This window comes from Sphingomonas cremea (genome assembly GCF_021502585.1).
GTDB classification, from domain to species: Bacteria; Pseudomonadota; Alphaproteobacteria; order Sphingomonadales; family Sphingomonadaceae; genus Sphingomicrobium; species Sphingomicrobium cremea.
In genome coordinates, this window is the sequence record NZ_JAKFGM010000002.1 from 53,208 (window position 1) to 109,432 (window position 56,225).

At 63.3% G+C, this 56,225-nt stretch carries 55 protein-coding genes (2 of these 55 cut by a window edge); 39 read left to right on the forward strand and 16 right to left on the reverse strand.

Annotated elements, in window-relative coordinates; genetic code table 11:
- Positions 1-212, reverse strand: partial view of an adenylate/guanylate cyclase domain-containing protein gene (locus LVY65_RS06645; RefSeq protein WP_235067241.1) — the start only. The gene continues 1,693 nt to the left of window position 1, outside the view; only the first 212 of its 1,905 coding nucleotides appear in the window; the start codon lies at positions 210-212; the stop codon falls past the left edge of the window.
- 313 nt (positions 213-525) lie between these two features.
- Here LVY65_RS06645 and LVY65_RS06650 point away from each other — a divergent pair, with 313 nt between their 5' ends.
- Positions 526-2,850, forward strand: coding sequence for a CDC48 family AAA ATPase (locus LVY65_RS06650; protein WP_235067242.1), 2,325 nt, complete (start codon positions 526-528; stop codon positions 2,848-2,850).
- Here the strand turns inward: LVY65_RS06650 and LVY65_RS06655 are convergent.
- The gene (locus LVY65_RS06655; RefSeq protein ID WP_235067243.1) at positions 2,839-4,143 is read right to left on the reverse strand and encodes an MFS transporter; all 1,305 of its coding nucleotides are present in this window, start codon (positions 4,141-4,143) and stop codon (positions 2,839-2,841) included. The genes LVY65_RS06650 and LVY65_RS06655 overlap by 12 nt on opposite strands.
- A gap of 271 nt (positions 4,144-4,414) precedes the next feature.
- Here LVY65_RS06655 and LVY65_RS06660 point away from each other — a divergent pair, with 271 nt between their 5' ends.
- A complete protein-coding gene (locus LVY65_RS06660) occupies positions 4,415-4,933 on the forward strand; it encodes a class I SAM-dependent methyltransferase (RefSeq protein ID WP_235067961.1) in 519 nt (172 codons plus the stop codon).
- Here LVY65_RS06660 and LVY65_RS06665 read toward each other — a convergent pair.
- Complete coding sequence (locus tag LVY65_RS06665; protein WP_235067244.1) at positions 4,930-6,090, reverse strand: phospholipase D-like domain-containing protein; 1,161 nt, start codon at positions 6,088-6,090, stop codon at positions 4,930-4,932. The genes LVY65_RS06660 and LVY65_RS06665 overlap by 4 nt on opposite strands.
- Before the next feature lie 138 nt (positions 6,091-6,228).
- Here LVY65_RS06665 and rpoZ point away from each other — a divergent pair, with 138 nt between their 5' ends.
- On the forward strand, positions 6,229-6,570 hold the full coding sequence (gene rpoZ / locus LVY65_RS06670) for a DNA-directed RNA polymerase subunit omega (protein WP_235067245.1): 342 nt from the start codon (positions 6,229-6,231) through the stop codon (positions 6,568-6,570).
- Between the two features lie 63 nt (positions 6,571-6,633).
- Here rpoZ and LVY65_RS06675 read toward each other — a convergent pair whose 3' ends face one another.
- Entirely contained in the window at positions 6,634-7,158 is a 525-nt protein-coding gene (locus LVY65_RS06675; RefSeq protein ID WP_235067246.1) for a winged helix-turn-helix transcriptional regulator, read from the reverse strand.
- 93 nt (positions 7,159-7,251) lie between these two features.
- Here LVY65_RS06675 and LVY65_RS06680 point away from each other — a divergent pair, with 93 nt between their 5' ends.
- Entirely contained in the window at positions 7,252-7,575 is a 324-nt protein-coding gene (locus tag LVY65_RS06680) for a CC_3452 family protein (protein WP_235067247.1), read from the forward strand.
- A gap of 117 nt (positions 7,576-7,692) precedes the next feature.
- Positions 7,693-9,783, forward strand: a complete 2,091-nt coding sequence (locus LVY65_RS06685) for a RelA/SpoT family protein (RefSeq protein ID WP_235067248.1) — start codon at positions 7,693-7,695, stop codon at positions 9,781-9,783.
- On the opposite strand, the gene LVY65_RS06690 is transcribed toward LVY65_RS06685, so the two are convergent.
- Positions 9,780-12,077, reverse strand: a complete 2,298-nt coding sequence (locus tag LVY65_RS06690) for an NADP-dependent malic enzyme (protein WP_235067249.1) — start codon at positions 12,075-12,077, stop codon at positions 9,780-9,782. The two genes, LVY65_RS06685 and LVY65_RS06690, sit on opposite strands and share 4 nt — an antisense overlap.
- An 89-nt stretch (positions 12,078-12,166) precedes the next feature.
- Here LVY65_RS06690 and mutS point away from each other — a divergent pair, with 89 nt between their 5' ends.
- Together mutS and LVY65_RS06700 are read left to right on the forward strand one after the other, a co-directional pair.
- Positions 12,167-14,767 carry a DNA mismatch repair protein MutS gene (gene mutS, locus LVY65_RS06695; RefSeq protein WP_235067250.1) on the forward strand — a complete coding sequence of 867 codons (2,601 nt, stop codon included), beginning with the start codon at positions 12,167-12,169 and terminating at the stop codon, positions 14,765-14,767.
- Positions 14,767-17,496, forward strand: coding sequence for a [protein-PII] uridylyltransferase (locus LVY65_RS06700; protein ID WP_235067251.1), 2,730 nt, complete (start codon positions 14,767-14,769; stop codon positions 17,494-17,496). Before mutS ends, LVY65_RS06700 begins: the two co-directional genes overlap by 1 nt.
- Before the next feature lie 64 nt (positions 17,497-17,560).
- Here the strand turns inward: LVY65_RS06700 and LVY65_RS06710 are convergent, their stop codons facing one another.
- The 3 genes from LVY65_RS06710 to thrS form a co-directional block, all read right to left on the reverse strand.
- Positions 17,561-20,680 (reverse strand): TonB-dependent receptor, encoded by a 3,120-nt coding sequence (locus tag LVY65_RS06710; RefSeq protein ID WP_268828675.1) that lies wholly within the window; start codon positions 20,678-20,680, stop codon positions 17,561-17,563.
- A 198-nt stretch (positions 20,681-20,878) separates the two neighbouring features.
- Complete coding sequence (gene infC, locus LVY65_RS06715; protein ID WP_235067252.1) at positions 20,879-21,382, reverse strand: translation initiation factor IF-3; 504 nt, start codon at positions 21,380-21,382, stop codon at positions 20,879-20,881.
- 165 nt (positions 21,383-21,547) lie between these two features.
- Entirely contained in the window at positions 21,548-23,563 is a 2,016-nt protein-coding gene (gene thrS, locus LVY65_RS06720) for a threonine--tRNA ligase (RefSeq protein ID WP_235067253.1), read from the reverse strand.
- A gap of 74 nt (positions 23,564-23,637) precedes the next feature.
- Between thrS and LVY65_RS06725 the strand changes: the two genes are divergently transcribed.
- Positions 23,638-24,408: an alpha/beta hydrolase gene (locus tag LVY65_RS06725; protein ID WP_235067254.1), complete on the forward strand. Its 771-nt coding sequence runs from the start codon at positions 23,638-23,640 to the stop codon at positions 24,406-24,408.
- Positions 24,405-25,157 (forward strand): tetratricopeptide repeat protein, encoded by a 753-nt coding sequence (locus tag LVY65_RS06730; RefSeq protein WP_235067255.1) that lies wholly within the window; start codon positions 24,405-24,407, stop codon positions 25,155-25,157. Before LVY65_RS06725 ends, LVY65_RS06730 begins: the two co-directional genes overlap by 4 nt.
- Positions 25,158-25,159: 2 nt before the next feature.
- On the opposite strand, the gene LVY65_RS06735 is transcribed toward LVY65_RS06730, so the two are convergent.
- Complete coding sequence (locus LVY65_RS06735; protein ID WP_235067256.1) at positions 25,160-25,894, reverse strand: SIMPL domain-containing protein; 735 nt, start codon at positions 25,892-25,894, stop codon at positions 25,160-25,162.
- Positions 25,895-26,002: 108 nt separating this feature from the next.
- On the opposite strand from LVY65_RS06735, the gene LVY65_RS06740 reads away from it, so the two are divergent.
- Genes LVY65_RS06740 through LVY65_RS06755 form a run of 4 tightly spaced genes read left to right on the forward strand, consistent with a single transcriptional unit; the run spans position 26,003 to position 28,076 of the window.
- A complete protein-coding gene (locus tag LVY65_RS06740) occupies positions 26,003-26,416 on the forward strand; it encodes a VOC family protein (protein WP_235067257.1) in 414 nt (137 codons plus the stop codon).
- A complete protein-coding gene (gene gloB / locus LVY65_RS06745) occupies positions 26,416-27,156 on the forward strand; it encodes a hydroxyacylglutathione hydrolase (RefSeq protein WP_235067258.1) in 741 nt (246 codons plus the stop codon). The genes LVY65_RS06740 and gloB overlap by 1 nt, the downstream gene beginning before the upstream one ends.
- A 47-nt stretch (positions 27,157-27,203) precedes the next feature.
- On the forward strand, positions 27,204-27,623 hold the full coding sequence (locus LVY65_RS06750; protein WP_235067259.1) for a hypothetical protein: 420 nt from the start codon (positions 27,204-27,206) through the stop codon (positions 27,621-27,623).
- Positions 27,624-27,659: 36 nt separating this feature from the next.
- Complete coding sequence (locus tag LVY65_RS06755; RefSeq protein ID WP_235067260.1) at positions 27,660-28,076, forward strand: hypothetical protein; 417 nt, start codon at positions 27,660-27,662, stop codon at positions 28,074-28,076.
- A gap of 3 nt (positions 28,077-28,079) precedes the next feature.
- On the opposite strand, the gene LVY65_RS06760 is transcribed toward LVY65_RS06755, so the two are convergent.
- Positions 28,080-29,840: an AMP-dependent synthetase/ligase gene (locus LVY65_RS06760; protein ID WP_235067261.1), complete on the reverse strand. Its 1,761-nt coding sequence runs from the start codon at positions 29,838-29,840 to the stop codon at positions 28,080-28,082.
- Positions 29,841-29,959: 119 nt separating this feature from the next.
- Here LVY65_RS06760 and LVY65_RS06765 point away from each other — a divergent pair, with 119 nt between their 5' ends.
- Positions 29,960-31,672 (forward strand): gamma-glutamyltransferase family protein, encoded by a 1,713-nt coding sequence (locus tag LVY65_RS06765; protein WP_235067262.1) that lies wholly within the window; start codon positions 29,960-29,962, stop codon positions 31,670-31,672.
- On the opposite strand, the gene LVY65_RS06770 is transcribed toward LVY65_RS06765, so the two are convergent.
- The gene (locus tag LVY65_RS06770; protein WP_235067263.1) at positions 31,669-32,700 is read right to left on the reverse strand and encodes a quinone-dependent dihydroorotate dehydrogenase; all 1,032 of its coding nucleotides are present in this window, start codon (positions 32,698-32,700) and stop codon (positions 31,669-31,671) included. The two genes, LVY65_RS06765 and LVY65_RS06770, sit on opposite strands and share 4 nt — an antisense overlap.
- 185 nt (positions 32,701-32,885) lie before the next feature.
- On the opposite strand from LVY65_RS06770, the gene LVY65_RS06775 reads away from it, so the two are divergent.
- The 9 genes from LVY65_RS06775 to LVY65_RS06815 all read left to right on the forward strand — a co-directional run bounded on the left by LVY65_RS06775 (position 32,886) and on the right by LVY65_RS06815 (position 40,468).
- The gene (locus LVY65_RS06775) at positions 32,886-34,742 is read left to right on the forward strand and encodes a DUF885 domain-containing protein (protein ID WP_328282497.1); all 1,857 of its coding nucleotides are present in this window, start codon (positions 32,886-32,888) and stop codon (positions 34,740-34,742) included.
- A gap of 66 nt (positions 34,743-34,808) precedes the next feature.
- Positions 34,809-35,207 carry an RrF2 family transcriptional regulator gene (locus LVY65_RS06780; RefSeq protein ID WP_235067265.1) on the forward strand — a complete coding sequence of 133 codons (399 nt, stop codon included), beginning with the start codon at positions 34,809-34,811 and terminating at the stop codon, positions 35,205-35,207.
- Positions 35,204-36,673 (forward strand): Fe-S cluster assembly protein SufB, encoded by a 1,470-nt coding sequence (gene sufB / locus LVY65_RS06785; RefSeq protein ID WP_235067266.1) that lies wholly within the window; start codon positions 35,204-35,206, stop codon positions 36,671-36,673. The genes LVY65_RS06780 and sufB overlap by 4 nt, the downstream gene beginning before the upstream one ends.
- Positions 36,673-36,966, forward strand: coding sequence for a DUF1330 domain-containing protein (locus LVY65_RS06790; protein WP_235067267.1), 294 nt, complete (start codon positions 36,673-36,675; stop codon positions 36,964-36,966). The genes sufB and LVY65_RS06790 overlap by 1 nt, the downstream gene beginning before the upstream one ends.
- Entirely contained in the window at positions 36,966-37,709 is a 744-nt protein-coding gene (gene sufC / locus LVY65_RS06795; RefSeq protein WP_235067268.1) for a Fe-S cluster assembly ATPase SufC, read from the forward strand. Before LVY65_RS06790 ends, sufC begins: the two co-directional genes overlap by 1 nt.
- Positions 37,706-38,446, forward strand: a complete 741-nt coding sequence (locus LVY65_RS06800; RefSeq protein ID WP_235067269.1) for a SufD family Fe-S cluster assembly protein — start codon at positions 37,706-37,708, stop codon at positions 38,444-38,446. The genes sufC and LVY65_RS06800 overlap by 4 nt, the downstream gene beginning before the upstream one ends.
- A complete protein-coding gene (locus LVY65_RS06805; protein WP_235067270.1) occupies positions 38,443-39,657 on the forward strand; it encodes a cysteine desulfurase in 1,215 nt (404 codons plus the stop codon). The genes LVY65_RS06800 and LVY65_RS06805 overlap by 4 nt, the downstream gene beginning before the upstream one ends.
- Positions 39,658-39,659: 2 nt before the next feature.
- Complete coding sequence (locus tag LVY65_RS06810; RefSeq protein ID WP_235067962.1) at positions 39,660-40,115, forward strand: SUF system Fe-S cluster assembly protein; 456 nt, start codon at positions 39,660-39,662, stop codon at positions 40,113-40,115.
- Positions 40,115-40,468 carry a HesB/IscA family protein gene (locus LVY65_RS06815; protein WP_235067271.1) on the forward strand — a complete coding sequence of 118 codons (354 nt, stop codon included), beginning with the start codon at positions 40,115-40,117 and terminating at the stop codon, positions 40,466-40,468. Before LVY65_RS06810 ends, LVY65_RS06815 begins: the two co-directional genes overlap by 1 nt.
- 34 nt (positions 40,469-40,502) lie before the next feature.
- Here LVY65_RS06815 and LVY65_RS06820 read toward each other — a convergent pair whose 3' ends face one another.
- Entirely contained in the window at positions 40,503-41,552 is a 1,050-nt protein-coding gene (locus tag LVY65_RS06820; protein WP_235067272.1) for an MlaA family lipoprotein, read from the reverse strand.
- Between the two features lie 212 nt (positions 41,553-41,764).
- Here LVY65_RS06820 and mddA point away from each other — a divergent pair, with 212 nt between their 5' ends.
- From mddA to LVY65_RS06840, 4 genes are all read left to right on the forward strand, one after another.
- The gene (gene mddA, locus LVY65_RS06825; RefSeq protein ID WP_235067273.1) at positions 41,765-42,517 is read left to right on the forward strand and encodes a methanethiol S-methyltransferase; all 753 of its coding nucleotides are present in this window, start codon (positions 41,765-41,767) and stop codon (positions 42,515-42,517) included.
- Between the two features lie 67 nt (positions 42,518-42,584).
- Entirely contained in the window at positions 42,585-43,268 is a 684-nt protein-coding gene (locus LVY65_RS06830; RefSeq protein ID WP_235067274.1) for a pyrimidine 5'-nucleotidase, read from the forward strand.
- Positions 43,265-44,086 carry a 2,3,4,5-tetrahydropyridine-2,6-dicarboxylate N-succinyltransferase gene (dapD, locus tag LVY65_RS06835; RefSeq protein WP_235067275.1) on the forward strand — a complete coding sequence of 274 codons (822 nt, stop codon included), beginning with the start codon at positions 43,265-43,267 and terminating at the stop codon, positions 44,084-44,086. The genes LVY65_RS06830 and dapD overlap by 4 nt, the downstream gene beginning before the upstream one ends.
- A 92-nt stretch (positions 44,087-44,178) precedes the next feature.
- Positions 44,179-45,186 carry a DMT family transporter gene (locus LVY65_RS06840; protein ID WP_235067276.1) on the forward strand — a complete coding sequence of 336 codons (1,008 nt, stop codon included), beginning with the start codon at positions 44,179-44,181 and terminating at the stop codon, positions 45,184-45,186.
- Here the strand turns inward: LVY65_RS06840 and LVY65_RS06845 are convergent.
- On the reverse strand, positions 45,146-45,709 hold the full coding sequence (locus LVY65_RS06845) for a TlpA family protein disulfide reductase (protein ID WP_235067277.1): 564 nt from the start codon (positions 45,707-45,709) through the stop codon (positions 45,146-45,148). The genes LVY65_RS06840 and LVY65_RS06845 overlap by 41 nt on opposite strands.
- 16 nt (positions 45,710-45,725) lie before the next feature.
- Here LVY65_RS06845 and argH point away from each other — a divergent pair, with 16 nt between their 5' ends.
- The 3 genes from argH to LVY65_RS06860 are packed head-to-tail and all read left to right on the forward strand — an operon-like array spanning position 45,726 to position 48,294.
- A complete protein-coding gene (gene argH, locus LVY65_RS06850) occupies positions 45,726-47,108 on the forward strand; it encodes an argininosuccinate lyase (RefSeq protein WP_235067278.1) in 1,383 nt (460 codons plus the stop codon).
- Positions 47,105-47,434 (forward strand): hypothetical protein, encoded by a 330-nt coding sequence (locus LVY65_RS06855; RefSeq protein WP_235067279.1) that lies wholly within the window; start codon positions 47,105-47,107, stop codon positions 47,432-47,434. Before argH ends, LVY65_RS06855 begins: the two co-directional genes overlap by 4 nt.
- Entirely contained in the window at positions 47,431-48,294 is an 864-nt protein-coding gene (locus LVY65_RS06860; RefSeq protein WP_235067280.1) for a UTP--glucose-1-phosphate uridylyltransferase, read from the forward strand. Before LVY65_RS06855 ends, LVY65_RS06860 begins: the two co-directional genes overlap by 4 nt.
- Here the strand turns inward: LVY65_RS06860 and LVY65_RS06865 are convergent.
- Positions 48,291-48,845, reverse strand: coding sequence for a response regulator (locus LVY65_RS06865; RefSeq protein ID WP_235067281.1), 555 nt, complete (start codon positions 48,843-48,845; stop codon positions 48,291-48,293). The genes LVY65_RS06860 and LVY65_RS06865 overlap by 4 nt on opposite strands.
- 41 nt (positions 48,846-48,886) lie before the next feature.
- Entirely contained in the window at positions 48,887-49,453 is a 567-nt protein-coding gene (locus LVY65_RS06870) for an HNH endonuclease (protein ID WP_235067282.1), read from the reverse strand.
- A gap of 227 nt (positions 49,454-49,680) precedes the next feature.
- Here LVY65_RS06870 and gluQRS point away from each other — a divergent pair, with 227 nt between their 5' ends.
- From gluQRS to LVY65_RS06915, 9 genes are read left to right on the forward strand one after another with little or no spacing between them, the layout of a single operon-like run.
- Positions 49,681-50,529: a tRNA glutamyl-Q(34) synthetase GluQRS gene (gluQRS, locus tag LVY65_RS06875; RefSeq protein ID WP_235067963.1), complete on the forward strand. Its 849-nt coding sequence runs from the start codon at positions 49,681-49,683 to the stop codon at positions 50,527-50,529.
- A gap of 12 nt (positions 50,530-50,541) precedes the next feature.
- The gene (locus tag LVY65_RS06880) at positions 50,542-50,748 is read left to right on the forward strand and encodes an HIG1 domain-containing protein (protein ID WP_235067283.1); all 207 of its coding nucleotides are present in this window, start codon (positions 50,542-50,544) and stop codon (positions 50,746-50,748) included.
- Positions 50,749-50,752: 4 nt separating this feature from the next.
- Positions 50,753-51,325 (forward strand): cob(I)yrinic acid a,c-diamide adenosyltransferase, encoded by a 573-nt coding sequence (locus tag LVY65_RS06885; RefSeq protein WP_235067964.1) that lies wholly within the window; start codon positions 50,753-50,755, stop codon positions 51,323-51,325.
- Positions 51,326-51,373: 48 nt separating this feature from the next.
- A complete protein-coding gene (egtB, locus tag LVY65_RS06890) occupies positions 51,374-52,606 on the forward strand; it encodes an ergothioneine biosynthesis protein EgtB (RefSeq protein ID WP_235067284.1) in 1,233 nt (410 codons plus the stop codon).
- Positions 52,590-53,549: an L-histidine N(alpha)-methyltransferase gene (gene egtD, locus LVY65_RS06895; protein ID WP_235067285.1), complete on the forward strand. Its 960-nt coding sequence runs from the start codon at positions 52,590-52,592 to the stop codon at positions 53,547-53,549. Before egtB ends, egtD begins: the two co-directional genes overlap by 17 nt.
- A 51-nt stretch (positions 53,550-53,600) precedes the next feature.
- Positions 53,601-53,903 (forward strand): YggT family protein, encoded by a 303-nt coding sequence (locus LVY65_RS06900; protein WP_235067286.1) that lies wholly within the window; start codon positions 53,601-53,603, stop codon positions 53,901-53,903.
- A complete protein-coding gene (gene folD / locus LVY65_RS06905) occupies positions 53,900-54,787 on the forward strand; it encodes a bifunctional methylenetetrahydrofolate dehydrogenase/methenyltetrahydrofolate cyclohydrolase FolD (protein ID WP_235067287.1) in 888 nt (295 codons plus the stop codon). The genes LVY65_RS06900 and folD overlap by 4 nt, the downstream gene beginning before the upstream one ends.
- Positions 54,784-55,401: a Cif family virulence factor gene (locus LVY65_RS06910; RefSeq protein WP_235067288.1), complete on the forward strand. Its 618-nt coding sequence runs from the start codon at positions 54,784-54,786 to the stop codon at positions 55,399-55,401. The genes folD and LVY65_RS06910 overlap by 4 nt, the downstream gene beginning before the upstream one ends.
- Complete coding sequence (locus tag LVY65_RS06915) at positions 55,398-56,033, forward strand: MarC family protein (protein WP_235067289.1); 636 nt, start codon at positions 55,398-55,400, stop codon at positions 56,031-56,033. The genes LVY65_RS06910 and LVY65_RS06915 overlap by 4 nt, the downstream gene beginning before the upstream one ends.
- Here the strand turns inward: LVY65_RS06915 and LVY65_RS06920 are convergent.
- Positions 56,030-56,225: the 3' portion of a glycosyltransferase family protein gene (locus LVY65_RS06920; protein WP_235067290.1), read on the reverse strand. The gene runs 1,616 nt beyond the window's last position; only the last 196 of its 1,812 coding nucleotides appear in the window; its start codon lies beyond the right edge, outside the window; it ends in the stop codon at positions 56,030-56,032. The two genes, LVY65_RS06915 and LVY65_RS06920, sit on opposite strands and share 4 nt — an antisense overlap.

The following is a 56,225-nucleotide window of genomic DNA, read 5'->3' on the forward strand; positions in this document are numbered from 1 at the left end:
AACTCGATCAGCATGCCGTCGCCCGTCAACTTGACGATGCGTCCCTGATGCTCGGAGATCGAAGGGTCGATGAGTTCGGCGCGATGGCTTTTGAGGCTGGTGAGCGTGCCAACTTCGTTGGCGCCCATCAGGCGACTGTAACCGACCACGTCGGCGGCCAAAATTGCGCTTAGTCGGCGTTCCATTCGGCGGACGACCCCCAACTCAAGCATTTTCCTAGCACATTAGACCCCGTTCGCCACTCCCCGTGCAATCAAGTTGAATCGTCATTCATCTCGCACATGCGATTTCGCACTTGCGAAGTCGATTGTGCAGTGCGATAAATAACTCGCCTTTCGAGGCATCCTCTCCTGAACTTCCGGCCGGGCAGCAACGTCCGGCCTTTTTTTTGGCTCGTTCCGCCCCCAGATTGAACCTCAACGCCCCGCCGCCGTTCCCATATTCGGCGGGGGACCCCATCAAAGTAGTACTTTGATGGGAGCCCGTTTTGGGCCAGTTTTCCGGCAATGTTTGGAGAGGCAACGGATGGCGACTGTCGATACAATGGTCAGGCGCGTGCAGGTAGCCAACCTGCCCCCAGCTGATAGCGGACGCGGCGTAGCGCGCTTGCCCCTCAAGCTGATGGAGGAGCTTGGCCTCAAGGAAGGCGACGTCATCGAGATTGTCGGCAAGCGCTCGACGGCCGCCCGCGCCATCCGGCCTTACGGAGAGGACGAAGGGCTCGACATCATCCGCCTCGACGGCCTTCAACGCGCCAATGCCGGAGTCGGCTCGGGTGATTTCGTCGAGGTTCACAAGGCGGCCAGCAAGCCGGCAACGCGCGTCGCCTTTGCCCCGGCCCAGAACAATATCCGCCTCCAGGGCTCGGCCGAAGCGCTCAAGCGCAGCTTCGAAGGACGGCCGTTCTGCGAGGGCGATACCGTGTCGACCTCCGGGCACCAGCGGGTCAATGCCGACATGCCCGAGCATATCCGGCAATTGCTCAATGCGCCGGCGTTCGCGCTTCAGGAAATCCGGCTGACGGTCGTTTCGACCACCCCGCGCGGGATCGTCCACATCGACGAGAAGACCCAGGTCGAACTGCTTTCCGAATTCACCGAAAAGAAGGAAGGCGAGCGGCGCGCCGACGTCACTTACGACGACCTTGGCGGGATGAGGGACACGATCGACCAGCTTCGCGAAATGGTCGAGCTGCCCTTGCGTCATCCGGAGCTGTTCCAGCGCCTTGGGGTCGACCCGCCCAAGGGCGTGTTGCTGCACGGCCCGCCCGGAACGGGGAAGACGCTGCTGGCGCGAGCGGTCGCCAATGAGAGCGAGGCGCAATTCTTCCACATTGCCGGCCCCGAGATCATGGGATCGGCATATGGCGAGTCGGAGAAGAAGCTGCGCGAATTGTTCGAGCAGGCCTCCCAGAACGCGCCGTCGATCATCTTCATCGACGAAATCGATTCGATCGCGCCCAAGCGCGACCAGGTTAGTGGCGAGGCCGAGAAACGGCTGGTCGCACAGCTGCTCACCCTGCTCGACGGGATCGAGCCCAGGCAGAACCTGGTGGTCATCGCCGCGACCAACCGGCCCGAGGCCATCGACGAGGCACTGCGCCGTCCCGGCCGCTTCGATCGCGAAATCGTGGTCGGCGTCCCCGACGAGCATGGCCGTCGGGAAATCCTGGGCATTCATACCCGCGGAATGCCGCTGGCCGACGGGGTCAATCTGGATGAGCTGGCGCGCCGCACCTATGGCTTCGTCGGCGCCGACCTGGCTGCACTGACCCGCGAGGCAGCGCTTGAAACCGTCCGGCGGATCATGCCCAAGCTCAACCTTGCCGACCACACTATCCCGACCGAGGTTCTCGACACCTTGTCCGTCGAGGCCCACGACTTCGACAATGCGCTGAAGCGCGTCCAGCCGTCGGCGATGCGCGAGGTGATGGTGCAGGTGCCCAACATCGGCTGGGACGATGTCGGCGGGCTGGATGAAGCGCGCGACAAGCTTCGCGAAGGCATAGAGCTGCCGCTCCGGCACCCCGATGCGTTCAAGCGGATCGGCATCCGCCCGGCCAAGGGTTTCCTGCTCTATGGTCCGCCCGGTACCGGCAAGACCATGCTGGCCAAGGCAACGGCGCGCGAGAGCGAGGCCAATTTCATCGCCACCAAGTCGAGCGACCTCTTGTCGAAATGGTATGGCGAGAGCGAGCAGCAGATCGCCCGACTGTTCGCCCGCGCCCGCCAGGTCGCACCGACCGTCATCTTCATCGACGAGCTCGACAGCCTGGTTCCTGCCCGCGGCGGCGGGATGGGCGAGCCGCAGGTCACCGAGCGGGTGGTAAATACCATTCTCGCCGAGATGGACGGGCTGGAGGAGCTCAACAATGTCGTGCTGATCGGCGCGACCAACCGGCCCAATTTGATCGACCCCGCGCTGCTAAGGCCCGGACGATTCGATGAGCTGATTTATGTCGGCACGCCCGATACTGCCGGACGCCGCCGGATCCTGGCGATCCACACCAAGGGCATGCCGTTGGCCAAGGACGTCGATCTGGAGTCATTAGCCCAGCGGACCGAGCGGTTCACTGGCGCAGACCTGGAAGACCTGGTGCGCCGCGCGGGCCTTACCGCGCTGCGCCGCGCCCTCGACAGCAAGGAGGTGACGAAAGCCGATTTCGAAGCTGCGCTGTCGGAAACCCGGGCCTCGGTCACCGAAGAGATGCTGACCGATTATGCCCGTATCCAGGAAACGCTGAAATCCGACGCGGTGAAGCCGGTCGGCGGGATTGGCTTCGTCCTGCCGGGCATGCTTCGTCCTCGCGGCCCAGGCAAGGTCGAGCCCAAGCCAGGCTCAGGCAGCTAGCTGCCGACGTCCCCATAGCAGCAGGCCGAGGAGCAGCGCCGCGCCAACCGCAAACGGCCAGTGGGGATCGGCGGCATAGAGCAGCATGCCGATGCCCGGCGCGGCAACGTAGCTGATCCCATTCGCTGCGGTGACCACTCCGGCAACGCCGCCCTGCTCGGCCAGCGGAACGGCAAGGCTCGCACCGCCGGTGAAGCCGGGGCGGGTGAAGCCGAAGCCGAGGCTGGCGACGCCAAAGCCGAGCACCAGCCCGTAAAGCTCATTCGCGGCCATTGTCACCAACAGCCCCGCCGCCGCAATCAGGCCGCCCCACAGGATCAGCGCGCGAGGGTTAAGGCGCAGGCGAGGTATCAAGGCCCATTGGGCCGCCAGGGTCGCCGCAGCCCCCGCCATCATCACGATCGCAATCGACTTTTCCGATCCGTGCGGCGCCAGGTGTAGGCGGTCGATCACGAAAAATCCCAGGCAGGCGAGCGTCGCCGCCTGGGCGTGGCCGGCAATTACCCCGGCAATGATCCAGTTGCGGATGCGAGGATCGTTCCATTTGAGCCGCGGCCCCTTGGGCGACGTGGCGGCAATGACGCTGGCGCCGGTTGGCGAACTGCCGAGCGACGGATAGCTCATGGCCGCGCCATGGCCTGCCCGCCTCCCGTGGCGCGGCTTCTTGTCGTCGGGCAGGCCGCCCAGGATCGCGGCGAATACCACCACCGCAATGGCGGCAAAGGCGAACAAGGGACCGGCAAGGCCGACGATCGGAAGAACGAATAGCGGTGCGAGCGCAGGGCCGACGATCGTCCCAAGGCTGAAGCTGCTCGATAGTGCCGACAGCGCCTCGACTCGCGCCGAACGCCGGGTGCGCGCGGCGAGATAGGCCTGGGTCGCGCTGGGGGTCGCGCAGCCCAATGAGCCGTACAGCGCGCGGCAAACGGCAAAGGCGGCGAAGGTCAGGCCGCCGGCCAGCACGCCCTCAAGCCCAGCAAGCAATGCCAGTCCGCACAGGGTCATGGACGCGATGAAGCCTCCGACTCCGAGCAAAGTGAGCGCCTTGCGGCCATGATGGTCGCTCTGCCGCGCCCAGAAGGGGGCGAGCGTTACCCACAATACCGCCGACCAGGTGTAGGAAACCGTCACCCAGAAATCCGAGATGCCGATTTCACGCCCGATGGCTGGCATGACCGATTGCAGCGCAGTGTTGCCGGCCGCGGCGACCAGCATTGCGGCATAGAGCAGGAGGAAATGCGGCGTGGTGAGCGCGCTTCCGGCGACGCGAGGGCGGGAAGGAACCAGCTGCATGATGCCGCCCTAGGGTCAGCTCATCCCTCCGGCAAGGTCGTCCTCACCTCTCCCTCGGGTCGCCAGACCGTGCGTGATAGCAGCCCATTTGCCTTGCCAAGCGCCTGCCGATTTGCCAACGCCTTGGGCCCTCGCGAATTTTTTGGAGCCCGTCTTGAACGCCACTCGAGCCACTCAGCTGAACGGCAAGCGCCGCCACGGCCTGCGTGCCGGCCGCGATCGCAAGAGCCCGCGCTGGCAGTTCCTGAGAGGGTTCCTCAAGCACCCGGTGATGGTCGGATCGGTCATCCCTTCAAGCCGCATCCTGATCGACCGGATGCTGAAGCCGGTCGACTGGTCGGCGACCAAATTGTTCGTCGAATATGGACCGGGCGTCGGGACCTTCACTCGCCCGATCCTCGAACGGCTTGGTCCCGATGCGAAATTGATCGCGATCGACACCAACAATGATTTTATCGACTATCTCAACGGCGACATCGACGACGACCGGTTCATCGCCATCCATGGTTCCGCCGCGGATGTTGAAAAGATCATCGCCGAGCATGGCTTCGACCATGCCGATTATGTCCTGTCGGGCCTGCCCTTCTCGACCCTTCCGCCGGGTGTCGGCGAGGCAATCGGCGCGGCAACCGGCCGCGCGATCCGCAACGGCGGCGCTTTCCTGGTTTATCAGTTCAGTCCCAAGGTGCGCGATTTCATTGCCCCGCATTTCGAGCGGATCGATCGGGGCTTCGAGTGGATCAACGTTCCGCCCGCAACCCTGTTCTGGGCCTGGCGCGACCGCGCCTAAACGCGCCCGAAATTCAGCCGCCGAGTGATCGTATAATCGGCACTGGTCACCAGGAAGAAGCTGATCGCTTGGATTATCCGGGTCCACCACCCCGACCGCTTGCGGTGAAGCGCCGGAGTGATCGGCAGGCTGTCGGCAAGTTCATGCTCGAAATAGGTTCGGAGCAGCATCGCGAAGGCCGGATCGTCGACCCGGAGCATCATCTCAAGGTTTAGATAAAGGCTGCGGATGTCGAAGTTGGACGAGCCGATGTGGACGATGTCGTCCAGCACCACCAGCTTGGAATGGAGCTTGGTCGGCTGATACTCGAATATCTCGACCCCGCGGCGGAGCAGGTTCTTGTAGGTGTAGCGCGCGGCGGCGATGGTCGCATGATTGTCGGATTTGGCGGCGGTGACGATCCGCGCCCTGCCTCTTCGCCCGATCCGCCCGATCCGTCGCAGCATCGCCCAGGTCGGCGCGAAATAGGCTGCGATCATTTCAACGTCGCAGCTCGATAGCAGGTCGCGCGAGGTCGCCCGCGCCCAGGGCGAAAGTCCGCGGGTCGGGCCGCCGAAGGTCCATTGGAGCTTGCCGTGGCTCTCGCTGTAGCGGTGGACGATGCGGTTCAGCACGCGGATCCTGGCGCCCTTGGTGAGCACCCAGGCAATCAACTCGTCATAATAAGGCGCGAGACGCGCGGCCGCGGGACCTTCGACCAGCAGTCCGAGATCACGCCATGCGCCTTCCTCGACGGTGCCGAAGTAGCTGTCTTCGATGTTGAAGCCGCCGATCATCACTTTGATGTCGTCGACAAGGGTCAGCTTCTGGTGGTTGCGGATGAGGTACCGCCGCCCGAAGCTGGGATGGAAGCGGCAGAGCATTAGGCCCTTGGCGACCAGCGGATCGAAGAAATGTTGCGGGACATCATATCCGAAGCCATCGATCAGGAGCGACACCGTGATCCCTCGATCGAGCGCCCGCTCCATCGCTTCATGGATAAGGTGGCCCGATTTGTCGTCGCGATAGATGTAATAGAGCATGCGGATCGACCGCTCGGCTCCGTCGATCAGCCCTAGCAGGGCCTCCAGCCGCTCAGGCCCCTCGGGATGGAGGGTCAGGCGATTGCCGTCGACCAGCAGGCCTCGGTCCTTATCTGATTGGGCGGCGTCGGCCATCAATGCATCCTTGGAGCGAGTGCAGGGCGCTGGCAAGGCAAGGACGAGCAAGAGTTTCGGCGCGATTTCATTGACTCTTTAACCCCTTCTCCCTATCTCGCGCACTTCCCACAGCCCGATGAAGAAAGCGGAGCGACAATGGCGCGCGTGACGGTCGAAGATTGTGTCGACAAGGTTTCCAACCGGTTCGACTTGGTATTGATGGCGGCGCAGCGCGCTCGCCAGATCTCGGGCGGTGCCGATCTCACCATCGATCGCGACCGCGACAAGAATCCGGTCGTGGCATTGCGTGAAATCGCCGAGCAGACGGTGAAGCCAAAGCATCTCGAGGAATCGATCGTTGCCAACCTGCAGCGCGTCCGCGTCGACGAGGACGATGAGACCGATGAGTTGGCGAGCCTCAGCGAATCGGCCGAGGCTCTGCGCCTCACCGCCGCCGCTCCGCCGCGTCCGACCCCGTCGGGTGGCGATTACGAGTGATCGCAGGCTAGTTGATATCGCGATTGAAGGGCGGCCCGTCGGGTCGCCCTTTTCGTTTCGGCGTCAGCCGGGATGCTTGATGCTGGCCCCGGTAACACGGTTGACCCACATCATGTCACCAAGCCCGATCTCACGCCCGTCGGCTGCCTGGACACAGATTCGGCGCACCGGCTTGCCGTCGCGCTTGTCGGCCAGAAAAATCTCCTGGCAGCCATGACCCCAATCCTCGCCCCATTGGCGCAGGGCAAGTACGACTGGCAGCAGTGCTTCGCCCTTGGGCGTCAGGGAATAGACGACCTTCCGCCGGTCATTCGGATCGTGGCTGCGCTCGAGAATGCCGCCCTCGACCAGCTTGGCAAGGCGATTGGACAAGATATTGCGGGCAATGCCGAGGCCGGCCTGGAACTGCTCGAAATGTTCGAGCCCGTTCAGCGCGCCCCGAAGGATCAGAAAAGCCCATTTTTCGCCGATCAGCTCAACCGCCGACGGCAATGGGCAACGAAGCGCGGCCGCCTTGAATGCTTCAATGTCAGGTTCGGCCGTTACGGCCTGGTGACGATTCAACGCTGATGACCTCTCCGACGCCATTTATGCACGATTGAACAGAAAATAACAGTTGCAAGTTGAAACCAGAGTGAGATAAAAGGTTTCATCCCGAAACGCAAATCAACAGAGGTCTTCATGAAGCGCTTCGCCGCTGTTTTCGCCGCCGCCACCTTGCTCGCGGCTCCGGCCGTGGCCGGAACATATACCGCCAAGCCGGTCGCCAAGCCTGCCCAGACCAAGATCATCGGCAAGGACATCAGCTGGACCTGCGGCCCCGACGCCTGCCAGGGATCGACCGATGCAAGCCGACCGCTGGTGCTCTGCCAGGACCTCGCCAAGCGCGCCGGCAAGCTCGAAAACTTTGTTGCCGACGGCCGCGCGTTCGCCGCCGACCAGCTCGCCAAGTGCAATGGTTCGGCCAAGGACGGCGCCGCCACTGCGCTCGCAAAGGTCAATTAACCTCCCCGAGCCGCGCCGCACGCGCGCGACTCCTTCGAGGGCCGGCTTGGCAGCATCGCCGGGCTGGCCCTTTTTTTCGCGCTTGCGAACAGTGGGTGCGCTCCCCACACTGGCCAGGTGCTGAGACAGTATGAACTGGTCGAGAAGATCCGGGCCTATGATCCCGACGCCGACGAGGCGCTGATCAACCGCGCCTACGTCTTCTCGTTAAAGGCACATGGCGCCCAGGTCCGCGCCTCGGGCGACCCTTATTTTTCCCACCCGATCGAAGTTGCGGGCATCCTCACCGACCTGAAGCTGGACGATGAAACCATCGTCACGGCCATCCTCCACGATACGATCGAGGACACGGTCGCGACTCCCGAGCAGATCGAGAAATTGTTCGGCGCCAACGTTGCGCGCTTGGTCGACGGGGTCACGAAGCTCAGCAAGATCGAGGCGCAGTCGGAAAATGAGCGGGCCGCGGAAAATCTGCGCAAGTTCCTTCTTGCGCTGAGCGACGACATCCGAGTGCTGCTGGTGAAACTTGCCGACCGGCTGCACAACATGCGCACCCTCCATCACATTAAGTCGGAGGAAAAGCGCCGCCGCATCGCCAAGGAGACGATGGATATCTACGCGCCGCTCGCTGAGCGGATCGGCATGTATGAGATCATGAACGAGATGCAGGGCCTGGCTTTCAAACAGCTGGAGCCGGACGCCTATGCATCGATCACCCGGCGACTGCAGCAGCTTCACGAGGCTGGCGGAGACCTGGTCAACCGGATCGGACTAGGCCTGCAGCTACACCTCGCTGACCACGGGCTGGAAGCAGAGGTCACCGGGCGCGAAAAGCATCCATATTCGATATGGAAGAAGATGGCCGAGCGGCACATCAGCTTCGAGCAATTGTCCGACGTAATGGCCTTTCGAGTCATCGTCGGAAGCCCCGACGAATGTTACCAGGCGCTTGGGTTGATCCACCAGCGCTGGCCGATGGTTCCGGGGCGCTACAAGGATTATATCTCGACCCCCAAGCGCAACGGTTACCGATCGCTCCACACAACGGTCATCCACGATTCCAAGTCACGCATCGAAATCCAGATCCGCGACAAGGACATGCACGCCCAGGCCGAACGCGGGCTGGCGGCGCATTGGGCTTACAAGGAGGGTCGCCCCAGCGACGAGACCAAGGTGCCCTGGATCTCCGACCTGGTCGAAATCCTCGACCATGCCGGTAGTCCCGAGGAGCTGCTCGAGCACACCCGAATGGCGATGTACCAGGACCGCATCTTCGCCTTCACCCCGCGCGGCGAGCTGATCCAGTTGCCGAAAGGGGCGACCCCGGTCGACTTCGCTTATGCCGTCCACACCGACCTTGGCGACCAGACGGTCGGCGCCAAGGTCAACGGCCGGGTGGTCCCGCTTCGCACGCTTCTCGACAATGGCGACCAGGTCGAAATCCTCGCTTCCGAAGCCCAGCATCCGCAGCCCAGCTGGCTGCGCTTCGTAGTCACCGGCAAGGCCCGCGCCGGCATCCGCCGCTTCGTTCGCCACAAGGAACGCGACGAAACGATCGAACTCGGCCGCAAAATCTATGACGAGATTGTCGCACGGCTTCCCGCCCCGCTTGGCGCCGATGCGCTGAAGCGCGCGGTGAAGACATTGAAGGTCGAGGACAGCGACGCGCTGATGATCAAGATCGCGCGCCGCTCCATCTCCGACTTCGAATTGATGGAAGCGCTGATGCCCGGTTCCGCCGGCGGCGACGTCGCTACTCGTCCGTTAGGCCAGCGCACCGCCATCTCGATCAAGGGGCTGACTCCCGGCGTTGCCTACGATCTTGCCAGCTGCTGCCACCCTATCCCTGGCGACCGCATCGTGGGCCTGAGGCGCGAGGACGAAGGCATCGAAGTCCATGTCATCGGCTGCGACAAGCTCGCCAGCGGGGTCGACGCCGATTGGCTGGACCTGGCGTGGGGCGACAAATCGGATGGCGGAACGGCCCGCCTGGTGGTGATCCTGCGCGATATTGCTGGCGCGTTGGGCGAAATGGCCAGCATCATGGGCGCCAAGGGGGCCAATATCGTCAACTTGGTGCTCGCGCACCGCGACGGCAGCTTCCACACCTTCCACGTCGACGTGGAAGTCCATGACCTGGCCCACCTCCACAGCCTGATCGCTGCACTCCGCGCTGCCGACGGCGTTAGCCAGGTCGAGCGAATCTAGGCTTTCGCCCGCCGCGAAGGCACTTTGCGGATGGCGTCCGCGCCCCCGCCCGCAAGCACCGCAAGTGTCACAAGGTCCGACGTGGTCGCCGTCATCGGCGCGATCTGCACCGGAAGCGACATGCCCATCAGATATGGTCCGAGCGCGATTTCGCCGCCCAGCGCCCTCACCAGCTTCGACGAGATGTTGGCCGACTGGAGTCCGGGCATGACCAGGATGTTGGCCGGGCCGGTCAATCGAGTGAAGGGGTAATATTTGGCCTGCATCTCATGGTTGAGCGCGACGTCGGGGCCCATCTCCCCTTCATATTCGAAGTCGGTCTGAAGCGTGTCGAGCAGCTTTACCGCGTCACGCAGCTCCTCGATGTGCCGGCCAGGGGGATTGCCGAAAGTGGTGTAGCTGATGAAAGCAACGCGGGGTTCCTGCCCCATCCGCCGGGCAAAGGCCGCCGATCTTATGGCGATGCCCGCCAGCTGCTCGGCAGTCGGGCGCTCGGTTACCGCCGTATCGGCGATCAGCACGGTCCGGCCGCCGCGCGCCGCGATGACGTGGATTCCAAACGGAATCGGCCCGTCTTCATCATCGATCACCCACCGGACCTGGTTGAGCGACTGGCTGAAGGGGCGGGTGGTGCCGGTGATCATCGCGTCGCCTTCGCCCAAGGCGAGCATTGCCGCGGTGAAGGTATTGCGGTCCTGATTGACCATTCGCTCGACCGCGCGGCGGAGGAGCCCGTGGCGCTGGTGCTTGGCGTAGATATAATCGACCGCCCGGCCGACCAGCGGCGAATTGCGGCTGTTGAGCACCTCATAGCTCTTGGGATCGTCCACTCCGAGTTCAGCCAGCATGTCGTAGACAGCCTCGCGTCCGACCAGCACCGGCGTGCCATAGCCGCCTTCCTTGAAGGCGATTGCGGCGCGGAGCACATTCGGCTCCTCCCCCTCGGCGAACAACACCCGTTTGGGATTGGCCTTGGCCGTTTCATAGGCAAGGCTCAGCACCGATGCAGTCGGGTTCAGCCGCGCCCGCAACGTTCGTCGATAATCGTCGATATCGGCGATCGGCTTTTGCGCGACGCCGCTGTCCATTGCCGCCTTGGCGACGGCGAGGGGCACGATCTCAATCAGCCGCGGGTCGAACGGGGCCGGGATGATATAGTCGGGGCCGAAGCGATGGCTGACACCGCCATAAGCGGCCGCCACTTCCTCAGGCACCGGCTCCCGGGCCAGTTCGGCCAGCGCATTGGCGGCGGCAATCTTCATCTCCTCATTGATCCCGGTCGCCCGCACGTCGAGCGCGCCGCGAAAGATGAAGGGGAAGCCGAGGACATTGTTGACCTGGTTGGGATAGTCCGACCGGCCGGTCGCAATGATCGCGTCGGGCCGCGCCTTCTTCGCTTCGGGCGGCGTAATCTCCGGGTCCGGGTTGGCCATGGCGAAAATGATTGGGCTTGGCGCCATCTCCATCACCCATTCGGCCTTCAGCGCACCCCCGGCCGACAGGCCCAGGAACACGTCGGCGCCGTTCAGCGCCTCGTGCAAGGTTCGCCGGTCGGTTTCGACCGCATGGGCCGACTTGAACTGGTCGAGGTCGGTCCGGCCCTTATGGATCACGCCCTTGCGGTCGCACATGATGACATGGTCGCCGCGCACCCCCATCGCCTTGATGAGTTCGGTACAGGCAATGGCTGCCGAACCGGCGCCGTTGACCACGACGCGAATGTCGCTGAACTTTCGATCAGTCAGGTAACAGGCGTTGATCAGGCCGGCAGCGGTGATGATCGCGGTGCCATGCTGGTCATCGTGGAACACCGGTATGTTCATTCGCTCCTTCAGCGCCTGTTCGATCAGGAAGCATTCGGGTGCGGCAATGTCTTCCAGGTTGATCCCGCCGAAGCTTGGGCCGAGCAGTTCGACCGCTTCGATGAAGCGCTGCGGGTCGGCGGTGTCGACTTCGATGTCGATCGAATCCACGTCGGCGAAGCGCTTGAACAGCACCGCCTTGCCTTCCATCACCGGCTTGGCGGCAAGCGCGCCGAGATTGCCGAGGCCAAGGATAGCGGTGCCGTTGGAGATGACGGCGACGAGATTGCCCTTGGCCGTGAGGTCATATGCCTTACCGGGATCGGCGGCGATCTCCTCGACCGGGACCGCCACGCCAGGGGAGTAAGCGAGGCTCAGGTCGCGCTGAGTCGCCATTGGCTTGGAGGCAATGATCTCGATCTTGCCGGGCCTACCGCGACTGTGGAAATCCAGCGCCTCGTCGCGCGTGAACTTGACGTTGCTCTCGCTCATTCTCTCTCCTGTTACAGAGGGCTTTAACGACGTTTTGCGCAAAGAGTCACCCTCGCTTGGCGCACTCTTTGCCGCTACGACTTGGCAGAATGGCTCGCAGCGACACTCCTCAGCAGACGCCGATGATGGCGCAATATCACCGCCTCAAGTCCGAGGCCGGCGATGCGCTGCTCTTTTATCGGATGGGCGACTTCTTCGAACTGTTCTTAGACGACGCCAAGGCGGCTGCCGCCTGCCTCGATATCGCGCTAACCAAGCGCGGATCGGACGGCGGTGAGGCAGTGCCGATGTGCGGCGTTCCCGTCCATGCCGCCGAAAGCTATCTCGCCCGCCTGATCCGGGCCGGCCACCGTGTGGCCATCGCCGAACAGGTGGAGAGCCCCGCCGAGGCGCGAAAGGCGCGCGGATCGAAGGCACTGGTCGAGCGCGCGATCATCCGCCTGGTCACGCCCGGAACGCTGACCGAGGAAACGCTGCTCGATTCAGGCAGCGCCAACTGGCTCGCAGCCGTTGCCCGGGCAGGCGAGGAATGGGCGATCGCCGCCGCCGACATATCGACCGGACGGTTCGAGCTGGTCGCCTGCGGCCCCGGCGAGCTTCAGGCCGAGTTGGCGCGCCTGTCGCCCGCCGAGGTCATCGCGGCTGACAAGGTGCCGGCCATCCCCACCGTCCCGGGCAAGGGCGGATTCGATAGCCATGCCGGCGAGCGGGCGCTGAAGGAGCGGTTCGGCATCGCGACGCTGGACGGGTTCGGCGCACCCGGCAGGGCGGAGCTCGCCGCGGCCGGCGGACTGCTGGCATATCTCGACGCCACGCAGAAGAATGCGGCGGCCTTTCTTGCGGCGCCGCGCCGGATCGCCCGGGCCGAGCATATGGCGATCGACCCGGCGACCCGCGACAGCCTGGAAATTTGCCGGACCCAAATCGGCACCATTGCGGGAAGCTTGCTGGCTTGTATCGACCGCTGCGTCACCGCCCCCGGCCGCCGCCTGCTCGCCGCAGATCTGTCCGCACCGCTAACCGATGTCCGCGCGATCGAGGCAAGGCTGGCGTTGGTACAATGGCTGCACGAAGAGCCGATCCGCCGGACACGAACCCGAAATGCGCTGAAGGCCATGCCGGATATCGGTCGTGCGCTGGGTCGCCTTGTCGCCGGTCGCGGCTCGCCACGCGACCTTGCTCTACTGCGTGATGGGCTTCGGGCCAGCGCCTCGCTCAAAGCCGAATTGGAGGCCGAGCCGGATCTCCCCGACCTGCTTGTCGCCCTGCTGCCCAACCTTGCCGGCCATTCGGCGCTCACCGACTGCCTGGGTGCCGCCCTGGTCGAATCGCCACCGTTAGACGCCTCAAAGGGCGGCTACATCGCAGAGGGCTATGATGCCGCACTGGACGCGCTTCGCTCCGCGAGCAGCGACGGCCGCCGCGCCATCGCCGCACTTGAGGCGCGCTATCGCGAGGCGACCGGGGTCGCGGCCTTGAAAATCCGCCACAACGCCGTGCTGGGCTATCACATCGAGGTCAGCGCGCGGCACGCCGACCGGCTGATGGCTCCCGATTCGGGCTTTACCCATCGTCAGACGCTGGCCGGTGTCGTCCGCTTCAACTCACCCGACCTCCATGCCGAAGCAAGTCGGGTGGTGGAGGCGGGGGCGCACGCCCTGGCCGCCGAGGCAGCCCATTTCGAGGAGCTGACGGTTCTCACGGTGGCCTCCGCCTCGCGCATTGCCGCAACCGCCGATGCCATTGCCCGGATCGACGTCGCTGCCGGCAATGCGACCCGCGCAGCCGAAGGCGGCTGGTGCTTGCCGCAGTTGACCGAGCAACCCTGTCTTGAACTGGACGCGGCGCGTCACCCCGTGGTCGAAGAAGCGCTCGCGCAAGAAGGCGAACGGTTTGTCGCCAACGATTGCACTTTGGGGCTCAATGACCGGCTGTGGCTGATCACCGGGCCGAACATGGGCGGCAAGTCGACATTTCTCCGCCAGGTGGCGATTGCCGCACTGCTCGCCCAGGCCGGCAGCTATGTCCCGGCAGCGCGGGCCAAGATCGGCATCGTCGATCGGTTGTTCAGTCGGGTCGGTGCGGCCGACGATCTTGCCCGCGGCAGATCGACCTTCATGGTCGAAATGGTCGAGACTGCTGCGATCCTTGCACAAGGCACTAGCAATAGCCTGGTCATTCTGGATGAGATCGGTCGCGGAACTTCCACCTATGATGGCCTTGCCATCGCCTGGGCGGTGGTCGAGGCGATGCATGACCAGGTCAAATCGCGAACATTGTTCGCGACGCACTATCATGAGCTGACCCGCCTCGCCGACCGGCTCGAAGCCCTGTCGCTGCACCATGTCCGTGCGCGCGAATGGAAAGGCGATCTTGTCCTTCTTCACGAGGTTGGCGACGGTCCGGCCGACCGCAGCTATGGCATCGCGGTTGCCAAGCTGGCCGGCCTGCCGCCGCTAGTCCTTGCCCGGGCCAAGTCGGTTCTCGCCAAGCTGGAGGCTGGCCGCGATGCGACCGGCGGGATCGCGGCAGGTCTCGATGACCTGCCACTGTTTGCCAGCCAGCAGGTCGAGGCGCCCATCATCGATCCGCTGGTCGAGGCGCTGACGGCGCTTGAACCCGACGCGCTTACGCCGCGCGAAGCGCTTGAGGCGCTCTACGCGCTGAAGCGGCTCGCTGCCGACGGCTGATGAAACAGCCACCGCGCTTTGCGTTGATCGACGACCGGCGGGCGATCATCGATCGCCGCGCCGTTGGCGAGCAGCTGAGCGCGCTGCCCGATGCCATGCTGCGCAGCGAGGCGACCGTGGTGCTCCGCGCCGCATTAGACGCCGGACGCGCCGAAATTGCCGGCCGCCTGGCTGCCGAGCCTGGGCGCGGCCGCGTAATCGCCGCCTCCTACGCCTTCCTGGCCGACCAGATCGTCCGCCTTGCATACGACTTGGTCGTCCAGCGACTTCATCCGCGGCCAACCAATGCCGAAATGGACCGGATTTCCATCGTGGGGCTCGGCGGCACCGGGCGGGGCGAGATGGCGCCTTACAGCGACCTCGATCTGATGTTCCTTGTCGCAAGTCCCGGGTCCGCCTGGTGCGGCCAGGCTATCGAGGCGCTGCTGTACATATTGTGGGACCTGAAGCTGAAGGTCGGCCAGTCGGTACGAACGATCGACGAGGTGGTCGCCGCAGCGAGGGGCGACATGACCATCCGCACCGCGCTGCTTGAGGGCCGTTGGCTGTGGGGAGACGAACAACTTCACCTTGATGCGATGCGCCGTTTCCGCGCCGAGGTGGTTGCCAGCACCGCGCGCGACTATGTCGCCGCCAAGCTTGCCGAGCGTGACGAGCGCCACCGCCGAATGGGCGACAGCCGTTACGTGGTCGAACCCAACGTCAAAGACGGCAAAGGCGGTCTCCGCGACCTCCACACGCTTTACTGGATCGGCCAATATGTGTTCGGCGTCGAAAGCCCTGCCGAGCTGGTCGACAAGGGTCTATTCAGCGCCGCCGAGTTCCGGCGCTTTGAGCGCGCCGAGCGCTTCTTCTGGTCGGTGCGCTGTCACCTGCACCTTGCGGCAGGCAGGGCGGAAGAGCGGCTGGGCTTCGACATGCAGCGCCAGATCGCTGCGGCGATGCGTTACGCCGACAGGCCGGGCAAGTCGGCGGTCGAGCGCTTCATGCAATTCTACTTCCTGAACGCGAAGACGGTTGGCGACCTCACCGGGCTGTTCCTTGCGCAACTGGACGAGCAGATGGGCGAGCGCGGGCGCCGTTTCGCGCTTCCAACATTTCGGCGGCGGCCCAAGCGGCTCGATGGTTTCACGATCGACCGGGGCCGGCTGTCGATTCCCAATGATCGCTGGTTCGCAGACGATCCGTCGCGACTGGTCGAACTGTTCGCGCTGGCTGCGCGAGAGGGCATGGAAATCCATCCCGTCGCCATGCGATCCGCGTCGCGCGATGCGCGCCTGGTCGACCAGGTCCGCGACGATCCCCGCGCCAACGCCTACTTCCTGGATGTTCTGACCGCCCCAGAGAAGCCGGACCTCTCTCTTCGCTGGATGAATGAGGCCGGAGTGTTCGGCCGGTTCGTTCCCGACTTCGGTCGTGTCGTCGCCCAGATGCAGTTCGACATGTATCATCATTATACGGTGGACGAGCATTCGATCCGCGCGATCGGGCTGTTGTCGCGGATCGAGCGAGGCGAGCTAGCGGAGGATCATCCGCTGTCGACCGCGCTGTTCCGCCAGATTGCGTCGCGCCGCGTGCTATATGTCGCGGTGCTGTTGCACGACATCGCCAAGGGTCGCGGCGGCGATCATAGCGAGCTCGGCGCCGACGTGGCGATGGAGCTATGCCCGCGGTTCGGGCTCGATGAGGCAGAAAGTGAGACCGTGGCCTGGCTGGTCCGAAATCACCTGCTCCTGTCCAACACCGCCTTTCGCCGCGACCTGACGGACCCCAAGACGGTCGAGGATTTCGTCGCCAAGGTGCAAAGCCCGGAGCGGCTCCGGCTGCTCCTGATGCTTACCGTTGTCGACATTCGAGCTGTCGGCCCGAGCACCTGGACCGACTGGAAGCGGCGGTTGCTGCGATCCCTGTTCGACGCGGCCGAAGAACGATTGCGGCTGGGACACAAGCAGCGTGGCAGGACGGAGCAGGTTTCGGCACGCCAGAAAGAGCTGACCGATGCCCTGCCCTGGAAGGCATCGGCCGCACGGGCCCATGTCCGCCGGCTGCCGGACAGTTATTGGCTGGCCGAGCCCCATGAATGGCAACTAGCCAATGCGCTCCAGGTCGCCGCCGCCGAGACGCATTTTGGAGATCCCGAGCCTTCGGTCGTGGCACAGCCCGACCCAGTGTCGGGCACTACGCGGATCTCGGTCTTTGCTCCCGATCGCCCCGGCCTCTTTTATCGGATCGCGGCGGCGCTGAGCGGAGCGGGCGCATCAATTGTCGATGCGCGGATTCACACCACGCGTGACGGCATGGCGCTCGACAATCTGCTGGTCACCGACGGGCGCGGCAAGGCGTATGAAGACGCGCGATTGCGCAAACGCCTGGCAGCCGCTGTCGAGAAAGCCCTGCGCTCTTCGGCTGAGCCGCCGCTCCCCAAGTCCGAGCATCTTCCGATCCGGGAACGCGCCTTCGCCGTCGCTCCGCGCGTGCTGATCTCCGACAAGGCGTCTTCTCGAACCACGATTGTCGAAGTCAACGCCCGTGACAGGCCCGGGCTCCTGGCAAGGCTTGCCAATGTCATCCATGTAGCGGGCCACCAGCTCCATTCGGCGCATATCGCGACATATGGCGAGCGAGCGGTCGACGTTTTCTATCTTACGTCAGGGACTGGGCGGAAGCTGTCAGACGATGAAGCGAACGAACTGCGGCGCGGCCTTCTGGTGGTAGCAAGCGCCGAATAGTCCCGACAAACAAAAAGGGCCCCGCCGGATGGCGAGGCCCTTTCCAATTGCGGAACCCCAAGCCTTAGCCGCGCTCCGGCTCCGGCGGAGGCGGTGGCGGAGGCGGAGGCGGAGGCGGCGGCGGGCAGCTATCCGTCGCCAGGATCACCGAGCCGTCCGAGCAGGTCTGCGTCGCCGGCGGGGGCGGCGGAGGCGGCGGCGGGGGCGGCGGAAGCTCCGGAGCGGGCGGCGGCGGCGCGAACTTGCCACGCAGCGTCAGTCCAAAGGTCCGCGGTTCGCCGAGGAAGGCGCCGAACAGCTGGGTCGAACGGGGGTAGAAGCCCGCCTCTACGCCGCGCTGAGTGCCCGATCCCTGTACCGGAGCGTCGAACGCCACCTGCATGAAGTTCTTGTCAAACAGGTTCTGCGCCCACAGCTCGACCGCCCAAACATCGTTTGCCCCGCGCAGGCCGATACGGGCGTTGAAGGTGGTGAACCCGTCCTGGGTCTTTTCGATGTCGAGATCCGAACCGGTGTTGAACTGGCTCATGTGCCGAACGTCGGCATAAACCAGGCCGCGCAGGCCGCTTCCACCGATTGGAGGAGTCCAGGTGATGGCGCTGGTCGCGGTCCATTCATTGGAGTTGGACAGGCGACGGCCCGGCAACTGGAACAAGGCGTTGGTCAGCGCCCGGCCATTCGCCCCGACCAGATTGTTCCGGTAGCGGGTGTTGGCGTAGACCAAGCCGGCATTCCAGCTGAGGTTGGCCATTGGCCGCGTGAACACCTCGATCTCGACACCGCGGCTCTTGACGCCGGCTTTCGTGCCGCCCGAGCATGCACCCGTCGAAGAATTGTTGTCCTCATCAGCACCATCAAGGTCGTCCTTGCAGGCATTGATGTTCTCGACGACGAAATTGAGGCCGTTGAACGTGTTCAGCTGGAAGTCGCGGAACAGTTGGCGGAACACAGCCACGTTCACGTCGAGGCCGCGGCCATTATATTTCAGCCCAAGTTCGAACGCGTCGTTGATCTCCGGCTTGAATTCCAGATCTGCACCGGATGCGACAACGCCCTGGCATCCCTTCTGCGCGGCGCTGAGGCAGATGGCGCCACTGCCCGACAAAGGTGGATTGGTGAAGACCGTTGTCGGAGGCGTCGCCGGAACCGTCGTCGGCACCGCAACCGCCCGCCAAAGTGCCGAGCGGTCAAGGTTGAACCCGCCAGCCTTATACCCGCGCGAGTAGCTGATGTAGGTCAGCAGCTCTTCCGTGGGCTTCCAGCTCAGCACTGCAGTTCCCGAAACCTTGCCTTCAGACTTGCTGTCATCAATTTCGAAGCTGCCGCCGGGTGCACTCGGAATGACGCACGGAAGCTGCTGCAGGCTCGTGCCGGACAGCACGGTGCAGAGGACGTTGTTATCGCTAAAGTCAGCCTTAAGCTTCTTGCGCTCATGCGTGTAGCGGGCGCCGACGGTCAGGCTGATGGTGTCGGTGATGTCGAAGATATTGTGCGTGAAGAGCGCCCAGTTGTTGCTCGTCTGCCGATATGAGTCATCAAGCGACGCGCCGTTGAGCGTGCTGCCGATGAAAGCCGGTCCGCCAAGGGCGATGGCAAGGTTGGTAAAGCCACTGTTTCCGAACGGCGCGCCGCTGAAGTTGACCGGCGGAATACCGGCAGGAAGGCCTGTGTTGTTGAGCCTTGCGAACGCTCCGAGCGCCGTAATCTGGCTCGCGAGATTGGCTGCCAGCGTAAACTGGTTCGCCGCAACGGCTGCGTTATATTGCGCAACTAGCCCAGCCACGGGGGTGTCGCGGACACCCTGAGCGACTAGCGGATTGAAGCATGTCGGCGAAACGCCAGGAGCAAGGAGCCCTGCAACTCCGAAGCTCGCCCCGGCAAGGCAGTTCGCATAGCGCGAATAATCCTGGCCATATTGGAGGTTGTCATCGACGGCGAGCTTTTCATTGGCGTAGTAGCCGCCGACCAGCCAGTCGAGCTTGCCCCCGAACGCTTCGCCCTGCAGGCGGAGTTCCTGGGTGAACGTCTTGAAACGGTTGAAAGCGCCGCCGTCGTCATCCCGGAACAGGATGTCGAGATTATTGAAGTCGGCGTCCTGGCCGCGGATATATTTGTTGTAGCGATAGGCGCTGATCGAGGTCAGCTCGGCCCAGCCCATGTCGTAGACTAGCTCGCCCGAGAGGCCATAATCCTTGACGTCCGACCGGTAGTTGCGGCCGGGAGTGATCGACACGTCGCGGTCAAACGGATCATCGTTGATGATCGCCCCCAGGGCGCGCTCAATCGTCGCGATGGTCGACGGCTGATCCCCCGCCGCCGTAAAATCATGCGCGGGGAGGAAGGGCGCAGCGCAGCATTCCTCGTTGCGCTTGGAGTAATCGGCAACCAGCCGGAACGACAGGTCGCTCGACGGTTCGAACAAAAGTTGGCCGCGAAGTAGCCAGCGGTCGCGGTTGTTGACGTCACGGCCGGAGATATCGTCCTCAAGGAAGCCGTCGCGCTTCATCCACACGCCGTCGATGCGCGCCGCGACCGTGTCGCTGAGCCCGCCCGTGGCGTAAGCCTCAGCGCGCCGCAGGTCATAATTGCCAACCGTCAATTCGCCGCCGACCTCGGTCCTGAACTTCGGCTTGGCGGTGATGATCGAGATCAGGCCCGCCGAGGCGTTGCGCCCGAACAACGTGCCCTGCGGTCCGCGCAGAACTTCAATCCTATCGAGCGCGCCGAGCTCGGTCAGGCCGACGCTCGTACGCGAGCGATAGACGCCATCGATGAATACCGCGACCGAGCTTTCCAGGCCGGGGTTGTCGCCCACCGTACCGATGCCGCGAATACGAGCAACGCCGGCGCCGGCTTCCGATGAAGTCGAAGAGACCAGCAGCGACGGGCTGACCTGGGTCAGCTGGCGAATGTCGCTGGCGCCTGAATTCTGAAGGGTTTCGGCAGTAACTGCGGATACGGCGAGGGGAACATCCGACAGCGCCTCGTTGCGGCGCGTGGCGGTGACCACGATTTCGCTGGTGTCGCCCTGGGCCCGGGTGTCGGCCGTTTGCTGGTCAACCGCGGCGGCATCGACCGCTCCGGTGTCCTGCTGGGCGGTGTCGGGCGCTTGGTCTTGCGCATAGGCCGGCATCGAAATCGCCGCCAGGCCAGCCGAGAGCAGCCACATCGACTTGCGCATCATATTTCCTCCCCGTTCAGACTTATTTTGTTTGGGATAGGATTAGTCGAGTGGGGGGCGACTGCAAAGCGAGCGGCCCGGTTTGGGCATCAAATGCAGCCCACTTGCGACAGAAATGTCACATGTCGCAGCGCAACATGAAAAAGGCGCGGCTGCCGTAGGGGCAAGCCGCGCCTGTTTTAACCTGAGGGGTTCACGTCGTTACTTTGGCGCAATCACCATCAGCATCTGCCGGCCTTCCATGCGCGGATGCTGCTCGATCTTGGCCTTTTCGGCGGTGTCTTCGGCGACCCGCTGGAGCACGGCCATGCCAAGCTGGTTATGGGCCATTTCGCGCCCGCGGAAGCGCAGGGTGAGCTTCACCTTGTCGCCTTCCTCGAGGAATTCGAAGACCTTGCGCATTTTCACCTGATAATCGTGGTCGTCGATGTTCGGACGCATCTTGATCTCTTTGATCTCTTGCGTCTTCTGGCGCTTGCGCTGCTCGTTGGCCTTTTTCTGCGCTTCATATTTGAAGCGGCCGATGTCCAGGAACTTGGCGACGGGGGGATCGGCACCGGGGCTGATCTCGACCAGGTCGAGGCCCACTTCCTGCGCCTGTTCAAAAGCTTCGCGCGTATACATCACGCCCAGATTTTCGCCATTTTCGTCGATCACGCGCACCTTGGGTGCCTGGATGAACTGATTGTAGCGAGGGCCGGTCATCGTCGGCGGCGCCATAGAGCGGCGCGGATTGGGCGGTGGTATAGCTGCGTCTCCTAGAGTCGTTGGTTAAGTGCGCGAGTTAGGGCTTTCGCGCCCCAATGAAAAGGGCAAGCGGCCTCAACCGCCCGATTTTCGCTATGCGACGAGCCGGCGTGGCCCCGAAGATCAACGTTTCAGGTCCGGCGGGACGGCTTCGGCGGCGAACAGGGCGACCGCCTCGTCGAGGCCGATTACCTTCTGATGTTCGTCGGAGCCGAGCCGGCGGACGGCGACGGTGCCTTCCTCCGCTTCGCGCTTGCCGACGACGAGGAGCAGCGGAACCTTGGCCAACGAGTGTTCGCGGACCTTGTAATTGATCTTCTCATTGCGAAGGTCGGCCTCGACACGCAGGCCGGCAGCCTCAAGCTTGGCTACCGCTATCTTCGCATAATCATCCGCGTCGGACACGATGGTCGCGACCACCGCCTGCACCGGCGCCAGCCAAAGCGGGAATTTGCCGGCATGGTGCTCGATCAGGATGCCGATGAACCGCTCGAACGTGCCAAGGATCGCGCGGTGGAGCATGACCGGCCGGTGCCGCTGGCCGTCTTCGCCGATATAGGTCGCGTCCAGCCGCTCGGGCAGCACCGTATCGGTCTGTAGGGTCCCGCACTGCCAGGTCCGTCCGATGGCGTCGGTCAGGTGAAATTCGAGCTTGGGCGCATAAAAGGCGCCTTCGCCCGGAAGTTCTTGCCAGCCGAACTCCGGCGTGGCGCGGCCGGTCGCCGCCACCGCATCGCGCAGCCCCTGCTCGGCCCAGTCCCACATCTTGTCGCTGCCGAACCTTTTGTCCGGCCGGAGCGCGAGCTTGATGGCATAGCCGTCGAAGCCGAGATCCTTGTAGATGCCGTCGAGCAGGTCGCAGAACAGCCTGACTTCTTCGACCAGCTGATCTTCGCGGCAGAAGATATGGGCATCGTCCTGGGTAAATTGGCGAACCCGCATGATGCCGTGGAGCGCGCCATGCGGCTCGTTACGATGGCAGCAGCCAAACTCCGCCAGCCGGAGCGGCAATTCGCGGTAGGAAGTGATGCCCTGCTTGAATACCTGGACGTGGGCCGGGCAGTTCATGGGCTTCAAAGCCATCCAGTCGCCCGTCCCGCTGATGACCGGGCCTTCCTCCTCGGTATTGGGAACCTCGTCGGGAACGACGAACATATTCTCGCGATACTTGCCCCAATGGCCGGACTGCTCCCACAGCCTTGCGTCCATCAGCTGCGGGGTCTTGATCTCGTTGTAGCCGGCGGCGTCGAGCTTGCGCCGCATATAGGCCTCGAGCTGGCGCCAAATGACGAAACCGTTCGGGTGCCAGAATATGCTGCCATGAGCTTCGGCCTGGAGGTGGAACAGGTCCATCTCCCGCCCGATCTTGCGATGGTCGCGCTTGGCCGCTTCCTCGAGCCGGACAAGATGTTCGGCCAATTGCTTCTTGTTGAGCCAGGCGGTGCCGTAAATGCGCGAGAGCATCGGATTATTCTGGTCGCCGCGCCAATAGGCCCCCGACACATGGGTCAGCTTGAATGCCTGCGGATCGAGCTTGCCGGTCGAAGCGAGGTGCGGCCCTCGGCAAAGGTCGATCCAGGCATTTTCGCCCTGGCCCGACCGGTACATGGTGATCGGCTCGCCCTCAGGCAGCTCCATCACCCATTCCGCCTTGAACCGCTCGCCTTGGCGTTCGAACAGCGCGCGGACATCCTCGCGCCGCCACACTTCGCGGATCAGCGGCTCGTCGGCGGCAATGATCCGCCGCATCTTCTCTTCGATCGCCGGCAGGTCCTCGTCGGTAAACGGTCCGCGATCGGGCGCAGGAGCGAAATCATAATAGAAGCCGTCGTCCGTCGCCGGGCCGAACGTAATCTGTGTGCCGGGATAAAGCTTCTGCACCGCCTCGGCGAGGACATGGGCGAAGTCGTGCCGGACCAGTTCGAGCGCATCCTTCTCGTCCCTGGAGGTAACCAGCGCCAGGTTAGAATCACCTTCGAACGGGCGATTGAGGTCGCGCAACTCCCCGTCGATCTTCGCCGCCAACGCGGCCTTGGCGAGGCCTGGGCCGATCGCGGCGGCAACGTCGGCCGGAGTCGAACCCTCGGGCATTTCGCGCACGGAACCGTCGGGCAGCTTGATCTTGAACATCTCGGACATGGGAAGGCCTCTAGCGGGGACTCCCTGCTCTCTCAACCGCTTCCCTTCCCGGCGCAGGACGCTAGGGAGGCGGCATGCAAGTCCCAGAAATCATCCCCACCCAGCTCGCCTATTTCGATCCCGGCGACGGTCGGCGCATCGCCTATCGCTTCCGCCAGCCCGAAGCTGACCATCCTACCGTGCTGTTCCTGCCCGGATACGCATCCGACATGGAGGGGGCCAAGGCAGAGTCGATCGACGCCTATTGCGCGACTCGCAAGCTCGGCTGCCTACGGCTCGACTATTCCGGCACGGGATCGAGTGGCGGCGATTTCGCCGACGGTACGCTCGGTCGCTGGCTGCAAGAAGTGCTGGCCGCTATCGACCTGCTTAGCGAAGGGCCGTTGATCATCGCGGGATCGTCGATGGGCGGCTGGCTTGCGCTTCACGCGGCGATGCAGCGCCCCCAGCGGGTGAAGGCGCTGCTCGGTATCGCCACCGCGCCCGACTTTACCGATTGGGGCTTCGTCCAGGAGGAAGTTGACACGATGCGCCGCGATGGCAAGCTCGAGCGCCCCAATCCCTATGGCCCGGAGCCGTCGGTGACCTGGCTTGGCTTCTGGGAATCCGGATCTGCACACCGGCTACTGTACAGTCCGATCGACCTCACCATCCCGATCCGGCTGGTGCACGGCGAGCAGGATACGGAAGTGCCGATGGGCGTTCCGATCAAGCTGATGGCCGACCTGCGTTCATCCGATGTCCAGCTTCGACTGGTCAAAGGTGCCGGCCATCGCCTGAGCGAGCCGCACGAGATCCACGCGATCCTGGTCGAGCTCCATGGCCTTGCGGAGCGAATTGCATGATTCTTTTACTTGCCGCGGCAATGATCGCCGGACCGTCGGCGCAGCCTGCACTGCCTTACCCCAAGGCGGACATCATCGATTGCCCCGTATCGGAAGATGTCGACAGCCAGCTGTGCCGGGCCATCGAGGCCAACAAGCAGGGCCGTTTTGCCGATGGCGCAGCGCTGTTCGAACAGGCTGCGACCAAGTTGGCGGAGAGCAATCCCGTCCGGCGCGACCAGGCATTAGCGGCTGCCGGCAATTTGTGGATCGCGGCAGGCCAGCCGGGCAAGGCAGCGCTGGACCTGGACAAGGCGCTGGCCGGTACCGGTCTACAGGCGGAACAGCATGGTTTGGCGCTGCTCGATCGCGCCCGGGCAGCAGAAGCGCAGGGCGATTTAGAGACCGCCCGCGCCAAGGTGACCGAGGCCGCGAAGACGATCAGCGAAGATCCCTACCTGTGGTTCTTTTCCGCGGCGCTTGCCATCCGCGAGGACGATATTCCCACCGCCAAATCAGCCATCAACCGGGCGCTCGCCATGGCCCCGGATTCGCCCGAGGTGCTGTTCGAGGCTGGCCATGTCGCCAAGGCCGCGGGCGAAGACGCCCAGGCGCGCGATTACTGGACGAAAACCATGGCTGCCGACCCCAAGGGCCCAGCCGGAAAAGCGGCGCGCGAGGCACTCAGCATGACCGACGCGCCGCTCACCGTCACCAACCAGGTCGCGACCAGGCCCGATGGCGATGGTGAGGGCGGCAAGGGCGACTAGGATCAGCCGGCGTCGATATCGTAATCGACGGTCGTCACTACCCTGACCTTCTGGAAGGGCGATCCGGACCCGCCCGATCCGCCTTCCTCGTCGCTATCTCCATCGCGCGGACCGACCGAGAAATAGCCCTGGCTCGCGTTCTTGATCGCGCCGACGCCGGCACCGCTATCCTTCGCGAACTGCTCGGCATTGCGACGCGCCGCTTGGTTCGCCTCGGCGATCATTGCCGGCTTGATGCTGTTGAGCTTGGTGAAGCTGTAGACGACGTCGCTGGAGCTCATCGGTACGCCGGCGCGAATCAACTCGGCCTGGCGTGCGTAGGCGGCCTGCACTTCCATCACGCTACGGCTCTTCAGCTGCAACGATCGGCTGACCGTCACTCGATCGGATTTGCGGTCCTCGTCATAACGCTGGCTGACGCTGATCCCGGTGTCGCGGATTTCGTCAGGCTTGAAACCGGCCTGGCGGAAGAATTGCCGCACCGCCGATGCCTGGCGTTCCACGGTTTGCTGCACAGGGGCCAGCGTGTCGCCCTCCTCTGAAAAGCTGATGTTCCAGGTAGCGAGGTCGGCAACCACGTCGCGCTCCGACACGCCGCGCACGCTGACCGACCGGTCGGCCATTTTCGCACGGCGCAACCCGTCGCCGAGCAAATAACCGCTACCCACCATTGCCACGGAGAAAATGCCCACCGCGCCCAATAAGGCGGCGCGGTCACCTTGAAATCGCTCGAACATGGAACGACTCTCTCGGTTCGTCGTCTCGATTGACGGCCACCGGCACGATTGCCGGTCACGACCGTCGACGAACCGTGCATATATAGCGATGAACGGAGTATAGCCGAAGTGAAATTTCTCCATTCCATGCTTCGAGTTTCCGATCCCGAAGCCAATGTTGCATTCTTTCAACTGCATGGGCTTGAGGAACGGCGGCGGATCGATGTGCCCGAGGGCAAATATACGCTGATCTTCATGGGCGTTCCCGGCGACGACGGAGGCGAGGTCGAACTCACCCACAATTGGGATGAGTCAGGCTATCAGGGTGGCCGGAATTTCGGCCACCTGGCGTTTCGGGTCGATGACATCTACGCCACCTGCCAGCGGTTGATGGACGGCGGCGTGACCATCAACCGGCCGCCCCGCGACGGCCACATGGCATTCGTGCGGTCGCCCGATGGAATTTCGATCGAGTTGCTGCAAAAGGGCCATCTCGAGCCCGCCGAACCCTGGGCGTCGATGCCTAATACGGGGAATTGGTAATGTCTTCTGCACTCGAAATTGTTGCTGTTCCGGCCTTCGCCGACAATTATCTCTGGCTGGTTCACGACGAGGACAGCGGCGAGACTGCGGTGATCGATCCCGGCGACCCGGCCCCCGTCCTTGCCGAGGCCGACAGGCGCGGCTGGCGCATCACTACCATTCTCAACACCCACTGGCACGGGGATCACACCGGTGGGAACCTCGCGATCAAACAGGTGACGGGAGCGACGATCATTGGCCCGGCCGGCGAGAACGGCCGGGTTCCAGGGCTCGACAAGGCGATTGGCGAAGGCGACCGCATCCGAATTGGCTCACATGAGGCGGAAGTATGGGAAGTGCCCGGCCACACGGTCGGCCACATCGCCTATATTTTCAGCGACGATGCAGTGGCGTTCGTCGGCGACACGATGTTCGCTATGGGCTGCGGCCGCCTGTTCGAAGGCAGCGCGGAGCAGATGCATGTCTCGCTGCATCGCCTTGCCGAGCTTCCGCCGGAAACCCGGCTCTACTGCGCCCACGAATATACGCTCGCCAACGCCCATTTTGCCGCCCACGCTTTCCCCGAAAGCAAGGAAATATCCGATCGGCTCCGTCATATAGAGCAGGAGCGGGCGGCAAATCGGCCGACCGTGCCAACGACGGTTGCGGCTGAGCGGGCGACCAACCCCTTCCTGCTTGCCCGCACCGTCGAACAATTCGCGGATTTGCGCCGCGCGAAGGACGATTATCGTTCGGCCTAAGTTCAGGCTGGTGCGTTATACTGGCGAAACAAACGAGGAGAGTCGCGATGAAGCTTCGAATCTCCACCTGGTTTTTGCTCGGCGGTATGGCCACTGCCATGTCCATTTCGCCCCTTCCGGCAAAGGAATCGCCAAGCCCCGAGGCCACGCAGAAGATCGCCCACGCGCTTAAAGGCCGCACGCGGGGAGAACCTGTCCCTTGCATCGCCAACCTGCGCGGACGTGCGCAGATGAACGTGATTGACGATACGACCATCCTGTTCCGCGAAGGGGACACGGTTTACGTCCAAAAGCCGAAGGGCGGATGCCCCAGTCTCGGCAACAGCCGCTATGCGCTGGTCAAGCGCCAGGTAGGCTCCACGCGATATTGCGAAGGCGACATCGGCGAGGTCGTCGACCCCGTATCCGGTATCTTTGCAGGCAGCTGCATATTTGGCCCCTTCGTTCCCTATCGGAAGGCGGGTTGAAACCGGGTCGCTGGAAATTGCCCAAGGAGAGGCGTCGTGAACTTTAGGACTTCTATTCTCGTCGCTGTTGGTAGTGCCGCTTTGCTCGGCTCATGCGCCACCACGCCAGATCAGGCAGTACACAGCCCCAAGGCGCAAAAAGAATTGGATGAGGCATTGGCCGGCCGCACGCCTGGTGCCCCCGTCAATTGCCTACCGCACTGGCGCACGAACGACATGGATATCATCGACGACAAAACCATCCTGTTCCGCGACGGAGATACCGTTTACGTCCAGAATCCGCGCGGGGGTTGTAACGGCTTGGGGGGCGGCATCTATACTCTGGTCACCCGCCAGTTTGGCACTACCCAATTATGCAGCGGGGACATCAATCGCCTTGTTGACACTCATACGGGAATGGCGGGCGGGTCCTGCGTGTTCAGCCCATTCATACCCTACACCAAATCCAACTAAGGCCTAGCGCTTGTACAAGGCGTCCAATCGCTCGCCATAGTTCGTCCGGATGATGTGGCGGCGGATCTTCATCGACGGGGTCAGTTGATCGTTCTCGACCGTAAATGGTTCATCGGCGAGGATGAAGCGACGCACCTTTTCTATGACCGATAAATCGGCGTTGACCCTATCCACCGCCTTAGAGATCGCCTTGGTGATCGCCGCCTGATCGCCATTGAACCGTTTCATCTCTTCAGGGTCAGGGACGAGCAAGGCGACAAGGTGCGGCTGGCGGTCGCCATAAACCATCGCCTGGAGGATTTCCGGCTGCAGCGTCAGCATCCCCTCAACCCGCTGGGGAGAGACGTTGTCGCCCTTGTCGTTGACGATCAGATCCTTCTTGCGATCGGTGATGACGATCCGCCCATTGCCGTCCAAGTGACCGACATCGCCGGTCGCCAGCCAGCCATCCTGGAGCACCCGCGCGCTTTCGTCGGGGTTGCGCCAATAGCCTTTCATCACTCCTTCGCCGCGGACCATGATCTCGCCGTCGGTAGCGATGCGCACCTCGGTGTTCCTGAGCGGAGGCCCGACCGTCTCCATGCGGATACCCGCGCTCGGCCGATTGCAGCTGATAACCGGTCCAGCCTCGGTCTGGCCGTAGCCTTGGAGCATCGGCAGTCCCATTGCCTGGAAGAAGAGGCCGACGTCGGGATTGAGCGGCGCACCGCCCGACACCATCGCCTTCATTCGCCCGCCGAATTTTCCGCGCACCTTTCGCCGCAAGGTGAGCGACAAAATGCCGTTCATCGGCAAGTCCCACGGCACCGACTTTCCGGCATAGCGCTTGCCTTCGATCGATAGGGCGCGGCTCATCAGGTAAGCGGGAACGCCGCCGTCCTTTTCAACCTGTTTCATGATCTTGGCGCGCAGCATTTCGAAGAGGCGGGGGACGACGACCATGATCGTCGGCCTGACCTCCTCAATATTGGCGGCAAGCTTCTCCAGGCTTTCCGCGTAATAAATCTGCCCGCCCAACGCGACGGGGAAATGCTGTCCGCCGGAATGTTCATAGGCGTGGCTGGCCGGCAGGAAGGAAAGGAAGACTTCGTCGTCCCAGCCGAAATCATTGGCGATGACGTCGATGCAGCCTTCGACATTCTGCAGGATCATTCCGTGGTGCTGCATCACTCCTCGCGGAGCACCGCCCGTGCCGCTGGTGTAGATGATGCAGGCGAGGTCGCCGCGCTTGACCTCGGCCATGCGGTTTTCGAGCGCGCCGATGTCCGAGCCGCCCGAGATCAGGTCCTTCCAATGATGAAAGGTCGCGACGTCGGGCGATTGGCCAGTGATGATATCATCGATCGAGATGATGTGCTTGCACTCGGATGCGAACAGCACCGCCGGGACAAGGGTCCGCGCCAGCTTTTGGGTCGAAACGATTACCGCACTGGCTTCGGAATTGGCGAGGATGTGCTGGTGATCGCGGGTAGTGTTGGTGGTGTAGGTTGGAACAGTGATGCAGCCCGCGGCCATGATGCCGAGGTCGGCGATCAGCCATTCCGGCCGGTTCTCACTGACCAGCATCACGCGGTCGCCAGGCTTGAGGCCGATGCGTTTCAGGCTGTCAGCCAACGTGGCGACCTGGCGCGCCGCCTCGGCATAGCTGATCGATTGCCATTGCCCTTCTATCTTCCTCCAAAGGAACGGCCGATCGCGCTTTTCCCTGGCGCGGGTCAGGAACATTGTGACCAGGTTAGGAAAATGTTCGAGCTGCTTCGCCATGATATCCTCTCCGACCGACTGCCGGCATTTTCTTCTTCTTAGCCGATCAGCCGCTGTTGGCCAGCAGGGCGACAGGCGGCGGTTGGACGCCAGCGAGGACCCGCGCTAGGTCAGTCACTATGTCACTTGTCAGTCGATTTCTCATCGCCCTCTCTACTGCCGTCCTCGCCACCTGCGCCGCTCCACCTCCTCCGGCCGGCATCGCGGCCGCGGTCGAAGCTCAACCCTTTGTCATCGCGGCCAATCCGCTGGCGGCTAATGCTGGACTGGAGGTGCTTCGGCGCGGCGGTAGCGCAGTGGATGCGGCAATCGCAGTGCAAGCCATGCTGTCACTGGTCGAGCCACAAAGCTCGGGCATGGGCGGTGGCGCGTTCATGAATTACTATGATGCCAATTCCGGCAAGATCATGATTTACGACGGCCGTGAAGTTGCACCGGCACAAGCGACACCAGGCATGTTCCTGGGGCCCGGCGGCAAACCGTTGCCGTTCGACACGGCGGTGTTGAGTGGCCGGGCTACCGGCGTGCCTGGTGCGGTCAAGATGCTGGCGCTGGCTCATCAGGAACATGGCAAGCTAGCTTGGCGTGAGTTGTTCGGTGCGGCCGAGCGGACCGCGGACGAAGGTTTCATCGTCAGCCCCCGACTCCACCGCATGATCCACGCCGAGTTTGCAGAGAACCACGCCCCCGATGTAATAGCCTATTTCTCCAAGTCGGACGGCACGCTTCTCAATGCGGGCGACCGGCTGGCGAACAAGCCCTACGCTGACTTCCTCCGCCGGCTGGCTGGCCAGGGCCCAGCGGCACTTTATGCCGGCGAGACCGGCGCTCGCATCGTGGCACGGACCCGCGCCGAACCGCTCGGCGGATCGATGACCATGGCCGACCTCGCCAACTATCGGCCGGTGAAGCGGGAGGCGCTGTGCGGTCCCTATCGAGCCTATCTCGCCTGCGTCCCGCCGCCCCCATCCAGCGGCGTCGGCCTGCTGCAGCTGCTGATGCTGCTAGAGCGGACCGACATTGCATCGCGCGGAGCCGGCGACCCACAGGCCTGGTTCCTGTTCGCCGAGGCTAGCCGGATTATGTATGCCGACCGCGACCGCTTTGTCGGCGATCCGGCGTTCGTGAATGTCCCGGTCGAAGGGCTGCTGGCGCCCGGTTATATTGCTAAGCGGGCGAATCTTATCGGCGAATCCGTCGGCCCGCCGCCAGTGGCCGGCAACCCCGCCGAGGCCGTCGTGGCAGGTACCGACCGAACCTATGAGCCGACCGGAACTTCGCATTTCATCATCCGCGATGCCCAAGGAAACATCGTGTCGATGACCACTACGGTCGAAAGCATCTTCGGCTCCGGCCGGATGGTCGACGGCTTTTTCCTCAACAACCAGATGACCGACTTCTCCTTCTCGCCGGTAGACACAGAGGGCCGGCCGGCCGCCAATGCGGTTGCGCCGGGCAAGCGTCCTCGCTCGTCGATGACTCCGCTGATTTTGCTGGATGGCGATCGGCGTTTCGCCGGTGCATTCGGGTCGGCCGGAGGAAATGCGATCCTCGCTTATGTCGCCAAGTCAATGGTCGCAGCGATCGATTGGGGCATGCCGGTCCAGCAGGCGCTGGCGGCGCCGAACCTGGTCGCACGCGGACGTAATTTCAACGGCGAGGTGACCAAATTCAGTCCCGGGATGATGGCCGCGCTTCAGGCCAAGGGCGTCGACCTCAAGCCCGGGCAGGGCGAGGACAGCGGCGTTCATGCGGTGATGATCCGCGATGGCCGGGTCGATGGCGGCTACGACCCGCGGCGCGAAGGCGTAGTATTGCTGCTGAGCCGCTAACCCGCGTCGCTTCCCACCGCCTCGGATATGTTGATCATTTGGCTCACGCCGAGCAGGACCTTCAGCTCCTCGGCGATGCGACGGGCAATGCCCGGACCTTCATAGACCATCGCGGAGTAGAGCTGGACCAGCGACGCCCCGGCGGTGATCCGCTCCCAAGCGTCATGGCCGTTCTCGATCCCGCCGGCGGCGATCAGCGGCAATTGGCCGCCCGTGGCGACGCGAAACTTGCGAAGCTGTTCAAGCGCCAGCGCCTTTAACGGCCGGCCCGAGAGACCGCCCGTTTCGTTAGCGTAAGGGGACTTCAGCGGCGGTCGCGAAATCGTGGTGTTCGACACGATCAGCGCGTCGATCCCATGATCGACTGCGGCGCGGACGATCCGCTCATGATCACCCGTTTCAAGGTCCGGAGCGACCTTCAGGAAGACGGGAACTCCGGATGTACGTGCGTCGCGCACCGCAGCAAGCAACTCGACGAGTTCGCCACCAGCCTGCAGATTCCTGAGGCCCGGCGTGTTGGGAGAGCTGACGTTGACCGTCAGATAATCCGCGACGGGCCCCATCAGGCGAACGCTGTCTGCGTAATCGGCGATGCGGTCGGCGCTATCCTTGTTGGCGCCGATATTGACTCCAACTACGCCGCGCCGATCGCGCTTGCTAAGCCGATCCAGCGCGGCCGCTTGGCCTTGGTTGTTGAACCCCATCCGGTTGATCACCGCCCGGTCTTCCTTCAGCCGGAAAAGGCGCGGCCTGGGATTGCCAAGCTGGGGCTCAGGGGTCAGCGTCCCCACTTCGACGAAGCCGAAGCCGAGGCCCAGCATCGCGTCAGGTACCTCCGCATCCTTGTCAAAGCCCGCCGCGAGACCGACCGGCGAAGGAAAGCGAAGCCCTGCAACCTCGCTCGCCAGCTCCGGCGCAAAAGCGGGCAATGGCAATCGCGGGGCCAGGGACAAGGCGCATATCGTAGCTCGATGAGCTGTCTCGGCATCGAGTGCGAAGGCGAAAGGGCGAAGGAGTTTGTACAGCACCGTCGTTTCCTGCAGCCGTCATGCTGAACTTGTTTCAGCATCCATTCCGGAGACTTCGCTGCACTTCACGAAAATGGCCCCTGAAACAAGTTCAGGGTGACGAAACTGCCGTTTATCGAAAATTCTTTGCGGACAGCGGCTGCGCCGCCATGGTCGCGCGCAACTCATCCAACGGGAGCATAGCCTTGATCCGATCCACCCTCCTTGCCTCCACTGCGCTTCTCGCCGCCTGCGCGACAACTGCGCCAGAGGCAATTCCAGCCCCACCGATCGCGGCCGAAGCTCCTGCCGCCGTTGCTCCGCCAGCGCCCGTAGACCAGGCTGCGGCGCTCAAGAAATTCTTCGAGGATTACGACAAGGCCGAGTTGGCGCTTTCGCCGATGTCCAAGGCCTATCGCGGGATCAAGGACCAGGATTACGGCAAGCTCGACCAATTCACCGACGCAGCCGCGATCGCCAGTCGCGAGCTCGACCAGCGCACCGCCGACGAGATGGTTGCCCGGTTCAATCGCGCCACGCTCTCGGCCGAGGACCAGCTGAGCTACGACCTGCTCCTTTACCGCAACCAGCGATCGGCCAGCATCTTCCCCTATCGTCGCTACGCCTATGTGTTCGACCAGATGAATGGGGCGCAATCCGATATTCCCGCCTTACTCATCAACATTCACAAGGTCGATACCGAGCAGGATGCGCGCGATTATGTCAGCCGCATTCGCGCCACCGGGCCCTATATCGACCAGGCGGTTGCGGAGAGCATCGAGCGAGAGAAGCTCGGCGTCCTTCCGCCCAAATGGGTCTTCCCGCAGGTTATCGAGCAGTCAAAGAACCTGATCACCGGCGCGCCATTCACCACCGGCGCGGACAATGACGTCTACGCCGACTTCAAGGCCAAGGTCGGCAAGCTCAACATCCCGCAGGAGACAAAGACCGCGTTGATCGCGGAAGCGCACGACGCGCTGATTGGGTCGATGGGCCCGGCCTATCAGCGGCTGATCGCGATGCTGCAGGATCAGCAAACCCGCGCCGGGACCGACGATGGAGTCTGGCGCTTCGCCAATGGCGCCGCCCAGTATCAGGCGCTTCTGAAATATTACACGACGACCGACCTAACCCCCGACCAGGTGCATGAGCTGGGCCTGGCGCAGGTTGCGCGCATCCATGGCGAGATGGAAGCGATCAAGAACAAGGTCGGCTTCAAGGGGACGCTGCAGCAGTTCTTCGCGCATATCCGCGACGGCAAGCAATTCTACTATCCCAACACGCCGGCCGGCAGGCAGGCCTATCTTGACGAATCCAAGAAGGCGCAGGCTGCGGTCCAGGCCCAGCTTCCGCGTTATTTCGGGCGTCTTCCCAAGACCGAGCTTTTGATCAAGCCGGTCGAGCCGTTCCGAGAAAAGTCGGCCGGCAAGGCTTTCTATAATGACCCGCCGCCCGACGGTTCGCGGCCGGGCATCTATTACGTCAATCTTTACGACATGAAGAACATGCCTTCGATCGAGTCCGAGGTGCTGTTCTGCCACGAAGGCATCCCCGGTCATCACCTCCAGGGCGCGTTGCTGGCCGAACTTCCCGAGGGTGCGGTTCCACCGTTCCGCCAGTTCAGCGGATATACCGCAACCGATGAAGGCTGGGGGCTCTACGCGGAGAAATTGTGCAAGGAGATGGGCCTCTACCAGGACCCGTACCGCGACTTCGGCCGGCTCCAGCTTGAGCTTCACCGTGCCATCCGACTGGTCGTCGACAGCGGTATCCACCACAAGCGATGGACCCGCGAACAGGCAATCAAATATGTCGAGGACAATAGTGCCGACGCCAAGGGCGGGATCGTCAAGGCGATCGAGCGCTATATCGTCTATCCGGGCCAGGCGACCTCCTACATGGTCGGCAAGCTGAAGATCGAGGAGCTGCGGGCGAAAGCCAAGGCGGAACTCGGCCCCAAATATGACGACCGCGGCTTCCACGACACCATATTGCTCTCCGGCTCCTTGCCGCTCGATATGCTGGAAGTGCGAGTCAACGAGTGGATCGCGCGGGTGAAGTAGCCCACCGCAAGGGTTGCGAAAATGGACGTATCGGCCTAAATCGGACTGGAAAGCTCCGATTAGACGATGCGACTCACCCATCTTGCTGACTATGCGGTCGTGATGATGACCGCGGCCGCCCGCCGCGAGCCGTGCGCGCGCCTTAGCGCGACCGACCTCAGCCAGGACACCGGCGTGCCGCTTCCGACGGCGCAAAAGCTGATGCAGCGGCTGGCAGCCCATGGCCTGTTGGTCGGGCATCGCGGTGCAGGCGGAGGCTATGCGCTGGCCCGGCCGGTTGGCGAAATCACTCTCGCAGACATTGTCGAAGCGGTCGAAGGGCCGTTCGCAATGACGGTTTGCAGCGAGGGCCGCACGGATTGCGCGCTTGACGCCCATTGCCGGGTTAAACCGCACATGGGGATTGTCGGCGACAAGGTTCGCGGGGCGCTGGGTGCGGTCAGCCTCCAGGAGCTCGCGCAGTGAACGAGCAAGTCACCAACCGCGAAGCCCGCGAGGCGCTGGCCAAGGATTATGAGTGGGGCTTCTCCTCAGACATCGAGCAGGAGTTCGCGCCCAAGGGCCTCGACGAGGACACGGTCCGCTTCATCTCGATGCGCAAGGGCGAGCCAGAATGGATGCTCGACTGGCGCCTGAAAGCCTATCGCGCCTGGCTGGAGATGGAAGAAGTCGACTGGGCCAAGCTCGACATCCCCAAGATCGATTACCAGGACGCCTATTATTATGCCGCGCCCAAGGCCCGGCCCAAGGTCGGCAGCCTCGACGAGGTCGATCCGGAAATCCTGCGCGTCTATGAAAAGCTGGGCATCCCGATCGAGGAGCAGAAAGTGCTCGCCGGGGTCGAGGGCGCGCGCAAGGTGGCGGTCGACGCAGTGTTCGACAGCGTGTCCGTTGCGACCACTTTCCGGGAGGAATTGAAGGCCGCGGGCGTCATCTTCCTGTCGATCAGCGAAGCGATCCGCGAATATCCCGAGCTGGTGAAGAAGTACCTCGGCAGCGTGGTGCCGCAGCGCGACAATTATTTCGCCTGTTTGAACAGCGCGGTCTTTTCCGACGGAACCTTCGTGCTGGTTCCCGAGGGCGTGCGCTGCCCGATGGAGCTCTCCACCTATTTCCGCATCAATGCCGAGAATACCGGCCAATTCGAGCGCACGCTGATCGTCGCCGAGAAGGGCGCCTACGTCAGCTACCTCGAAGGCTGCACCGCGCCGATGCGTGACGAAAATCAGCTGCATGCCGCGGTGGTCGAAATTTACGCGCACGAGGACGCCGAGGTAAAGTACTCGACCGTCCAGAACTGGTATCCGGGCGATGCCGAGGGCAAAGGCGGCATTTTCAACTTCGTCACCAAGCGGGCGCTGTGCGCCGGCGCGCGATCGAAAATGAGCTGGACCCAGGTCGAGACCGGCAGCGCGATCACCTGGAAATATCCAAGCTGTATCCTGAAGGGTGAGGACAGCGTCGGCGAATTTTATTCGGTCGCGCTGACCAACAATTACCAGCAGGCCGATACCGGCACCAAGATGGTGCATATCGGTGCGGGGTCGCGCTCGACCATCGTGTCAAAGGGCATCAGCGCCGGCAAGTCGAACAACACCTATCGGGGGCTGGTGCGGGTGCTTCCGGGCGCGGAGAATGTCCGCAACTTCACCCAGTGCGATTCCCTGCTGCTGGGCAGCGAATGCGGCGCCCACACCGTGCCCTATATCGAGGTCAAAAACCCGACCGCGACCATCGAGCATGAAGCGACCACGTCGAAGATCAGCGAGGACCAGCTGTTCTACGCCCAGATGCGCGGGCTCGACGCGGAAAGCGCGGTGGCCCTGATCGTCAACGGATTCGCCCGGGAGGTGCTGAAGCAGCTGCCGATGGAATTTGCGGTTGAGGCGCAGAAGCTGCTGGGGATCAGTTTGGAAGGGAGTGTCGGCTGATGTCGCGGGCGCTCGTCGTGGCAACGATCCGTTTCAAGGACAAGGATCGGTACAACCGCTATGCCGCGGCGTTCCCGGCCGTCTTTCAAGGCAGCGGCGGCGCAGTGCTGGCGGCCGCCGAGGAGCCGCTGCAGATGTCTGGCCCCCGTTCGGACATTGAAAAGATCGTCGTGCTGCGGTTCGACAGTGAGGAAGCCGCCGATAAATTCCTCAACTCGCCCGACTATCTGCGGATCGCGGAAGACCGGGACGCGGGCGCCGACGTCACTTCGTGGATTGTGAAGGCCTTTTGATGCTCAAGATTGAAAACCTCCACGCGACCGTCGCCGACAAGCCGATCCTTAACGGGCTGACCCTGACTGTCCCGACCGGCGAGATCCATGCGATCATGGGGCCCAATGGTGCAGGCAAGTCGACGCTCGCCTATGTGCTCGGCGGGCGGCCGGGATATGAGGTGACGCAGGGGTCGGCGACGTTCGACGGCCGCGACCTGTTCGCTATGGAACCGCACGAACGCGCCGCGGCGGGGATGTTCCTTGGCTTCCAATATCCTGTCGAAATCCCCGGCGTCTCCTACCTCCAGTTCCTGCGCGAGAGCCTCAATTCGCAGCGCCGCTCGCGCGGTGAAAAAGAGTTGTCGGGCGCCGAATTCATCCGACTGGCCAAGGACAAGGCAGCACTGCTCGGGATGGATGCGGAGATGCTCAAGCGCCCGGTCAATGTCGGCTTCTCCGGCGGCGAGAAGAAGCGGGCCGAAATGGTGCAGATGGGGATCATGGACCCGAAGCTCGCAATCCTCGACGAGACCGACAGCGGACTCGACATCGATGCGCTGAGAGCGGTGGGCGCAGGCATCAATTCTATCATGCGCAACCCGCAAAAATCGGTTCTGCTGATCACCCATTACCAGCGACTGCTCGACTATGTGACGCCCGACCAGGTGCACGTCCTGTCAAAGGGCAGGATCGTGCGTTCCGGCGGACCCGAACTGGCCCACGAGCTGGAACGCGAAGGTTATGCGGAGGCCGCGGCATGACCGCACTTCCGACCCGAAAGCTGGAGGCGTATCGCTATGCCGACATCGACGCATTACGCGATGTTTGGGACGGCCTTGCGCAACCGGAGCGGGTAGAAATTGCTGCGCAGCAAAGGCTGCAGCAAATCTGGCTCCCGAGCGGCGATGAAGTGGATATCCGGCGCGTTGAAATGACGCTCCAGAAGGGCGCGACTGCGCGTATTTTCGCACTCAATAATGCGCCGCGTTACGGCCGCTTCGAGCTTGACGTAACGATGCACGAAGGCGCGGACTTCGCACTGTACGGCGCGAACATCGGCGGCGGAAATTCGACGCTGGAGATTGTCACGACGTTGCGTCACATCGCGCCCGGCGCGACTTCACATCAGACGGTGCGCAGCGTGCTGGGCGACAAGGCGACCGGCAGCTTCCTTGGCAAGATCGAAGTGGCGCGCGAAGGACAACAGACCGACGCCGAACAATCAGTGAAGGCGATGCTGCTCCACCGCGGCGCGACCGCCAACGCCAAGCCGGAACTGGAGATTTACGCCGACGATGTAAAATGCGCGCACGGCGCAACGGTCGGTGAGCTGGACAGGAACCAGCTGTTCTACGCCGCCGCGCGCGGCCTCGATCCGGCAAGCGCCCGCGCGCTGCTGCTCGAAGGCTTCGTGGGTGGATTGTGGGGCGATATCGACGGCGACGATCTCGGCATCGCCGATCTGGCGCGCGCGACGCTGCACAAGGTGGCGGCATGAATATCCAAACGCCTTTGAACAGCATCCTTGCGGTGCGCGACCAGTTTCCAGCAATTCCGCCCGGCTGGCACTACCTCGACAGTGCCGCCACCGCGCAGAAGCCGCAGGCAGTGATCGACGCGATCACCCGCGCCTATGGTCATGATTATGCGACAGTCCACCGCGGCGTCTACGAACGCTCGGCAGCGATGACCGCCAGCTTTGAGGCTGCCCGCGCTGCCACCGCCGCGCTGATCGGTGGCGGGGAGTTTGAGGTGGTCTTCACCCGCGGCGCGACCGAAGCGATCAACCTGGTCGCGCAAAGCTGGGGCCTCGCCAATTTGCGCGAGGGCGACCGGATCCTTTTGTCCGGCCTTGAGCATCATTCGAACATCGTACCCTGGCAGCTGCTCGCCGAGCGGGTTGGCGCGGTGATCGACGTCTGCCCGCTTGACCCCGAAGGTCGCATCGACCTTTCCGCCGCGGAATCGATCCTGACCGAGCAGCACAAGCTCGTGGCCTTCGCTCATGTGTCGAACGTGCTCGGATCGATCCTAGACGCCAGGTGCGCCGCGAAAATCGCGCACAAGGTCGGAGCCAAGCTGCTGCTGGACGGTTGCCAGGCGGCGCCGCGAATCCCGGTCGACGTCGCCGCGATCGGCTGCGATTTCTACGTCTTCTCGGCACACAAGGTTTACGGCCCGACCGGCATCGGTGCGCTGTGGGCGCGTAAGGAAATCCTCGACTCCATGCCGCCATGGCAGGGAGGCGGCGCGATGATCGACCGGGTGACCTTCGAGAAGACCACCTACCTCCCCGCCCCGTCGCGGTTCGAGGCGGGAACTCCGCACATCGTCGGCGCGGTCGGCTTCCACGCCGCGATCGACTGGACCCAGGGCATCGGCCTTGACGCGCTCCATGCCCATGAAAGTGCTCTGGTCGCGCAGGCGCGCGCCGCCCTGCGCACCGTTCCCGGCATCACCCTCTTTGGGCCCGAAGACAGCGCCGGTATTGTCAGCTTCGGGCTCGACGGCGTGCATCCCCACGACATCGGCACCATATTGGACGATGCGGGCGTCGCGATCCGCGCCGGCCATCATTGCGCCCAGCCGTTGATGGACATTCTCGGCGTGCCTGCGACCGCCCGCGCCAGCTTCGCCGCGCACAGCGATGCGGCCGATATCGAGGCGCTGGTCGAGGGCCTGTACAAGGTGAAACGGATTTTTGGATGACCATGGGCGAGGAAAAGAAGATCGAGATCGAGGAAGTCGACGGCGTCGATTCCCCTCCGCGCGCCCGGGTGACCCCCGAATTCGAGCGCAAGCGCGATTATCTCGCCGGCTTCCTGTCCGAGAAGAAGCCCGAGTCCGAACAGGGCGGTGCGGGTGGCGAGCTTCAGGAAGCGGTGATCGAGGCGCTGAAATCGATCTACGACCCCGAAATCCCGGTCGATATCTATGAGCTAGGCCTGATCTACGATGTCGCGATCAGCGAGGATGGCGACGCGGTCGTCACCATGACCCTCACCACCCCACACTGTCCGGTAGCGGAATCGATGCCGGGCGAAGTAGAGCTTCGAGTACTTTCCGTCCCAGGAATCCGCGACGCAGAGGTGAAACTGGTATGGGACCCGCCGTGGGATCCTTCAAAAATGAGCGACGAAGCGCGCCTTGAATTGGGAATGCTGTGATGAGTACCAAGAGCCGCCAGCGCCCCGCCGCGATCACTCTCACTCCCGCAGCAGAAGCGCGCATCGCCGCGCTGATGGGCCGCGCGCCGGAAGAAGCGGTCGGGGTCAAGCTATCCACCCCGCGCCGCGGCTGTTCGGGCCTCGCCTACTCTGTCGACTATGTCACCGAGGAGAATAGGTTCGACGAGAAGATCGAAACGCCCGGCGGGATCTTCTACGTCGACGGCGCCTCGATCCTCTATTTGATCGGCAGCGTGATGGATTGGCGCGAGGATGATTTTGCTGCCGGGTTCGTGTTCGACAATCCCAACGCAAAAGGCGCCTGCGGTTGCGGCGAAAGCTTCACCGTCTGAGGCCTGTCTCTGGGCCGGTCCGAGAATATCGCAGCTATTGGCGGATGAGGTCCGGTCTTGGGGGAATAACCTCGACGGGCGCGGGTGGTATCGGTGCCGGCGCCGCATCGCTTGATGCCGGACCCGGCACTATTACCGGGACGGTGGGGCCTTTGCGACCATGGAGTGCGTCGATTTCGGCTTGCCGCTTTTGCAGATAATAGGTGCGCGCGGCGACATACGGGTCCCGCGTCGCCCGGATCGCGGTCAACTCGTCGTCGAATTCGATGCGATGGTCGAGTTCGCTGAGCACCGCGACAGGAATCACGAATTCCGGCCTGTTGAACTGCCTTCCGAACGCCATCGGCAAAAGGAACATATCCACGCGGTTGCCGATAAAATCACGTAGGGTGGTAGAGCCGATAAGCGGCAGATAGAAATAGGGTCCCGGCTTTACGCCATAATAGCCAAGCGTATTGGCGAAACCGTTGCGGCGATGGGGCAGGTTGAAGGGCTTTCGCTTCGCGACATCGATCAGCCCGGCGCCGCCAATGGCCGTATTGATTGCGAAGCGCCCGAACGTCTCTGCTGCCTTGCCCGGCTTGAGTTGCAGCATGTAGTTCAGGAAGACGATGGGCTCGCCAAGGTTATGGAGGAAGTTGCGCAGGCCCATGCGGACCGGGCGGGGCATTATCTCCTTGTACGCGAATGCGACCGGGGCAACGATTGCCTTGTCGACCGACTGAGTGGCCTCGAACGCTGTGGAGTTGAGTTCCTCGAGCGGGTCGCCAGGGCTCGGACGACGCCCGGTGACGACTATCTCGCCCTGTACTGCGGCGGGGCCCGGAACCTTGGATTCAAATTGCGCCAATGAGTCCCGTACCGTCGACTCGGTCGGTTCGGTAGACGGCGCTGGTTCCATCGACTGGGCCGGCGCAGCCGGCACAGGCACGCCAACGGATCCGGCCGCGGGTTCCACAAGCGGCGAAGCTGGATCGAGAGTAGTCGACTCGAAGCCGGCCGCAGCAACTGTAGCCGGCGCTCCGCTGCTGGGTACCGGTGCAGCGGCGACCGCGATGGCGGTAGTCAGTGCCGAAAAGCTCATTCACTTTTCCTTCTTGCCCGGCGAAAGCCCTGAAATTCCGCCATGAAACAGCAATCGGACTCGCCAAGCCTACGCGAACAGCCTCATTTTGCGAGATGGACGATGCGCGCCGGTACATTGATCTACGGCAATATTGCAACCGTTTGGACCTCTGATTCTCTTTGCGTCATATTTCTGGTAGGACGGCAGGCGCTCAATAGAGGGGGAGCGCCATGCAACGCATATTGGCCTTGGGCTATGCCCTTATCGCGTACCTCATCTTCTTTGCTACCTTCCTGTGGCTGATCGCATTCGTCGCCGACTTCGATTTGGGGCCGACGACCGTCAATCGCGCCTTTGAAGGGACCGGCTTGGGGCAGGCGATCTTCACGGATCTGCTGCTCATTGCCCTGTTCGGGATGCAGCATAGCCTGATGGCACGACCCGTTTTCAAGGAAAGCTGGACGAAACTCGTTCCCCCTTCGGTCGAGCGCTCTACCTATGTCCTGGCTGCAAGCGCCATGCTCGCGATCCTGCTGGGCTATTGGCACACGATTCCCGGCTCGCTCTGGGACTTTCGCGGCGCGCCTATTGAACCGGCCATTTGGGTGCTGTTCTTCGTCGGTTGGACGGTGCTGTTCGTCAGCACCTGGTTGATCAATCACTTCGAGCTTTTCGGACTGCAGCAAGCCTGGTTCCATGGCCGGGAGCGAGCCACGCCGCCGCCTAGGCTGCGCCAGCCCTTGTTCTACCGCTATGTCCGTCACCCGCTTTACCTGGGGTTCATCCTGGCCTTCTGGGCGACGCCGCATATGACCTACAGCCACCTGCTCTTCGCGGGCGGAATGACGGTCTACATCCTGATCGGTATAGCCCATGAGGAGCGCGACCTGGTGAGCTACTTTGGACGCGACTATGAGGAATATCGTGCCCGGGTCGGGATGCTCATCCCGGGGATCGGCCGCAGGGCACCGCCCGCCGCCTGACCGATAGCTCTTCGGCAAAAGCTTTCATTTTGCCGGATCGATCAGCGGGTCTAGAGGCGCGGACGCAATGAACTCGCGCTTCGCCCCTCTGCTCGGTCATGTCACGGACTGGATCTTCGACCTCGACAACTGCCTCTACCCCGCGTCCACCGGCTTGTTCGACCTGATCGACGAGCGGATGGGCGCCTATATCGAACGGCTGCTCGACTGCGACCCAGCGGAGGCAAAGCGGGTCCAGAAGGCGCATTTCCATAACCACGGAACGACGCTGGCGGGGTTAATGCGCGAGCATCAGGTGGACCCTCATCATTTCCTCGAGGATGTTCACGCCATTCCGCTCGACAGGGTGGCCCGGGACGACCGGCTTGCACGCGGACTGGCGAAACTGCCGGGCCGCAAGCTGGTGTTCACCAACGCAGATGAACCTTACGCCCGCCGAGTACTCGACGCGCTCGGCGTCGGCGAGCATTTTGGCGAGCTACACGATATCCATGCCGCAGAGCTTTGTCCCAAGCCCAACGAGCATGGCTATCAGCTGCTTCTCGACCGCTTCGGCATCGATCCGGCCCGCGCCGCGATGATCGAAGACATGGCGCAGAATCTGAAGCCGGCCAAAATGCTTGGGATGGCCACCATATGGGTCGACAATGGCTCCGAACGCGGCAATCACGCGCACGACCCCGATTATATCGACCTCGCCATCGCGAATGTCGGCGAATGGCTTGAGGAAATGCTTGGAGATGATGAATGACCGATCCGCTGCAACCAATCGTCGAGGATGCGTGGGAGAAGCGCGAGACGCTCGATACCGGCGACCGGGCAGTGCGCGAAGCGGTAGAGGCGGCGATCCTTCGGCTGGATTCGGGCGAGGAGCGCGTCGCCGAGAAGATCGACGGCGCGTGGCGGGTCAACCAATGGCTGAAGAAGGCAGTGCTGCTGTCCTTTCGCCTCAACCCAATGGAATCCATCCCCGGCGGCCCCGGAGGCGCGCCGTGGTGGGACAAGGTGCCGTCCAAATTCCTTGGCTGGGGCCCCGACAGCTTCGCCAAGGCAGGCTTTCGCGCCGTCCCCGGCTCGATCGTCCGAAGGGGCGCCTATGTCGCGCCGGGCGCGGTGCTGATGCCCAGTTTCGTGAACATCGGGGCGCGGGTTGGGGAAGGTGCGATGGTCGATACATGGGCGACGGTCGGCAGTTGCGCCCAGATCGGCCGGAACGTCCATATTTCCGGCGGCGCGGGCATCGGCGGCGTGCTCGAACCGCTGCAGGCCGGTCCGGTAATCATCGAGGATAATTGTTTCATCGGCGCCCGGTCCGAAGTGGCCGAGGGTGTGATCGTCGAGGAAGGCGCGGTATTGTCGATGGGCGTCTTCCTTGGCGCATCGACCAAGATCGTCGACCGCGCGACCGGCGAAGTAATCTATGGCCGGGTGCCAGCCTATTCGGTGGTCGTCCCCGGAACCTTGCCCAGCGAGAAGGGCGGCCCTTCGCTTGCCTGCGCGGTGATCGTCAAGCGGGTCGATGAGCGCACCCGTTCGAAGACGTCAATCAACGAGCTACTCCGCGACTAACCGATAAGTCCTGCTTATAGCTCGTCGGCGCCCTTTGGTTGGCTGCCAGAGGGCATTCTTTCTACATGCCATAAGGCAACAGGAGTTTGCCAATGGCCACGCTCAGCGAAAAATTGTTTGAACGCAACCAGCAGGACGAAGTGCAGCCGGCCGCCGCCTACGAGGTGCCGATGATCCGGACCCTGATGAACCGATCCGATTGGCTTACCCTGATTGCCCTGGCGTTGATCTGGGGCGCGGCGTTCCTGTTCATCAGCGTCGCGGTGCACGAGGTTGCGCCGTTGACCTATGTTTGGCTGCGGCTGACCACGGCCGCGGCGGCAATGTGGCTGTTCCTTTGGTGGCGCGGGGAGTCGGCGGGCCTTCCGCGACAGGTATGGGGATCGATCCTCGTGCTTGCACTCTTCAACAACGCGATCCCTTTCGTTCTTTTCGGCTGGGGCCAGACGCACATCGCCAGCGGCCTGGCCGCCATTCTCAATGCAACGACGCCGATCTGGGGCGTGGTTGTCGCCCATCTGTTTACCCAGGATGAAAAACTGAGCGGTCGCAAGCTGGCCGGTGTCGTGCTCGGCTTTGCCGGCGTGACCGTGATGATCGGACCTGCCCTGCTCGGCTCGCTCGGCAGCAATGTGCTGGCCCAGCTCGCCTGCGTCGCCGCGGCGCTCTGCTACGCGTTCGCCGGGGTCTGGGCTCGCCGCTATCGCGGGATGGGACTTTCGCCCGTCTCGGTGACCACCGGGCAGTTGACGGCCGGTGCGCTGGTCATGCTGCCGCTGGCATTGCTGGTCGATCGGCCCTGGCTCGAGGCGCTGCCGTCGCTGAAGGCGGTCGGCGCGATCGCCGCGCTGGCCGTGGTCTGCAGTGCCTTCGCCTATATCCTTTACTTCCGGCTGATCGATCGGGCCGGCGCAACCAATGCCTTGCTGGTTACGCTGCTGGTCCCGCCGGTGGCGATCTTCCTTGGATCACTGGTGCTACACGAGGTTATCGAGCCGCGCGACTTCGCGGGACTGGCCCTGATTGCCCTCGGTCTGGCGGCGATCGACGGCCGGCTGATCAAAGCCCTTTCGATTGGTCCAGCTCGGCAAGCAGCGTAGCTGCTTCCTTGCTGGTCCAGTCGAGGTCGCCAACATAACGCCATAGCTCTCGCCCCTCGGCGTCATAGAGGATGGTGGTCGGCATGATCTGGACTTTCAGTGCGTCGGTCAGCTTCATGTCCGGGTCGTGGTAGGCGGCGAAACGACCGATATCGCGCTCGGCAAGGAAGGCCTCGACCGATCCTTGCTCGCCCTGGTCCTGGCTGACGGCGATGACACCCAGCTTCCCTTCATCGGCCTGCGCTGACTCCAACTGCTGAAGTGTCGGCAATTCCTTGATGCATGGCGCGCACCAACTGGCCCAAAGGTTGACCAGTACCGGCGTCCCCCTGAATTTCGATAGGTCGAAGTCGCCGCCATCGGGATTCTTGAACTTGACCGAGGGTGCAATCTCCCCCTTGTGACCGAGGTCGAGGCCCTTGCCCGACTGCTCTTCGGCGACAGGCGCTTGAGGCGCTTCGGCCTTTTGCCTATCGCAACCGGCGAGCGTCAGCGCGAACAGGAGACAGACGATAAGCCGCACGGGCAACTCCAATACAATGTGGGGCGGGCGCTTCGGTGGCGGCCCGGCCGCGGTGATGCGCGAGATAAATGCCTCTATCTCGGTCGACAAGCGATTATGGCGCGAGGACATCGCCGCCAGCCGCGCCCATGCCGCGATGCTTGCCATGCAGGGCATCCTTTCCGTCGAAGACGCCAAGGCAATCGACGAGGGATTGCTGCAAGTCGCCGCGGAGATCGAGGCGGGCCAGCTTCAGGAAGACCTGGCGCTTGAAGACATCCACATGCATGTCGAGCACCGCCTGTCCCAGCTGATCGGCGACGCAGCGGGCCGGCTTCACACGGCCAGGTCGCGCAACGACCAGGTTGCGACCGATTTCAAGCTGTTCGTCCGCCGCGCGATCGACGAGGCCGTCCTTGGGCTGGACGCGCTTGAGAGCGTACTTATCGCAAGGGCCGAAGAGCATGCCGGCGATGTAATGCCCGGTTTCACTCACCTGCAATCGGGCCAGCCAGTGACGCTTGGCCATCATTTAATGGCCTATCGCGAAATGATTGCCCGCGACCGCAGTCGTTTCGTCGATGCGCGAGCGCGGATGAATGAATCACCGCTGGGCAGCGCGGCGCTGGCCGGCACCGGATTCAATCTCGACCGCGCTTCGACTGCCGGGGCTCTCGGCTTCGATCGGCCAAACGCCAATAGCATCGACGGGGTCAGCGACCGCGATTTCGCGGTCGACTATCTCCATGCCGCCGCGCTGTGCTCGGTGCATTTGTCACGGCTGGCCGAGGAGATCGTCCTTTGGGCTTCTCAGCCCTTCGGCTTCGTCAAGCTGCCCGATGCCTGGTCGACCGGATCGTCGATCATGCCCAACAAGCGCAATCCCGACGCGGCCGAGCTGGTTCGTGGTCATTCGGCCCGTATCATCGGCGACCTGGTCGCGATTTTGGTACTGCTGAAGGGCCTGCCGCTGGCCTACGCCAAGGATTTGCAGGACGACAAGCCGCCGCTGTTCGACGCGCACGACCTACTGGAGCTAAGCCTCGCGGCCATGGCCGGAATGATTTCCGACCTGGAGTTCGTGCCGGAGCGGATGCGCGCGGTCGCTGCCGCCGGCCACGCCACCGCCACCGACCTCGCCGACTGGCTGGTAAGCGAAGCCGATGTTCCGTTCCGCGAAGCGCACCATATTTCCGGCCGTGCGGTTGCCGCTGCCGAAGCGGCGGGTAAGGCACTAGATGAGCTGACGCTGGAAGAGTTTCGCGCCGTCGACCCGAGGATCGATGAACGCGCCTTGCCCCGCCTCTCGGTCGAGGCATCCGCTGCCGCGCGCCGTTCCGCTGGCGGGACCGCGCCGGAGCGGGTACGAGAGGCAATCGCCGCGGCGCGTGCCCAAATCGCCGCGCGGGAGGGGAAATGACCAACCGCCTGCCTCTAATTGTCGTGGTCCTGCTTCTCGCGGCATGCGGGCGGACGGCGGAACTCGCACCGCCGGCCGGCAAAGCCCTGCCGCAAAAGCCCGCGCTCGCCAGTCAGCCGCTGACTGCCGAGCAACTGCTTGAGCTGCCCCCGCAGGCCGATCCGGACCGGGTCGATGAACTCAACAAGAAGGGCGCCGCCCGCCAGTCGGACCGTTTCGACATGCCTCCGCCCGACGGCGTTGCCGCGCCTCCGCCCGTGGGCTCGCAGCAGCCTTCGACCCCCAGCACGACCGGCCCCGACAATCAGGACGAACCGCGCCGATGAACCCTAAGCCCGTTCGAAAGGCGATCTTCCCGGTTGCGGGGCTCGGCACACGCCTTCTTCCCGCGACAAAGACGATGCCCAAGGAAATGCTGACGGTCGTCGACCGGCCGCTGATCCAATATGCGGTGGACGAGGCGCGGGAAGCCGGGATCGAGCAGATGATCTTCGTTACCGGCCGCGGCAAGTCGAGCCTGGTCGACTATTTCGATATGGGCTTTGAGCTGGAAGCGACGATGGAGCGCGCCGGCAAGAGCCTGGATGCACTTGCTTCCTCCCGCACCGATTTCGGCGAGATTGTTTCGGTCCGCCAGCAGCAACCCCTGGGCCTGGGCCATGCGGTGTGGTGCGCCCGCCATATCGTCGGCGACGAACCATTTGCGGTGCTGCTTCCGGACGACCTGATGGTCGGCAAGCCGGGGGCCTTGAAGCAGATGGTCGATGCCTATGCCGAACTGGGCGGCAATATCCTCTGCGCCCAGGAGGTTCCGGCCGACAAGACCGGCAGCTACGGCATCATCACGCCCGGGGGGAGCAAAGGTGCGGCCACCGAAGTCCGTGGACTGGTCGAAAAGCCCCGCCCCGAAGCGGCGCCGTCCCGCCTCGGCGTCGTCGGCCGCTACATTCTCCAGCCCGAACTGATGGCCATTCTCGGTAAGGGCGAGAAGGGCGCTGGGGGTGAGATTCAACTGACCGACGGCATGGCCCAGCTTATCGGCCAGCAGCCGTTCCATGCACTGACGGTCGATGCGGTCCGCTACGATTGCGGCGACAAGGCCGGCTATGTGATCGCCAATTTGGCCATCGCCTTGGAACGCGACGAGCTTCGGCCGGCGATCGAGGAATTTCTCGAACGGCGTTAGGAGCGGGCGACCAAGCTCTGCAAGCGGAGCCGTTCCGCCTCGCTTGCCTCCAGCGCAACCTTGATTTCGCCCAGCTCGATCGCTCGGCTGATGACCCGGGCATCAAGCGCGGCATTGTCGTTCTTCAGTTCCTTGACCGATCGGGCGCGGGCAATTCGGCGGGCGATGCGCGCCGCGAGGACCTCGAAATGAAATGGCTTTGCGACCACATCGTCCGCCCCGGACGTAAAGCCGTCGACCGCGCCCGAACTATCGCTCCTGCCCGTGATCAGGATGACGGGCGTATCCTTGAGCATCGTGTCATCGCGGATCCGGCGGGTAAGCTCGACTCCGCTAACTGGAGCCATCCGAAGCTCGGCGAGGACGAGGTCGACCGGCACCCTGATCATTTCAGCCGTTGCATTTCCGGCGCTCTCGCAGGCGATGATCCGATAGCCGAGCTCTCCAAGCCGCTTGGCGAGTACGCCGAGCGCGCTGCGGTTCGGTTCGACGATCAGCAGGCGTGCGGCGCCGGTGCCGTGATTGGAAGGCGGAGCTTGCTCGATTTGCATGCCGCGACGCTACGCCAGAATGGTTAACGGGCAGTTAGGCATCAAGGCTCGAGCTCGACATCCCAGTAGAGATAATCGCGCCAGCTTTGGTGAAGATAGTTGGGCGGAAAGCTCTTGCCATGATCCTGCAGTTGCCAGCTTGTGGGCCGGATCGGCTCCCGCTCGATATGCATCTTCGCCTCGCGCGGTGTGCGTCCGCCCTTCTTTAGGTTGCAAGGCGCGCAGGCGGTCGCGACATTTTCCCAGCTCGTCCGCCCGCCTTGCGCGCGCGGCACGACATGGTCGAAAGTCAATTCCCGGTGACTGCCGCAATAGACGCAGCGGAAGCGGTCGCGGAGGAACAGGTTGAACCGGGTGAAGGCAGGATATTCATTGGGCCGAACGAACTGCCGAAGCGCGATAACGGACGGCAATTTCAATGATGCGGAGGGGCTGTGCACTTCCCGGTCATAATGGGCAACGACATCGACCCGTTCCAGGAACATCGCCTTGACCGCGGTCTGCCATGGCCAGAGCGACAGTGGATAGTAGCTCAGCGGGGTATAGTCGGCATTGAGCACCAGCGCTGGACAGCTGTCCGGATGGCGAAGCAGGTCAGGATGGTACACGGCGCAATTTTCTCCGTACGTTCGTCCAGCTTACGAACGCCGCGCCTCCGGCCTGTCGCACTATCCCGTCGCTTGCCAGGCGGCGGGACCTTGGCGGGAGACCGGCGGCCAAAGCCCGTCTTTCCGTCTGCGACCCCGGATGCCAACCCGAGGTGACGATGGCATGACACCACAAGTGGCGAATCATCGTCAAGAGTCACCGCGTTCGCCTTGGCATGGAGTGAGTCCTGAAGGTCACACGTTTCGCCCCCTCGCCCTCTGGACGGCTTCATCTTGGCCACGCCTTTTCGGCGGTGCTTGGCCATGCCCATGCCCGGGCCAGCCAGGGCAAATTCCTGCTTCGGATCGAGGATCTCGATCCAGGCCGCTGCCGGCCGGAGTTTGTCGACGGCATTTTCGAGGACCTGCAATGGCTGGGGCTAACCGTCGATGGGAAGCCAAAAGTCCAGTCTGAGCGGACCGAAATTTACCAACAGGCACTCGATCGGCTGAAGGCGGCCGGGCTGGTTTATGCCTGCTTTTGCACCCGAGCCGAAATCGCCCAGTCACTCACGGCGCCCCACGGCGATGCCGGCGGCGCCTATCCAGGCACCTGCCGCCCTTTGCCCGACGATCCGGAACGGCGGGCTTCAACGCCGCACTGCTGGCGTCTCGACGCCGAACAGGCGCTGGCGATCGCGGGCCTGCCCCACTGGATGGAGGAAGACGGCAAGCGGTTCGAAAGCAAGCGAAGCGATTTCGGCGACGCCGTCCTCGCGCGCAAGGACGCGCCCTCATCCTATCATCTCGCCTGCGTGGTCGACGATGCCGATGCCGACGTCAGTTTGGTCGTGCGCGGTGAGGATTTGCGACCCTCGACGCCGACGCAAAGGCTGCTGCAACGCCTGCTGGCACTGCCCCAACCAACGTATCTCCACCATCCTCTTGTCACCCATGACGACGGCCGCCGTCTTGCCAAGCGCGATCTCGCGCCGACGCTGGCGGCGATGCGTGCCGAAGGCGTCGATGGACGGTTACTTGCCGCCCAATTGCTGGAGGGCCAGCTGCCCCTAGGATTCCGCCTGTCGCAGGCCTAGATAAGTCGCATCATGAACACATTTCTCTTCATCCTGCTGTTGGCCGCCATGGGTGCCGTCGTCTACGTTCTGGTCCGCGGCGTGATCGCCATGGCCAACGGCAAGGACGTCACCGGCGAAGTCCAGCAGGGCTACATGCAAAAGCGCGTCCTCTATCAGGGCGTCGCGATCGTTATCGTGGTCCTCATCCTGGCCATGGCCGGCGGCGGCCGAGGCTAGGCTTCTGGTAAAGCTCAATAAAATCTACACGCGCACCGGCGACGACGGCAGTGCCGGGCTGGTCGACGGCAGCCGCGTGTCCAAATCCAGCGCCCGAATGGCCGCGATTGGTGAGGTCGACGAGGCCAATTCCGCCATCGGCGTCGCGATCGCAGCGCTCCCTGAAGACGACCTCGCCAACCGGCTGCGCCGAATCCAGAATGAAATGTTCGACCTGGGCGCCGACCTCGCCACTCCATTCGGCACCGAATTCGAAGGACATGCTTTGCGCATCGTTCCGCGCCAAGTCGCCCGGCTGGAGGAGGAGATCGACGCGATGAACGCCGATCTCTCGCCCCTGACCAGCTTCATTCTGCCCGGCGGTTCGATGGCAGTATCGCTGCTCCACCTGGCTCGCGGCGTAGTCCGCCGGGCCGAGCGCGCTACGGTTGCCCTGAAGGAAGTGGAACGGGTCAATGAGCATGCGCTGGCCTACCTGAATCGCCTGTCCGACCATTTGTTCGTTGCCGCACGACTTTGGGCAGCGTCAGGGGGCGGCGATGTTTTGTGGCAGCCGGGAGCCACTCGCGAATCCTGATTGAAACAGAACGGGCCCAGAACGGTTATAGTCCCCTAGGGGGTTTGAATGGCGCGATCCGACGAAATGCAAAGCCCAAGTCTTTCTACGCGCCTGGCCGCGACTAGGGCGCTGACGCTCGACCTCGCTGCGCCGCTTTCGGACGCCGACGCAACCATCCAGCCGCATCCCGACGCTTCTCCGGCCAAATGGCATCTGGCCCATACAACCTGGTTTTTCGAAACCTTCATCCTGCGCGATTTCGTTGGGGGCCATCGGCTGCACGACGATCGCTGGCCCTACCTGTTCAACAGCTATTACGAAGGTGAGGGCGAGCGCCATGCCCGGCCGCGGCGCGGAATGATCAGCCGCCCGAGCCTGGACGAAGTGCGCGATTGGCGCCAATCGGTCGATGCTGCGCTTCAGCGCAGCCTGCCAGGCCTGCCCGGGGAGGCGCTTAAGCTGGTCGAGCTCGGAATCCAGCATGAGCAGCAGCACCAGGAACTGTTGCTGACAGACATTCTGGCCACGTTCGCCGAAAATCCGCTTGAGCCGGCCTATGGCGAGCTTCAGCCGTCGACATGCCATGCAGTCGAACCACTGGCCTGGATCGAAGGCCGCCAAGGCCTGGTGGAAATCGGGGCGCCGGAAGATGGCTTTGCCTTCGACTGCGAGCGGCCGCGCCACCAGATCTTGCTTCACCCCCACCGCATTGCAAACGGTTGCGTCACCAACGGCGAATGGGCGGATTTCATCGCCGATGGCGGGTACCGGACGCCCGGCCTGTGGCTCAGCGAAGGCTGGGACTGGGTCCAGCGCGAGCGTATCGAGCGGCCGCTTTACTGGCACGAGGATGGCAGCCACTTCACCCTCGCCGGCTGCCGGGATGTCGACCGCGCCGCGCCGGTCGATCATGTCAGCTATTATGAAGCGGATGCCTTCGCCCGCTGGGCCGGAGCTCGACTGCCGACAGAGGCTGAATGGGAGGACGCTTTCGCCTCCGCCGACCCGATGATTGGGCATCAGCTGGATCGTGCGGCACCGGTGCTGCCCCGCCCTGGCGGCGGGCCATATGGCGACGTCTGGCAATGGACCGGATCGGCCTATCTTCCCTACCCCGGCTTCAAGCCTGAGGCCGGCACCGTCGGCGAATATAATGGCAAGTTCATGTGCGGGCAGTTCGTGCTGAAGGGAGCCAGCTGCGCCACGCCACGCGGCCATTCGCGACCCAGCTACCGCAATTTCTTCCCGCCGGCCGCCCGCTGGCAATTTACGGGGGTGCGCCTTGCTCAAGACGCTTGAAAAGGTCGATCCGGCGTTTCGCGCCGATGTGCTCAACGGTCTTTCGGAACCGATTCCGGCGATCCCCGCGCGCTGGTTCTACGACCGGCGCGGGTCGGAGCTGTTCGACGACATCACCCGCCTGCCAAGCTATTATCCGACGCGTACCGAAACGGCCCTACTTGAAGCGAAGATCGACGAGATCGCCCGGCTCCTCCCCAAGGAAAGCGCGGTTGTGGAATTTGGCTCGGGAAGCTCGACCAAGACGCCGATTCTGCTCCGCGCGGCCAAGCCCAAGGCATATGTGCCGATCGACATTTCGGGCGACTATCTCCGGGAAAGCGCTGCCCGCGTCGACGCGGAATTTCCGGGAATCCCCGTCCATCCGGTCGAAGCGGATTTTACGCAGGAAGTTGAGCTTCCGGTGGCAATCGGTGGCCTGCCGCGCCTCGGCTTCTTCCCGGGATCAACCATCGGCAACTTCGTGCCACAAAGCGCGACCGACCTGCTCCGCCATTTCCGGACGATCCTGTGCACTGGCGCAAGGCTGCTGATCGGAATGGACCGGGTGAAACCGATCGACCGCCTGATCGCCGCCTATGACGACCCGGAGGGCGTCACTGCCGAGTTCAACCTGAACCTGCTTCGACGGATCAATCGCGAGCTGGGCGCCGACATCCCCGTCGACGCTTTCCGTCACCAGGCGCGGTGGAACGACATGCTTGGCCGGATCGAGATGCACCTTGTCGCGATGCGCGATGTCAGTTTCGAAATCGAGGACCGCAGCTTCGACTTTGCCAAGGGCAAATCGATCCACACCGAAAACAGCCACAAGTATGGCCCACGCGGCGCCCGCTTGCTGCTGCTGGCCGGCGGTTGGACGCCCCTCGCTGAATGGACCGATCCCGATCAAGATTTCGCCCTGATTCTGGCCGAGGCCGAGCGCGAGCGCTTCGCCCCGTAACAGCAGAAGGTCGAGATTGTGCGCCAAAGCGAGGACGGCTAAGCCTCCCCCATGTATTACGCACTCTTCGGCATCGTCGACATGGTCCTGCAGATCCTCGTTTGGGTCATTATCGTGCAGATCATCCTCAGCTGGCTGGTGGCGTTCAACGTCATCAACACCAGCTCCAACTTCGTCCGCACGGTGCTTGACGCGCTCGACCGGCTGACTGCTCCGCTCTATCGACCGATCCGCAAGATCATGCCCGACTTTGGCGGAATCGATTTCTCGCCGATCGTGCTGATCCTCGCCATCCAGATCCTTAGGCGCCTGAACCAGGGGCTGATGCTTGAGACCGGCGCCACGATATTATGACGGCACGGCTGATCGACGGGAAGGCCGCCGCAGCAAGCTTGAGGGCCACTGTCGCCGCCGAAGTGGCGAAATTCCGCAGCGCCACTGGCCGTTCGCCGGGCCTGGCTGTCGTCCTGGTCGGCGAAGATCCGGCCTCGGCCGTCTATGTCCGATCCAAGGGCAAGGCGACCGTCGAAGCGGGCATGCAAAGCATCGAGCATAAGCTTCCAGCCGATACGAGCGAGGCAGAGCTGCTGGCTCTGGTCGATCAGCTCAACAGCGATCCCGCGGTCGATGGCATCCTGGTCCAGCTTCCGCTGCCGCCGCAGATCGACGCGAACAAGGTCATCACCCGGATCGATCCCGACAAGGATGTCGACGGGTTCAATCCGGTCAACGCCGGGCGGCTGGCGATCGGCCTGCCCGGCTTCGTCCCCTGCACACCGCTGGGCTGCCTGAAGCTGCTACGTGCCGAACTCGGCGACCTGGCGGGCAAGCATGCGGTCGTCATCGGCCGTTCGAACATCGTCGGCAAGCCGGTGGCGATGCTGCTGCTGGCCGAGCATTGCACCGTGACCATCGCCCACAGCCGCACGCGCAACCTGCCGGCGGTCGTGCGCCAGGCCGACATCGTCGTCGCCGCAGTCGGCCGGCCCAATATGGTGAAGGGAGACTGGCTGAAGCTCCATGCAACGGTGATCGACGTCGGCATCAACCGCGTCGAGGGCGACGACGGCAAGAGCAGGCTCGTTGGCGACGTTGACTTTGCTTCGGCGCGGGAAATCGCGGGCGCGATCACGCCGGTGCCCGGCGGGGTCGGCCCGATGACCATCGCCTGCCTCATCCGCAACACGCTCGTCTCCGCCGCACGGCGCGACGGCTATCAATTGCCGGAGGACCTATGATCGAAGCCCTTCTGCTTGCCGCCGCGAGCCCGGCGATGACCGCGCTCGACGCCGAACGCGCCTTCATCGCCGATGCGCAGAAGCTTGGCCAATGGACCGCGTTCCGCAAATATGCCGCCGACGATGCAGTGATGTTCGTACCGCAGCAGGTCAACGCCCAGGCTTTCCTGAAAGATCGGGCGGACCCGCCGGTCTCAGTATATTGGTGGCCAGGGAAGAGCTTCGTCAGCTGCGATGGTAGTTATGCGGTCAATACCGGTCCCTGGGTGCGCCAATGGGGCAAGGCGGTCGGCTATTTCACCACCATTTGGAAGCGCCAGGCCGATGGCAGCTGGAAATGGATTTACGACGGCGGCGACGGCCTTGAAACGATGAGGGCCGAGGGCGGAGACATTAAGCCCCGCGTGGCGAACTGCGCCAAGACGCCCCAGGCACCGCCGCCGAAGCTCGGACTGACGCAGGGCGGCACGTCTGGCAGCGGACAAAGCGCCGATGGCACCCTGGCCTGGCGCTGGTTCGTCCGCGCCGACGGGAGCCGGACGCTCGAAGTGCTGCTATGGAACGGGAGCAGTTGGGACGCTGTCCTGAACGATGACGTCGGTCCCGCCCAATGATCGAATTGTTCACCACGGCCTTCGTGACGCTGGCGGTGATCATCGACCCGCCCGGCTGCGCGCCGATCTTCGCTTCGCTGACTAGCGGCACTACCCTGGCGCATCGCCGAAAGATGGCGATCCGATCGTCCGCCGTCGCATGGGGCATATTGGTTTTCTTTGCCCTGCTGGGCGAGCCATTGCTCCGGACGCTGGGGGTCAGCCTGTCTGCCTTCCGCGTCGCCGGGGGAATCATGCTGTTCATCATCGCGCTGGAGATGGTGTTCGAAAAGCGCACGGAGCGGCGCGAGGAACGGGCCAAGGAGATTGAAGGCACGCCAGAGGCCGACGATATTTCGGTCTTCCCGATGGCCATCCCGATGATCGCAGGGCCGGGATCGATCGCGTCGATCATGCTGCTGTCGGCTCGCGCCAACGGCACTTTCGAGGGGCTGATTGTTCTCGGCGCAATGACGGCAGTCATTGTATTGACGTTCCTGGCGCTGCTGCTTGCCGGGCCGCTGATGAAGCTGATCGGCGCCAAGCTGGAGGCGATGATCACGCGCATCCTTGGGGTGATCCTTGCCGCGCTCGCAGCCCAATTCGTGATTGACGGCCTGGAGCGAAGCCTGCCCGGGCTGGCCGGGGCCTAACCCACGACCTTCCACATCTGGAACGGCGAATTCTTGGGCAGCGGGATCGGCTGCAGCCAGGACGGGACCTGGCCCTTGATCAACTGACCGTAGAAGCCCTTCGGTGCCTCGGCCATGAAGATGGTTGCCGTCGACATGTTCGGGCAAATCAGAAGATAATCGCTGCGATATTCGCGGATGATGCGATGCGCC

Excerpts from the sequence above, each read along its gene's own strand:
- LVY65_RS06855 (WP_235067279.1), top strand. The coding sequence starts at position 47,105 with ATGACCAACCGCCTGCCTCTAATTGTCGTGGTCCTGCTTCTCGCGGCA.
- LVY65_RS06660 (WP_235067961.1), top strand. The coding sequence starts at position 4,415 with ATGGTCGGATCGGTCATCCCTTCAAGCCGCATCCTGATCGACCGGATG.
- LVY65_RS06760 (WP_235067261.1), bottom strand. The coding sequence starts at position 29,840 with ATGGCGAAGCAGCTCGAACATTTTCCTAACCTGGTCACAATGTTCCTG.
- LVY65_RS06810 (WP_235067962.1), top strand. The coding sequence starts at position 39,660 with ATGGGCGAGGAAAAGAAGATCGAGATCGAGGAAGTCGACGGCGTCGAT.
- LVY65_RS06750 (WP_235067259.1), top strand. The coding sequence starts at position 27,204 with ATGAAGCTTCGAATCTCCACCTGGTTTTTGCTCGGCGGTATGGCCACT.
- LVY65_RS06860 (WP_235067280.1), top strand. The coding sequence starts at position 47,431 with ATGAACCCTAAGCCCGTTCGAAAGGCGATCTTCCCGGTTGCGGGGCTC.
- LVY65_RS06765 (WP_235067262.1), top strand. The coding sequence starts at position 29,960 with ATGTCACTTGTCAGTCGATTTCTCATCGCCCTCTCTACTGCCGTCCTC.
- LVY65_RS06840 (WP_235067276.1), top strand. The coding sequence starts at position 44,179 with ATGGCCACGCTCAGCGAAAAATTGTTTGAACGCAACCAGCAGGACGAA.
- gloB (WP_235067258.1), top strand. The coding sequence starts at position 26,416 with ATGTCTTCTGCACTCGAAATTGTTGCTGTTCCGGCCTTCGCCGACAAT.
- LVY65_RS06865 (WP_235067281.1), bottom strand. The coding sequence starts at position 48,845 with ATGCAAATCGAGCAAGCTCCGCCTTCCAATCACGGCACCGGCGCCGCA.
- sufC (WP_235067268.1), top strand. The coding sequence starts at position 36,966 with ATGCTCAAGATTGAAAACCTCCACGCGACCGTCGCCGACAAGCCGATC.
- LVY65_RS06820 (WP_235067272.1), bottom strand. The coding sequence starts at position 41,552 with ATGAGCTTTTCGGCACTGACTACCGCCATCGCGGTCGCCGCTGCACCG.
- LVY65_RS06830 (WP_235067274.1), top strand. The coding sequence starts at position 42,585 with ATGAACTCGCGCTTCGCCCCTCTGCTCGGTCATGTCACGGACTGGATC.
- LVY65_RS06790 (WP_235067267.1), top strand. The coding sequence starts at position 36,673 with ATGTCGCGGGCGCTCGTCGTGGCAACGATCCGTTTCAAGGACAAGGAT.
- egtB (WP_235067284.1), top strand. The coding sequence starts at position 51,374 with ATGGCGCGATCCGACGAAATGCAAAGCCCAAGTCTTTCTACGCGCCTG.
- LVY65_RS06915 (WP_235067289.1), top strand. The coding sequence starts at position 55,398 with ATGATCGAATTGTTCACCACGGCCTTCGTGACGCTGGCGGTGATCATC.
- LVY65_RS06880 (WP_235067283.1), top strand. The coding sequence starts at position 50,542 with ATGAACACATTTCTCTTCATCCTGCTGTTGGCCGCCATGGGTGCCGTC.
- dapD (WP_235067275.1), top strand. The coding sequence starts at position 43,265 with ATGACCGATCCGCTGCAACCAATCGTCGAGGATGCGTGGGAGAAGCGC.
- rpoZ (WP_235067245.1), top strand. The coding sequence starts at position 6,229 with ATGGCGCGCGTGACGGTCGAAGATTGTGTCGACAAGGTTTCCAACCGG.
- LVY65_RS06800 (WP_235067269.1), top strand. The coding sequence starts at position 37,706 with ATGACCGCACTTCCGACCCGAAAGCTGGAGGCGTATCGCTATGCCGAC.
- LVY65_RS06680 (WP_235067247.1), top strand. The coding sequence starts at position 7,252 with ATGAAGCGCTTCGCCGCTGTTTTCGCCGCCGCCACCTTGCTCGCGGCT.
- LVY65_RS06900 (WP_235067286.1), top strand. The coding sequence starts at position 53,601 with ATGTATTACGCACTCTTCGGCATCGTCGACATGGTCCTGCAGATCCTC.
- LVY65_RS06655 (WP_235067243.1), bottom strand. The coding sequence starts at position 4,143 with ATGCAGCTGGTTCCTTCCCGCCCTCGCGTCGCCGGAAGCGCGCTCACC.
- mutS (WP_235067250.1), top strand. The coding sequence starts at position 12,167 with ATGGCTCGCAGCGACACTCCTCAGCAGACGCCGATGATGGCGCAATAT.
- argH (WP_235067278.1), top strand. The coding sequence starts at position 45,726 with ATGTGGGGCGGGCGCTTCGGTGGCGGCCCGGCCGCGGTGATGCGCGAG.
- LVY65_RS06725 (WP_235067254.1), top strand. The coding sequence starts at position 23,638 with ATGCAAGTCCCAGAAATCATCCCCACCCAGCTCGCCTATTTCGATCCC.
- thrS (WP_235067253.1), bottom strand. The coding sequence starts at position 23,563 with ATGTCCGAGATGTTCAAGATCAAGCTGCCCGACGGTTCCGTGCGCGAA.
- LVY65_RS06665 (WP_235067244.1), bottom strand. The coding sequence starts at position 6,090 with ATGGCCGACGCCGCCCAATCAGATAAGGACCGAGGCCTGCTGGTCGAC.
- LVY65_RS06710 (WP_268828675.1), bottom strand. The coding sequence starts at position 20,680 with ATGATGCGCAAGTCGATGTGGCTGCTCTCGGCTGGCCTGGCGGCGATT.
- LVY65_RS06730 (WP_235067255.1), top strand. The coding sequence starts at position 24,405 with ATGATTCTTTTACTTGCCGCGGCAATGATCGCCGGACCGTCGGCGCAG.
- LVY65_RS06780 (WP_235067265.1), top strand. The coding sequence starts at position 34,809 with ATGCGACTCACCCATCTTGCTGACTATGCGGTCGTGATGATGACCGCG.
- LVY65_RS06650 (WP_235067242.1), top strand. The coding sequence starts at position 526 with ATGGCGACTGTCGATACAATGGTCAGGCGCGTGCAGGTAGCCAACCTG.
- folD (WP_235067287.1), top strand. The coding sequence starts at position 53,900 with ATGACGGCACGGCTGATCGACGGGAAGGCCGCCGCAGCAAGCTTGAGG.
- LVY65_RS06805 (WP_235067270.1), top strand. The coding sequence starts at position 38,443 with ATGAATATCCAAACGCCTTTGAACAGCATCCTTGCGGTGCGCGACCAG.
- LVY65_RS06910 (WP_235067288.1), top strand. The coding sequence starts at position 54,784 with ATGATCGAAGCCCTTCTGCTTGCCGCCGCGAGCCCGGCGATGACCGCG.
- LVY65_RS06815 (WP_235067271.1), top strand. The coding sequence starts at position 40,115 with ATGAGTACCAAGAGCCGCCAGCGCCCCGCCGCGATCACTCTCACTCCC.
- mddA (WP_235067273.1), top strand. The coding sequence starts at position 41,765 with ATGCAACGCATATTGGCCTTGGGCTATGCCCTTATCGCGTACCTCATC.
- infC (WP_235067252.1), bottom strand. The coding sequence starts at position 21,382 with ATGACCGGCCCTCGCTACAATCAGTTCATCCAGGCACCCAAGGTGCGC.
- LVY65_RS06700 (WP_235067251.1), top strand. The coding sequence starts at position 14,767 with ATGAAACAGCCACCGCGCTTTGCGTTGATCGACGACCGGCGGGCGATC.
- LVY65_RS06690 (WP_235067249.1), bottom strand. The coding sequence starts at position 12,077 with ATGAGCGAGAGCAACGTCAAGTTCACGCGCGACGAGGCGCTGGATTTC.
- LVY65_RS06735 (WP_235067256.1), bottom strand. The coding sequence starts at position 25,894 with ATGTTCGAGCGATTTCAAGGTGACCGCGCCGCCTTATTGGGCGCGGTG.
- LVY65_RS06675 (WP_235067246.1), bottom strand. The coding sequence starts at position 7,158 with ATGGCGTCGGAGAGGTCATCAGCGTTGAATCGTCACCAGGCCGTAACG.